We start from the raw sequence: 50,899 nt of genomic DNA, 5'->3' as shown, positions 1-50,899 counted from the left end.
TGTACGGGTCAACCACATGGGTTACAAAAAAGTGCACTCACATAGGTGACACTTTGATTGAGACATAACCGTTCTTTGCATCTCTCGCATTCACATGGCCCAAGATCACAGGACCGAAGATTACATTCCATACCCCATCACCGATCATCTCCATTCCGATGGTCTGGTGACAAAGTAGATTGCCAACATAAACCCGCATGCCTCCTCGATTGATGATTCCGCTACTGTCGGCCAGGTAACTCTCAATATGACTCGCATAGATCATTTCCGGTAGCGTCTCTGGGTACATTCGAGTTGAAGGCGTATAGCAAGCAGCAGGCGTTTTCTGGCCAAGCGCCTCATGTCCACGCTCGTAATTGTAGTGCTGCAGGAAGCGATCAAAGTGTCGCTGCTGGGCTTCCCACGCAATTGCCGACGGGTGAGGTAATGTACTTTTCAGCGTCCGGTGCATGCGCTCATGCCGCCCATTCTGATCTGGGCGACCTGGCTCGATCCTCTCAGGAATGATCCCAAGTCTCATCCACCAAATCGACAGCTGTGACAGCCCTGCACGACTGGTGCTGGCAAACGGTATCCCATTGTCAGTACGAATACGCTCTGGCAGGCCGTATTCGCGAAAAACCCTTTCGAAGGTTTGCTGGGTTTCCTTCAGATTGGTGCTGCTCATGCTCTGGCACGCCAGCAAAAACCGGCTGGCATGATCCATGATCGTCAGCGGATAACACCAAATCCCTGCTCCGGTCAGGTATTGGCCCTTGTAATCAGCGCTGAACAACTGGTTGGGATTTTCTGCCTTGCGTAAAGGCTTGGGATACACAGCCACCCGTCGGCGCAATGGCTTGGGGGTAATCAAATCAGCTGCCTTGAGAATGTTGTAAATGGTCGTCTTCGAGGGCGGATCCTGATCTGGGAAACGCTGCATGAGGCTATTCTGAATCTTTTTCGGGCCGGGGATCGTCTCGCCACTTAAGCGAAATTCAACGATTGCCTGTTTCACAGCCAAGGGCACCACGTAGGTTTGGTTGTGGCGGCAGCGGCTACGTTCATCAAGCCCACTCGGGCCCTCTGCCTCGTAACGCCTGATCCACTTATACCCAGTCTTGCGGCTGACCTCATAGTCCCGGCACAGCTGGCTAAGGCTGTGCTTCTGGGACAGGTAATCGGCAATGAACATTACTTTAAGGTCCATAGGTTTCAGCTCTTTCCAGGGCATGGTCAGATCCTCGCGAAATCGACCCTGCCAGTTAAAAACTGTTACCTATGTGCGTGAACTGATTTGTAACCCATGTGGGTGAGTCATACCGGCAAGAGCGTTTTGCTTACTTTTGCGCTTTTCAAAAGTGAGCCGCCGTCAGGGCGGAACCCTAAGTGGCCGTGACCGAAGAAACGGATATGTACTCGGTCCAATCCAGCATCCTGGTCGGCCCAGAGGCCGCCATCGGGGGCAAGCCCCCTCCCACATTTGGGCCAGGATCGACACAAAATCCTGGTCGGCCCAGAGGCCGCCATCGGGAGCAAGCCCCCTCCCACATTTGGGCCAGGATCGACACAAAACCCTGGTCGGCCCAGAGGCCGCCATCGGGAGCAAGCCCCCTCCCACATTTGGGCCACGATCGACACAAAATCCTGGTCGGCCCAGAGGTCGCCATCGGGAGCAAGCCCCCTCCCACATTTGGGCCAGGATCGACACAAAATCCTGGTCGGCCCAGAGGCCGCCATCGGGAGCAAGCCCCCTCCCACAGTTAATCGCGCCCCCCCCTCAACCACGAGGCACAAACACATCAGCCAGCAGCTGATTACGCGGCAGCCCCGCCAAAAACAAACGCTTGGCGAACACCTCGACGCTGCCAGGGTGCCCGCACAGTAAAGCCAGCGTTTGCCGCGAAACAAGCCGCAGTTGCACCAATGCCTGGTCCAACTGCGCCGCCGTCCACAGCTCCACCGTCAGGTTGGAATGCTGCGCGGCGAGCTCTGCCAAGGGCCCGGCCAGATAATGCCCGTCAGCATCATGGGCCAGGTGAATCACGCGAATGGCGCCTTGGTGATCCTGGCGCAACGCTTCACGCAATACCCCCCACAACGGCCCCAGTCCAGTGCCGGAAGCGAGCAGCCACAGCGGTCGCATCTGCCAGTCCGGATCGTAATGCAGCGCCCCGCCCCGCAACTCGCCCAGGCGCAGACAATCACCGCTGTTCAACTGTCGCGCCGCATCGCTGAATTCGCCGGGTAAACGGCAATCCAGATGAAACTCCAGGTATGGCTCCTCCTGCGGCAAACTCGCCAGGGAATACGGCCGCGCCACCTGCCCCGCCCATAACACCAGGTGCTGCCCCGCCCTGTACCGCAGGCCGCGCTCCGGTTGCAGGCGCAGACGCAGCACCGATGCCGTCAGCCAATCGGCCCCCACCACCTGCGCCGCCAAACCGTCGCGCACAGGATCAAAGGCTTCGACCTGCAGATCGCCAACCACCTGGCACTGGCACGCCAGGCGCCAACCGTGCTGGCGTTGCTCCGGGCTCAACGCTTCAGGTTGCTTGTCCTGAACCTCGCCCTGGCAACGTACCAGGCAGGCATGGCAACTGCCGGCGCGGCAACTGTAGGGCACGGCCACACCTGCCTGGTTCAAGGCATCCAGCAGGTTGCTGCCGGTGGCGACCGACCAGTGGCGTTCGCCGACGTGCAGTTCAGGCATATAAAGGCTCTATCAGAAGGGACGTGCACAGGGAATCATGCCTGCGACAGTTTGACCATAGTCGGGTGTATCGGCCACCGCCACGGGTTATACTGCCGCGCCTTTTTAGCGTCGCGCCTGCACCAATGGCGTGCCTGTGGAAGGTGGCTTCAGCCGACCGATGCAACACTGAAGCCACCTTTATTGAATGTTCCCTTATAGAGGAGCGCGACTCATGACCGTGATCAAGCAAGACGACCTGATTCAGAGCGTTGCCGACGCCCTGCAATTCATTTCCTACTACCACCCGGTTGATTTCATCCAGGCGATGCACGAAGCCTACCTGCGCGAAGAATCGCCGGCCGCCCGTGATTCCATCGCCCAGATCCTGATCAACTCGCGCATGTGCGCCACCGGCCATCGCCCGATCTGCCAGGACACCGGTATCGTCACCGTGTTCGTGCGCGTGGGTATGGATGTCCGTTGGGATGGCGCCACCATGGGCCTGGACGACATGATCAACGAAGGCGTGCGTCGCGCCTACAACCTGCCGGAAAACGTGCTGCGCGCCTCCATCCTCGCCGATCCGGCAGGCGCGCGTAAAAACACCAAGGACAACACCCCGGCCGTGATCCACTACTCCATCGTCCCGGGTAACACCGTGGAAGTGGACGTGGCCGCCAAGGGCGGTGGTTCCGAAAACAAGTCGAAAATGGCCATGCTCAACCCGTCCGACTCGATCGTCGACTGGGTGCTCAAGACCGTTCCGACCATGGGTGCCGGCTGGTGCCCACCGGGCATGCTGGGTATCGGCATCGGCGGCACCGCCGAGAAGGCCGCGGTGATGGCCAAGGAAGTGTTGATGGAATCCATCGACATCCATGAGCTGAAGAAGCGCGGCCCGCAGAACCGTATCGAAGAGATGCGCCTGGAGCTGTTCGAGAAGGTCAACCAACTGGGCATCGGCGCCCAGGGCCTGGGTGGCCTGACCACCGTACTCGACGTGAAGATCATGGACTACCCGACTCACGCCGCTTCCCTGCCGGTGTGCATGATCCCCAACTGCGCCGCCACCCGCCATGCGCATTTCGTGCTCGACGGTTCGGGCCCGGCATCGCTGGAAGCGCCACCGCTGGACGCCTACCCGGAAATCGTCTGGGAAGCCGGCCCATCGGCCCGTCGCGTCAACCTCGACACCTTGACTCCGCAAGAAGTGCAGAGCTGGAAGCCGGGCGAAACCGTGTTGCTCAACGGCAAGATGCTCACCGGTCGCGACGCCGCGCACAAGCGCATGGTCGAGATGCTGAACAAGGGCGAAACCCTGCCGGTGGACCTCAAGGGTCGCTTCATCTACTACGTCGGCCCGGTTGATCCGGTGCGTGAAGAAGTGGTGGGCCCGGCAGGCCCGACCACCGCGACGCGGATGGACAAGTTCACCCGTCAGATCCTCGAACAAACCGGCCTGTTGGGCATGATCGGCAAATCCGAGCGCGGCCCCACCGCCATCGAAGCGATCAAGGACCACAAGGCCGTGTACCTGATGGCCGTGGGCGGCGCCGCGTACCTGGTGGCGCAAGCCATCAAGCAATCGCGCGTCGTCGCTTTCGCCGAACTGGGCATGGAAGCGATCTACGAGTTCGACGTGAAGGACATGCCGGTCACCGTTGCGGTGGACAGCAACGGCGAGTCGGTACACATCACCGGTCCTGCCATCTGGCAGAAGAAGATCAGTGAGAGCCTCGCGGTGGAAGTGCAGTAAGCACCTCCCTCCAAGGATAAAGGCGACTGCGGCCCCACGTCCCAGTCGCCTTTTTTCATGATGAGTGCAGCCAAATGTGGGAGGGGGCTTGCTCCCGATAGCGGTTAGTCAGTTCCAGATAGGCTGACTGGCATACCTCTATCGGGAGCAAGCCCCCTCCCACACCAGTCCTCTGACTGCACTACCCAATGGCTCATGGTATGGTGCTCGCCCCTTACCGGCCTGTTGATCATCGTATGATCGCGATCCCTCGCTCCCTGCGCCTGACCTTCTATTCGCTGCTGATCATCGCCGGTGCAGTACTGGCTGCCGCCCTGGCTACGCGCCATGCCGAACGCCAGGCTTTGGTGGACGATGCCGCCCGCGCCAACCAGCAGCTCGCGCTGTATGCCAACTCGCTGCACACCCTGATCGAACGCTACCGCGCCCTGCCCGCCGTGCTGGCCCTGGACTCGGAGATGATCAACGCCTTGAAAGGCCCGCTGGATGCCAGCACCCAGGACCTGCTCAACCGCAAGCTGGAACGCATCAACAGCGCCGCGCAGTCGTCCACCCTGGAACTGATGGACCGCACCGGCCTGGCCGTGGCCGCCAGCAACTGGAAGCTGCCCAGCAGTTACGTGGGGCACAACTACGCCTTTCGCCCCTATTTCAGCCAGACCTTGAGCCAGGGCACCGGGCGCTTTTATGCCGTGGGGGTGACTACCGGCATCCCGGGCTACTTCCTTTCCAGCGCAGTGGTCGATGAACACGAGCAGTTCCTCGGCGCCATGGTGGTCAAGCTGGAGTTTCCCGAACTGGAACGCGAATGGGCCCAGGGCAATGACTTGCTGCTGGTCAGCGATGCACGCGGCATTGTGTTCATCGCCAACCAGCCGGGCTGGCGCTATCGCAACCTGCGGCCGCTGTCAGGGAGCGACCTGGCTGAACTCAAGGCCACTCGTCAATACGACAAGAAGCAACTGCAGCCGCTGGAGACCAGCACCCTGCAACGCTTTGACGACAACAGCCATTTAATGCGCGTCAACGGCCCCGACGGCAGTGCCAACTACATCTGGGAGTCGCTGCCGCTCAAAGCCGAAGGCTGGACCCTGCACCTGCTGCGCAAACCCCAGTTCCCGTTTGAAGACCAGCGCAATGCCGGCCTGGCCGCCGCCGGGTCCTGGCTGGCCCTGGTGTTCCTTGTGCTGTTCCTGAGCCAACGCTGGCGCCTGGCGCGCCTGCGTCAACGCAGCCGCGAAGAGCTCGAACAATTGGTGGAGGAGCGCACCCGGGCCCTGCGCACCGCTCAGGATGGCCTGGTGCAGTCGGCCAAACTGGCGGCACTGGGGCAGATGTCCGCCGCCCTTGCCCACGAAATCAACCAACCACTGACCGCGCAACGCATGCAATTGGCGACGCTGCGACTGTTGCTCGACCACGGCCGCGTGGACGATGCCTACAAGGCACTCACACCGCTGGATGACATGCTCACGCGCATGGCGGCGCTGACGGGCCACCTCAAGACCTTCGCCCGAAAAAGCCCCAGCGGCCTGCGCGAACGCCTGGACCTGGCCACCGTGGTCGACCAGTCCCTGCATCTGCTCGATGCGCGCCTGCGCGATGAACACATCGGCGTAGCGCTGGACCTGACCCGCCCTGCCTGGGTACGGGGCGACGCGATTCGCCTCGAACAAGTGTTGATCAACCTGCTGCGTAACGCCCTGGATGCCATGGCCGACAAACCGCGCAAACGCCTGGAGATCCGTTTGCACGCCGACCAGCAGCTCTGGCAGTTAAGCGTCAGCGACAGCGGCGGCGGGATTGCCGAAGAACACTTGAACAACGTATTCGACCCCTTCTTCACCACCAAGCCAGTGGGTGACGGGCTCGGCTTGGGGTTGGCGGTGTCCTACGCTATCGTGCATGAACTGGGCGGACGCCTGATCGCCGGCAACCGGGGCGACGGCGCAGTGTTTACCTTGACCTTACCCGTCGCGCTGGAGACGCCCGACCTATGTTGAACGCGGTGATTGTGGTGGATGACGAAGCCAGCATTCGCACGGCCGTCGAACAATGGTTGAGCCTGTCGGGTTTCGCGGTGCAATTGTTCAGCCGTGCCGAAGAATGCCTGGCGCAGTTGCCCAGGGACTTCCCCGGCGTGATCCTGAGCGACGTGCGCATGCCCGGGCTCAGCGGCCTGGAGTTGCTGGCCGAAGTGCAGCGTCGTGATGCCGACTTGCCAGTGATTTTACTCACCGGCCATGGCGACGTGCCAATGGCCGTCGAAGCCATGCGCGACGGCGCCTACGACTTTCTGGAAAAACCTTTCAGCCCGGATACCCTGCTCAATAGCCTGCGTCGAGCGCTCGACAAACGCGGCCTGGTCCTGGAAAACCGCCGCCTGCATCAGCAGGCCGATCACCGCGCCCAACTGGAATCCAGCCTGCTGGGGGTGTCCCGCAGTTTGCAGCACCTGCGCCGCCAGGTGCTGGACCTGGCAGCGCTGCCGGTCAATGTGTTGATCCGTGGCGAGACCGGCAGCGGCAAGGAACTGGTGGCCCGCTGCCTGCATGATTTCGGCCTGCGGGCGAAGAAACCGTTTGTCGCGCTCAATTGCGCGGCCATTCCCGAACAGCTGTTCGAGGCCGAGTTGTTCGGCCATGAAAGCGGCGCGTTCACCGGCGCCCAGGGCAAGCGTATCGGCAAGCTGGAATATGCCCACGGCGGCACGCTGTTCCTTGATGAAATCGAAAGCATGCCCCTGGCCCAACAGGTGAAATTGTTGCGGGTGCTGCAGGAGCAGAAGCTTGAGCGGTTGGGTTCCAATCAAAGTATCCAGGTGGATTTACGCATCATTGCCGCCACCAAGCCGGACCTGCTGGAAGAGGCCCGTGCCGGGCGTTTTCGCGAAGACCTGGCGTATCGCCTGAACGTCGCGCAACTGCGCTTGCCACCGTTGCGCGAGCGGCGCGAAGACATCCCGTTGCTGTACGAGCATTTTGCGCAAAGCGCCGCCGAGCGTTTGGGCCGCCAGGTCGAACCCTTGAGCGGGCCGCAGTTGGGGCGCCTGCTCAGCCATGACTGGCCGGGCAATGTGCGTGAACTGGCCAACGTCGCTGAACGCCAGGTACTGGGGCTTGGAGAGCCTGAACCTGAGGGTGTCGAGGTCGGGCAATCGTTGGCGGCGCAACAGGAAGCCTTCGAGGCGCATTGCCTGAAAGCTGCGCTGACCCGACATAAAGGCGATATCAAGGCGGTGCTGGCGGAACTGCAACTGCCCCGCCGCACCTTCAATGAAAAGATGCAACGGCATGGGTTGGCAAGGGAGATGTTTCTTTAGCGGCCTTCCGATCGCTATCGGGGGCAAGCCCCCTCCCACACTTGGATGTGTTCACAAATCAAAATGTGGGAGGGGGCTTGCCCCCGATGACGCCCGCAGCCATAAGCGGATTTCCGCTCATCACCCCAGAACCATCAGCAATTTTCCGCTCAAAAAAACCTTGAAACCCTTCTACCCCGGGCCTTCATCCACCTGGCACAGCTTCTGCTATAGCCCAAGTCAGGCAGTGCTCAAGCACGCTCCATAAAAACAACTAGATGAAGGATCCTTCAATGGATAACTCCAATACCTTGCCTCTGGGGTCGGCAGCTGCGCCGGCGAAAGAACGCACGACCTCCAGCCGGATCAAATCGATCTTCAGCGGCTCCGTCGGCAACATGGTCGAGTGGTATGACTGGTACGTCTATGCCGCATTCTCGCTGTACTTCGCCAAAACCTTCTTCCCCAAAGGCGACACCACCGCCCAATTGCTCAACACCGCCGCGATCTTCGCCGTGGGCTTTTTGATGCGTCCTATCGGCGGCTGGCTGATGGGCCTTTACGCCGACAAAGTCGGGCGTAAAAAAGCCCTGATGGCCTCGGTCTACCTGATGTGCTTCGGCTCACTGTTGATTGCCCTGAGCCCAAGCTATGAACTCATCGGTATCGGTGCACCCATCCTGCTGGTGTTTGCCCGGTTGCTGCAGGGGCTGTCGGTCGGTGGCGAATACGGCACCTCCGCCACGTACCTCAGCGAGATGGCGACCAAGGAACGTCGCGGTTTCTACTCCAGCTTCCAGTACGTGACCCTGATCTCCGGCCAGCTCATCGCGCTGGCGGTGCTGATCGTGCTGCAACAACTGCTGACCACCGAGCAACTGTACGCCTGGGGCTGGCGCATTCCGTTCGCCATCGGCGCCCTGTGCGCAGTGGTTGCGCTCTATCTGCGTCGCGGCATGGAAGAAACCGAGTCGTTCACCAAAAAGGAAAAAGCCAAGGAAAGCGCGATGCGCACCTTGATGCGCCACCCCAAGGAACTGCTCACCGTGGTGGGCCTGACCATGGGCGGCACCCTGGCCTTCTACACCTACACCACTTACATGCAGAAATACCTGGTGAACACCGTCGGCATGAGCATCTCCGACTCCACCACCATCTCGGCGGCGACGCTGTTTCTGTTCATGTGCCTGCAACCCCTGGTGGGCGGCCTGTCGGACAAGATTGGTCGGCGCCCGATCCTGATCGCCTTCGGCGTCCTCGGCACGCTGTTTACCGTGCCGATCCTCACCACCCTGCACACCATCCAGACCTGGTGGGGCGCGTTCTTCCTGATCATGGCCGCGCTGATCATCGTCAGCGGCTATACCTCGATCAATGCGGTGGTCAAAGCCGAGCTGTTCCCGACTGAAATCCGCGCCCTCGGCGTGGGCCTGCCGTATGCCCTGACCGTGTCGATCTTCGGCGGTACCGCTGAATACATTGCCCTGTGGTTCAAGAGCATCGGCATGGAGACCGGTTATTACTGGTACGTGACCGCGTGTATCGCGGTGTCGTTGCTGGTCTATGTGACCATGAAGGACACCCGCAAGCATTCGCGGATTACCACCGACTAAAAATGTGGGAGGGGGCTTGCCCCCGATAGCGGTGTATCCGTCATCTATACAGTGACTGAACCACCGATATCGGGGGCAAGCCCCCTCCCACATTGGATATGATGTGGGCTCCAGAATTGAGAGCAGACAGGCTATGTCCGACGATATCCACTTCTACGAACCCGCCAACGGCCACGGCCTGCCCCATGATCCGTTCAATGCCATCGTCGGCCCGCGCCCGATCGGCTGGATCTCGTCACACGACCGCGAAGGTCGCCTGAACCTGGCGCCCTACAGCTTCTTCAACGCGTTCAACTACATTCCGCCGATCATTGGGTTTTCCAGCGTCGGGCGCAAAGACAGCCTGAACAATATCGAACAGACCGGCGAGTTCGTGTGGAACCTGGCGACCCGCCCGCTGGCCGAGCAGATGAACCAGAGTTGCGCGGCTGTTTCGCCGGACGTGAATGAATTCGAGTTGGCCGGCCTGACGCCGATGGCTTCGAAAATCGTCGGCGTCCCGCGGGTGGGCGAGAGCCCGGTGTCGTTCGAATGCAAGGTGACGCAGATTATCCAGCTGCAACGCGCCGACCAGCAGTTGGTCCCCAGCTGGCTGGTGCTGGGCGAAGTGGTCGCGGTGCACATCGCCAAATGGCTGCTCAAGGATGGGATCTACGACACGGCCGCCGCCGAGCCGATTCTGCGCGGTGGCGGCCCGGCGGATTATTTCCAGTTAGGCCCTGAAGCGCTGTTCAAGATGTACCGGCCAGGCGCCACAAAACCCTGACTGAAATGCAATCAAACATGTGGGAGGGGGCTTGCCCCCGATGACTGTGTATCAGCTGCAAATTTGCTGGCTGACCCACCGCTATCGGCGGCAAGCCCCCTCACCCATTTAGTCAGCGGCAGGCGCCCAAACCAGTTGGCCGTCTGCATCCACATCAACCAGGCACTCAAGCTGCACAGCCGCCGCATCATCGGCATCGGACGCGGTCTTGAACGTCTGACCGTCCAGGATCTTGTGAAATCGCGGAGCGCCCATGCCATCGAGTGCCTTGACGGCAACGGCGGCGCTGTAGCCACTCTCTCCCGGTACGACGGCGGAAACGGCTTCGTGGTGGGCAAATTGTTTACGTGCCATGTTGCAGGTCCTGGCCAATGAAAAGTCGGCCATTCTAACCCCTAACCGGCCAGTTGCAGGTACTCGCCGTAGGCGTTGACGGCGGATGCGTCGGTGAAGGTCTGGAAGTCCATGCTGCGCACGACCCTGTCGTTCAACAACTCGGTGAAGATCATCAGGGCCGGGGAATTGAAGTAGGCGCTCATCGCCTGCTCGCTGCTCCATACACCCGTGACCAACCACACATCGGGGTCGACCTGGGAATGCTGCAACGAAAATTGCAGGCAACCCTGAGCCTGTCGGCCCGGTTCGATCAAACTGCTCAAGCGTGCACCCAGCTCGGTGCTGCACCCGGTACGGGCACGGATAAAGGCCATATGGCTCGCGGGAATGGGGGTGGACATGTTCGACTCTCCCGTTGAGAAGTGATGCTCGGCAACCACGGTGAGGGCGTGTTGCCACAGGATCAAAGATAGCGGCGCAGGGTTGGGCGCGGTTAGTCGATTCCTGCAGGCTTCTTGCACAATCCTGCCAGAAGCGTAGGCAGGACGTTCGCGCAGCCGTTTTATTCCACGCCCAAGCGGCGTGTTTCAGGGAGATGACAGCGGCTTTGCTTGCCTGATTCACGACAGGGCGCAGGATCAGGCAAGGATTGTGCAGAATTGACATAACACTGTTTGAAACTCCACCGCTAAGCTGAGCCCCATCAAACCTGCGTGTAGAGGACGCCTCATGTCGTCGCCTGACCTCAAGCCCACTCCCCTCGATGCCGAGATGGAAAAGCAGCGTGCCGAACTGGCCAGCATCGTGCACCGCCATACCTGGGAAGACGGTTCCTACGGTACGGCGATCACTTCGCTGTACCTGAACCGCCACAACACGCCGCGCGACTTCATGCCGGTGCTGGTGGAACCGGCATTGTGCATCCTCGCCAGTGGCAGCAAGGAAGTGCGCCTCGCCGACGAAATCTTCGCCTATGACCCGCTCAACTATCTGGTGTTCTCGGTGGCCATGCCGGTGGCCGGGCGGATTATCGACGCCACCCCGGAAGACCCCAACCTGTCGGTGCGCATCAATATCGACCCGGCCCAACTCACCGCACTGATTGCCGAAGCCGGCCCGATGGGCGTGCCGTCGCGTCCTACGTCCCGTGGCATGTACGTCGACCGCATCGACAATCAACTGCTCGATGCCGTGCTGCGCCTGAGCCGCCTGCTGGACACGCCCAAAGACATCGCGATGCTTGCGCCGCTGATCAACCGCGAAATTCTCTACCGCTTGTTGCGTGGTCCCCAAGGCTATCGCCTGTATGAAATCGCCGTCGCCAACAGCCAGAGTCACCGGGTGAGCCAGGCGATCAAGTGGTTGAACGGCAACTACGAACAGCCGCTGCGCATCGATGACCTGGCCCGGGAAGTGAACCTGAGCGTGTCGACCTTGCATCACCGCTTCAAGGCGATCACCGCCATGAGCCCGCTGCAGTACCAGAAACAACTGCGCCTGCAGGAAGCGCGGCGGCTGATGATTGCCGAAGGGCTGGAGGCCTCGGCGGCGGGGTATCGGGTGGGGTATGAAAGCCCGTCGCAGTTCAGCCGGGAGTACAGCCGGTTGTTTGGCGCGCCGCCTTTACGCGACTTGGCCCGCTTGCGCCAAAGCATCTGACTCAATGAGTTTCAAAATGTGGGAGGGGGCTTGCCCCCGATTGCGGTGGGCCAGTTGCAAATGAGCTGACTGATACACCGCTATCGGGGGCAAGCCCCCTCCCACATTGGTCCGTATCCGGTCAGTCCAATCCGCGCGGTAGCTGCAAGGTAACGCGCAGGCCGCCTTCGCGCAGGTTCTGCAAACTCACTTCGCCCCCATGGCTATGGGCGATATTGCGCGCAATGCCCAATCCCAAACCGTAGCCCTGCTGCTGCCCGGCCAGGCGAAAGTGTGGCTCGAACACCTGCTCCAGGCGCTGTTCCGGCACGCCGGGGCCTTCGTCGTCCACGTGCAGGATGAACTCGGCGCCATCGTCCTCGATGTGCAAATGCGCGTTCTGTCCGTATTTCAACGCATTGTCGATCAGGTTGCCGATGCAGCGCTTGAGCGCCAGCGGCTTGCCCGGATAGGTGGCCAGGGCCTGCCCATGCTGGGTCACTCGTCCGTTGCCGTTGGGCGCAAGGTAGGGTTCCACCAGGCATTCGAGCACGTGGTTGAGGTCCACCGGCTGGATGTTCTCGTGGATATCGGTGTCTTTCACGCACTGCAGCGCGCCCTTGACCAGCAATTCCAGCTCATCCAGGTCACGCCCGAATTTGTTTTGCAGGTTCTCATCGTCGAGCAATTCCACGCGCAGGCGCAGGCGCGTGATGGGGGTGCGCAGGTCGTGGGAGATCGCGCTGAACAGCTGGCTGCGCTCGGTCAGGTAGCGGCTGATGCGCTCACGCATGGCATTGAACGCACGCCCCACTTCCACCACTTCACTGCCGCCGCCCTCGGCAACCGGTTCCACGTCCGCCCCCAGGGACATGTCCCGCGCCGCCCGCGCCAGGCGCTTGAGCGGTCGGCTTTGCCAATGCACCAGCAGGCCGATAAACAGCAGCAGGAAGCCGCTGGTCAACACGATAAACCACACCTGCTGGGCCGGCAGGCCCTGCTCTTCAAGGCTGGTGTAGGGTTCGGGCAACAGCGAGGCGATGTACAGCCATTCACCCGGCGCCAGCTGAATCTGGGTGACCAGTACCGGTGGGTTGACCGGCTCCAGGGTCAACGCGTAGTGGGCCCAGGAGCGCGGCAGTTCGTCGAGCTTGAGGCCGGCATTGAAGATGCGCAGGTCTTCGGCGCTGACGAACTCCACCGAGATATGCACATCGGCGCCGAGGGTCTGGCGCAACACGTCGTCCACAGCCACCAGCACCGCCTGCTTGCGCGGGGTTTCGGGCAATACCTGCATGTCCAGCGGACGATCATTGAGGGTCACCACAAAACGCGTGCCGCCCATACTGCGCAACTGGTCGAGCACCAGTGGGCGATAGGCCACCGGCAATGAACGGAAGTAACTCACGCTGGCGGTCATCGAATGCGCCAGGCTACGGGCGCTGGTGACCAGGCCTTCCAACTGCGTGGCGCGCAGCTGCGAGACCCAGATCACGCTGGACAGCGCCTGGGCGAACAACACGGCGAGCAAGGTCAGCAGCAACATGCGCCCCAGCAGCGAGCGTGGCACGGGGAAACGGCGGCGGCGTTCGCTCAGGTGTTCAGTGGGCATTGCCGGCAACCACGCTGGCTGCCAGTTGATAGCCGCTGCCGCGCACGGTGCGGATCAGCCGCGGAGGTTTCTCGGTATCGCGCAGGCGTTGGCGCAGGCGGCTGACGGCCATGTCGACGATGCGGTCCAGCGGCATCAGGTCGCGGCCACGGGTGGCATTGCCGATGGTGTCGCGGTCGAGGATCTGTTGCGGGTGGTCGAGAAACAGCTTGAGCAAGGCAAAGTCGGCACCGGAGAGGATCACCTCTTCGCCGTCCACATGAAACAGACGGTGGCTGACCGTATCCAGGCGCCATTCGTCGAACACCAGCACCTCGCCGGCACCGCTGCGCTCCTGGCCGAACTGACAACGACGCAACAGCGCCTTGATCCGCGCCTGCAATTCGCGGGGGCTGAACGGCTTGCCGATATAGTCATCGGCGCCCAGCTCCAGGCCGATCACGCGGTCGGCTTCGTCGGAACTGGCGGTGAGCATGATGATCGGCACCTGCGCCTGGCGCGGGTGCTGGCGAACCCAGCGGCAGAGGCTGAAACCGTCTTCGTCCGGCAACATCACATCGAGGATCACCAGGTCGCACGGCGCCTCGCCCATCGCCTGGCGGAACCCCGCGCCATCGGCCACGCCACGCACCTGGAAGCCGGCGCGACTGAGGTAGGTCTGCAGCAATTCGCGGATTTCCTGGTCGTCGTCGACGAGGAGAATGGATTTACTGATTACGCTCACGGGGCCTCCTTGTTGTTGTGGGGTGTTCTTGAGGGCCTCATCGGGGGCAAGCCCCCTCCCACATTTGAAGGTATTCACAAATCGATAGGTGGGAGGGGCTTGCCCCCGATGAGGCCATCACAGCCTAAGCAAATGCCTGCTCAAGCGCCACACCCGCCCCGGTCAACCCGGAATACGGCGCGGTCACCAGCCACACCGGAATCCCTTTGAAATAGTCGCTCATGCAGCCTTTATCGGCAAAGCTCTTGGCAAAACCGCTGTTGATAAAGAAGTCGGCAAACCTCGGTATCACCCCGCCCACGATGTACACGCCACCACGCCCGCCGGTGGTCAGCACGTTGTTGCCCGCCACGCGGCCCAGCCAGATGCTGAACTGGTTCAGGACTTCCATCGCCACCGGATCGCCCGCCAGGCCCGCTGCCGTGATGGCCTCGGGCGTGTCCAGCACCGGTGTGTGCCCGTCCACCGCGCAGATCGCCCGGTACAGGCGCGGCAAGCCGCCGCCGCTCAAGGCGGTTTCGGCGCTGACATGGCCGATCTCGCTGTGGATGTGCTGCCACAACTGGGTTTCGCGCGGGCTGCCCAGGGGCAGGTCAACATGGCCACCCTCCCCCGGCAATGCCGCAAAGCGCCCTGCGCCAAGGTCCAGCAGGGTACCGACGCCCAGGCCGGTGCCGGGGCCGATCACCACTGCCGGGCGCAACAGCTCCGGGGTGCCTTCGCAGACTACCCGGAATTCGTCGGGCTGCAGGCGGGTCATGCCCAGGGCCATGGCCGAAAAATCGTTGACCAGCAGCAGTTCGTCCACCTGCAACGCCTGGCAAAACGCCGTCTTGCTCAGGCGCCAGTGATTATTGGTGAACTTGAATTCATCGCCGCTCACCGGCCCGGCAACCGACAGGCAAACTGCCCCGATATCGCCGATATTCAAGCCTTCTTCCGCCAGATAGAACCTGATCGCGTCTTCAGGGCTGGGGTAGTCCGCCGTGGCATGCACACGAATCGAGTGCAGTGCCTGATCCCGCCACAACGCAAAACGGGCGTTGGTACCCCCGATATCACCGACCAGCGCTAACTTCACTTAAGCGTCTCCAAGGCAGAGGTAAAGGCGCTGGCGCCCTGCTCTGCGGAGCTTGCGGCCAAGCGCATGAATGCAAACAACTCGCGACCAGCGCCCACGTTATTGCCCAACAGGCCAGTGGCAGGCGTGCGCGCTGCAAATACGTCGGCATCCACCTTAAGCTCCAGGGTGCCGGTCACGCCATCGACGCGAATGATATCGCCATCCCGGACCCGTGCCAGCGGCCCGCCGCTCTGGGCTTCGGGGTTGACGTGGATCGCGGCGGGAATCTTACCCGAGGCGCCGGACATGCGCCCGTCTGTTACCAACGCCACTTTGAAACCACGGTCCTGCAACACGCCGAGAAACGGGGTCATCTTGTGCAATTCCGGCATGCCGTTGGAACGCGGGCCCTGGAAGCGCATCACCGCAACGAAGTCTTTTTCCAGCAGGCCCGCCTTGAAGGCATCGGCCAGGTCCTGTTGATCCTGGAACACCACCGCCGGCGCTTCGACCACCTGATGCTCCGGTGCGACCGCAGACACTTTCATCACGCCACGGCCAAGGTTGCCTTCCATCACACGCAAGCCGCCTTCCGGCGAAAACGCACGGGCCACGGGGCGCAGGATGGTTTCGTCGAGGCTTTCGATGGGGCCGTCGCGCCAGATCAGTTCGCCATCGACCAGGAACGGCTCCTGGGTGTAGCGGCTCAAGCCTTTACCCGCCACGGTGTTGACGTCTTCGTGGAGCAGGCCGGCTTCGAGCAGTTCGCGGATCAGGAACGACATGCCGCCCGCCGCCTGGAAGTGGTTGATGTCAGCCTTGCCGTTCGGGTACACGTGAGACAGGGTCGGCACCACCTCGGAGAGGTCGGCCATGTCCTGCCAGGTCAGGATGATACCCGCCGACATGGCGATGGCCGGCATGTGCAGGGTGTGGTTGGTGGACCCGCCCGTGGCGTTGAGGGCGACGATGGAGTTGACGATGGATTTTTCGTCGACGATCTCGCCGATGGGCGTGAAGTTGCCGTTGGCCTTGGTCAGGCGCGTGACCTGGTGCGCGGCCTCGCGGGTCAATGCGTCACGCAGCGGCGTGTACGGGTTGACGAACGAAGCGCCAGGCAGGTGCAGGCCCATGACTTCCATCAACAGTTGGTTGGTGTTGGCGGTGCCGTAGAAGGTGCAGGTGCCGGGGCTGTGATAGGACTTCATCTCCGACTCCAGCAACTCTTCGCGGCTGGCCTTGCCTTCGGCGTAGCGCTGGCGCACATCGGCCTTCTGCTTGTTGGAGATACCCGACGGCATCGGCCCGCCGGGCACGAAGATCATTGGCAGGTGACCATAGCGCAGCGCGCCCATCATCAGGCCGGGAACAATTTTGTCGCAGATGCCCAGCATCAACGCGGCGTCGAACATGTTGTGGGACAGCGCTACCGCCGTGGACATGGCGATGACTTCACGGCTGAGCAGGCTCAGCTCCATGCCCGGCTCGCCCTGGGTGACGCCGTCGCACATGGCGGGCGTGCCGCCGGCGAACTGGCCGACCGAGCCGACTTCGCGCAGGGCTTTCTTGATTTGTTCAGGGAAATGTTCGTACGGCTGATGCGCCGAGAGCATGTCGTTATATGAAGAAACAATTGCCACGTTGGCGGCATTCATCATGCGCAGGCTGTTTTTGTCCTCGGTGCCGCAACCGGCCACGCCATGGGCGAAGTTGGCGCATTGCAGCTTGCCGCGCATCGGACCGTCGCTGGCGGCGCCGCGAATGAGCGCAAGGTAGGCCTCGCGGGTGGCGCGGCTGCGGGCGATAAGCCGTTCGGTGACCTCAAGAACGCGGGGATGCATGTATAGAACTCCAGGCTAACGGATGTGGCGACCTGAGAGTCTATGCTGATCAAACGCCCACGGCTCATGGGATGGCAGGGGGTCGTTTGAATCATCGGACCAGTTGATTCAGGTCACTCGTTGTAGATTGAACAAAATATTGCCACTAAAAAGGCTTGTTTTCTATTTTTATGCGAATAATCTTGTAATTCTTACAACAAATCGACGACAGGCACTTTTCCAATGACTCTACGTATCGCAATCAATGGTTTTGGCCGTATCGGCCGTAATGTCCTGCGCGCACTGTATACCCAAGGCTATCGCCAGGATCTGCAGATCGTCGCCATCAACGACCTGGGCGACAGTTCGATCAATGCCCACCTGCTCAAATACGACACCGTACATGGCACATTCGACGCAGAGGTCGCCCACGATCAGGAAAGCCTGACCGTCAACGGTGACCGGATTGCCGTGAGTGCCATTCGCAACCCGGCCGACCTGCCGTGGGCCGCGCACAAGATCGACGTGGTGTTCGAATGCACCGGCCTGTTCACCGACCGTGACAAGGCTGCCGCGCATATCAGCGCCGGCGCGCGCAAGGTGATCATCTCCGCACCGGCCAAGGGCGCGGACGCGACCGTGGTCTATGGCGTAAACCATGACATTCTGCGTCAATCGCACCAGATCATCTCCAACGCTTCGTGCACCACCAACTGCCTGGCACCCGTCGCCCAGGTGCTGCACCGGGAGCTGGGCATCGAAAGCGGCCTGATGACCACTATTCACGCCTATACCAACGACCAGAACCTGACCGACGTCTACCACACCGACCCGTACCGCGCGCGTTCGGCCACCCAGAACATGATCCCGAGCAAGACCGGCGCCGCCGAAGCCGTCGGCCTGGTATTGCCGGAGCTGGCGGGCAAGCTGACCGGCATGGCCGTGCGCGTGCCGGTGATCAACGTGTCGCTGGTGGACCTCACCGTACAGCTGAAAAAAGAAGCCACCGCCGACGAAGTCAACGCACTGTTGAAGCAGGCCAGCCAGCACTCGAAAATCCTCGGCTACAACACCCTGCCGCTGGTTTCCAGTGACTTCAACCATAACCCGCTGTCGTCGATCTTCGATGCCAACCACACCAAGGTCAGCGGTAAGCTGCTCAAGGTACTGGCGTGGTATGACAACGAGTGGGGCTTCTCGAACCGGATGCTGGATAACTGCCTGGCGCTGTGTAACGCCGAGTAATCCTCGGACTGTAGGAGCGAGCTTGCTCGCGAAGAACGCATAAACACCGCGTTCATTCAGGCTGCCAGCGTTATCGTTGACGACCTTCGCGAGCGAGCTCGCTCCTACAGGATTAACGCTTAGCAAAGTGCCACTTGCCATTTCAGTTGATGATAAGCATTATCATTAACTGCATGTCGATCTGGTATCACTGTGAGCCTATCTCGCTTCAACCACGTCTTTCTCGCCCAACGGGTGATCCTGCTGCGCACGCTGCAGCGCATGGTGAATAACCACAGCACCGCCGAGGACCTGTTGCAGGAAACCTACCTGCGGGTGACTCGGGCCTTGAGTGAGCGGCCGATCGACCACCTTGAACCCTTCGTCTACCAGACCGCGCGCAACCTGGCGCTGGACCATTTGCGTTCGCGCAGGATCCAGGCCCGCACCCTGCAGGAAGATGTCCCGCTGGATATCCTGCAAAGCGTCGCCGCCCCCATCAGCACGCCCGAAGACGCCACCCAGGCCGAGCAATTGCTTGAGCACCTGAGCGTCAGCCTGGGCCAGTTGAGCGCGCGCCAGCAACGGATCTTCATCCTCAGCCGCCTGCACGGTTGCAGCTACCAGGAGATTGCCGATCAGTTGCAAGTGTCCTTGAGCACGGTGCAGAAGGAACTGAAATTGATCATGGCCATCTGTGTAGGTGTAGCCGAGCGGTTGGATCAGCCTTAAGCTCCATCAGACAGAGGTTATCGATCCAGCCTGTAGGAAATAATGAATAAAACGTGGCGAAGACCCGAGGAACACCGTGACGGACCCGAATAGACTGCGCCCCCATGAGCTGGCTCATGAGGTGCTGCAAGACACGGCCATGGACCAAGCGCTCGATTGGCTGATCGCCTTGCAGTGCCCGCAACCCGGCCAACAAGCCGCCTTCCAGGCCTGGCTGGCGCAGGACCCGGCGCATGCCCACGCGTTCAGCAAGGCCCAGTCCGCCTGGGGTGGCGCGCCGGTGCACAGCGCCGCCGTGGCGTTGGCCGCGCCGCGCAGACCGAGCGCCTGGCGCCGGGTCAAACCGCATTGGAAACCCCTGGCCACCGCTGCCGTGCTGCTGCTCGGTCTGTTCAGCTTCAGCGACCTGCCGGTACGCCTGCAGGCCGACCACCTCACTGTGGTCGGTGAGCGCCAGCGTCTGCAACTGGATGACGGCTCCCATGTCCTGCTGAACACCCATTCGGCGTTTTCCAGCCGCATCCAAGACCACCAGCGCATCGCCCGCCTCTACCAGGGCGAAGCGTTTTTCGACATCGCCCCCGCCCGTGGCCTGCCGCTGGAAATCGACGCCGGCCCGGTGCGCGCCAGCGTGCGCGACACTGCGTTTGCCGTGCGCTATCTCAACGGCGAAGCCCAGGTGCAAGTGCAACGCGGTGATGTCGACCTGAGCAATACCTTCGACGACGCCCGGGTGCGCCTGAGTGCCGGCGAAAGCATCCGCATCGGCCCCAGGGGCTTCGGCCAGCCGGCCAAGCTGGACGCCGGCAAGGACCTGGCCTGGGTCCAGGGCCGGCTGGTGTTCGAAAACTGCCCGATGAGCGAAGTGCTGGCGGAGTTGCGCCGCTATTATCCGGGCTGGATCGTCAACACCAACGACAAGCTCGCCAGCGTCGCCGTCACCGGTAACTACCGCCTCGACCAACCATTGGACGTGGTGCGTTCCCTGGCCCACATCACCTCGGCCAAGCTGTCGGAATACCCGGCGCTGGTGATTTTGAACTGAATGAGAAATATTTTTACTCGATATTAACCGGCGATACGTCTCGTTATAGCCAATGCAACTGATTCCTATTTGATTTCGGTTCGCAACTATAAGATTCGTATTTCCGGAGCGCTCTCGATGTCCTCTCGTTTCAACCGCCGGTCTTGTTCGCCCGTTCTGTCCTTGCTGACCGCTGCCATACTGATGGCCGGCGTGCCGGCGGCAATGGCCGCAACCGCCGCGGAACCCGCGCCGCGCAGCCACGGCAACTACAACTTCAGCATCGAACAGCAGCCGCTGGTGGCGGCGCTGAACGCGTTCACCGGCGTGACCGGCTGGCAAGTCGGCCTGCCGGCCGAGCTGGGCCAGGGTGTGTCGTCGCCGGGCGTGCGCGGGGCGTTGTCGCCGGAGAAGGCGCTGGAGCGGCTGTTGGTGGGGACCAACCTGAGCTACCGCAAACTGGGCAACAACACCATCGTCCTGGAGAAACGTGCCGCCGGCAGCGCCCTCAACCTGCAGCCAGTGACCATCAGCGCCACCCGCACCGAGCAGGCTGTCGACAGCGTACCGAGCATGGTCAGCGTGCACGACCGCCAGGAACTGGACCGCCAGAACGTCAACAACACCCGTGAGCTGGTGCGTTACGAACCGGGCGTGTCCGTGGGCGGCGCCGGCACCCGCTCGGGCAACGCGGGCTATAACATTCGCGGGATCGACGGCGACCGCATTCTTACCCAGGTCGATGGCGTGGAAGTGCCGGACAATTTCTTCAACGGCCCCTACGCCAAGACCCGGCGCAACTACGTCGACCCGGAAATCGTCAAGCGCGTGGAGATCCTGCGCGGCCCGGCCTCGGCCCTGTACGGCAGCAGCGCCATCGGTGGTGCGGTGAGTTACTTCACCCTCGACCCGGATGACATCATCAAGCCCGGCCAGGACGTTGGCGCACGCCTGAAAACCGGCTACAGCTCCGCCGACGAAAGCTGGCTGACCTCCGCCACCGTCGCCGGCCGCGTGCAGGATGTCGACGGCTTGCTGCACTTGAGCCAGCGCAACGGCCACGAAACCGAATCCTATGATGGCAACAACGCCACTGGCCTCGCCCGCACCGGCGCCAACCCGGAAGACGCCCGCACCACCAACGTGCTGGCCAAACTGGGTTGGAATTACGGGGACGACAACCGTCTGGGCCTGACCTACGAGAAGTACAAGGATGATCGCGACGTCAACCTCAAGAATGCGGTGGGCGGCCCGTTCATCGGTGGCCGTGGTTTCAACCTGTACCGTGACCGTCGCGGCAACGACACCATCACCCGTGAACGCTTCGGCCTGGAAAACAGCTTTGCCCTCGAGTCGCCGATCGCCGACCGCATCAAGACCAGCCTCAATTACCAGATCGCCAAGACCGACCAGACGACCGCCGAAATCTATCAGTCCGGCCGCCGTGTATTGCGCACCCGCGACACGCTGTACGAAGAAAAACAGTGGGTCTTCGATGCACAGCTGGACAAGGCCTTCAGCCTCGGTGCCACCGATCACCAGGTGACCTACGGCACCACCCTCAAGCAGCAGAAAGTCACCGGTTCGCGTGAAGGCGGCGCCACCTGCCTGGCGGTCGGCAGCGGCTGCACCGCCATCGGCGCGCCCAGCCCATCGGCCAGCGACAGCGTGAAGAAATCCAGCGACTTCCCCGACCCGACCATCAACACCTATTCGCTGTTCGCCCAGGACCAGATCACCTGGGACAACTGGACCTTCCTGCCCGCCGTGCGCTACGACTACACCCGGCTCAAGCCCAAGCTGACCGAGGAATTCCTCAGCACCGTGAACCCCACCGGAGAGTACGCGGTCGACGGCAAGGACAAAACCTGGCACCGCGTCACGCCCAAGTTCGGCCTGACCTATGCCCTGACCGATCAATACACCTGGTTCGGCCAGTACGCCGAGGGTTTCCGCACACCGTCCGCCAAAGCGCTGTATGGCCGCTTCGAAAACCTCAACCTGGGCTACACCGTGGAGCCCAACCCCGACCTCAAGCCGGAAACCAGCAAGGGCATCGAAACCGGGCTGCGCGGCAAGTTCGACGAAGGCTCGTTCGAAATCGCCGTGTTCTACAACAAATACCGCGACTTCATCGACGAGGACAACGCAGTGGTCGGTGGCACCGTCGAGCAGTTCCAGGCGGTGAATATCAAACGCGCCACCATCAAGGGCGCCGAGGCCAAGGGCCGGCTGAACCTGGATGCGTTCGGCGCGCCGCAAGGTCTCTATACCCAAGGCGCGGTCTCCTACGCCCATGGCCGCAACGACGACAACGGCGAGCCGCTCAACAGCGTCAACCCGCTCAAGGGCGTATTCGGCCTGGGCTACGACCAGGACAACTACGGGGGCCTGGTGAGCTGGACCCTGGTGAAGAAACAGAACCGCGTCGACAGCAGCACCTTCCACGCCCCCGACGGCGACACCCGCGGCCCGTTCAAGACGCCGGGCTTCGGCATTCTTGATCTGACCGCCTACTACAAGGTCACCCACGACGTGACCGTCAACGGCGGCCTCTACAACCTCACCGACAAAAAGTACTGGAACTGGGATGACGTGCGCAGCTACGACAGCGTCGGCGAAGCCGCAGTGACCGGCCCGGCCAACCTCGATCGACTGACCCAGCCGGGGCGCAACTTCGCGATCAACCTGATCTGGGACATCTGACGCGCCCTGCCGCACCTCGCCGCAATGATCGTGCGGCGAGGTGAGGATTTTTTACTGTGCCGCGTCTTCCTGTTCGTCTAGTTGATAACGGCTCTCTTTAGAGCCACAAGGCGCTCCCCCCTCAAGGATTTTGTCATGACCGCTTCTCCTACTGCAGAACGTCCAGGCCTGCGCTCCCAGCGCCTGAACCAGATCACCAACGAGCCGCACACCAAGCTCGACGCACTGGTCAAGGCGCACGCCCCGTTTGAGACCCAGGCCAACTTCGCCCGCTTCGTGGTGGCGCAGTACCTGTTCCAATCGGAGTTGGTCGCGCTGTACAACGATGCCGAACTGAACCGGATCATCCCGGACCTGGCCGAGCGCTGCCGCGCAGAAGCAGCCAGGCTCGATCTGGGTGACCTCGACACCGACGTACCCGCGCCGGTCGCCGGTGCCGTGAGCAACCCGAGCCAGGCCGAAGCCCTGGGCTGGCTGTTCGTCTCGGAAGGCTCCAAACTGGGCGCTGCCTTCCTGATCAAACGGGCCGTGGGCCTGGGCCTGAGCGAGACCTTCGGCGCGCGCCACCTGGCCGAGCCGGTCGGTGGACGCGCCGAAGGCTGGAAGCGCTTCACCCGCATTCTCGACGGCCTGCCGTTCAGCGCCGAAGAAGAAGCCGCGGTAGAAAAAGGCGCAATCGATGCGTTTGTACGCTTCACCGTATTGCTGGAACAGGCGTACGCTACGGCCCCTGAATTGGCCTGACCTACTGATTGAAATGCAATCAAGTGGGAGGGGGCTTGCCCCCGATGCCGTGTGTCAGCAAAGAATTTATTGACTGATACACCGCTATCGGGGGCAAGCCTCCTCCCACAGTTGGAACGCATTTCACATTGTTTTTCTGTGATAACCCTACCTATGACCGGCAAAACCCAATCCACCTCCAGAATCGCGCAGATCCTCTACGGCCTGCTGGCCTACGTCAGCCTGGGGATCGGCCTGGTGGCGATTGTCATACCGGGTTTGCCCACCACCGAATTCATCCTGCTGGCCGCCTGGGCCGCGACTAAAAGCTCGCCGCGCCTGAGCGCCTGGCTGGAAAACCACCGCCTGTTCGGGCCGATCCTGTTTAACTGGCGCAACGGCAAGATCATCGCGCGTCGGGCCAAAGTCAGCGCCACCGTCAGCATGCTGCTGTGCGCCGTCCTGATGCTGGTGATGCTCGATCACGGCTGGCCGATCTACCTGGCAATCGCCGGCATGGGCCTGGGCAATCTGTGGATCTGGTCTCGCCCCGAGCAGCTTGCACCGCCCGTGTAACAATGCGCGTAGGCGTTTTCCTACCGCTCATCGTCTGTCGCTCATGAATTGATTTGTTAAGCCGATGTTTCAGACATGGCGCCGAATGGACTTGGCTCTGCTGCGCGCATCTCAACAAGTCCATTCGTGAGTGAACCTATGTTCGACACCCTCTCCATCCGCCTGAAAATCGTGCTGCTGTCCGGCCTCTGCCTGGTAGGGGTCATTGCACTGGTGGTCGGCATCAACATCTACAACACCAACCAGAACGATCAACTGGTCAGTGACTCAAGCTCACGCATGCTGACTGCCGGCGTGGAACAGTTGCTGCAAGCCAAGGCGGCCGAACAGGCCGTGCAGTTGCAGAAAACCTTCAACGAAAACCTGCTGGCGGTCACCGCCCTCGCCGACCAGATCAAAGACCTGCGCAACCTCGGGGCCAAGCGTTCCCTGGAAGCCGGCGCCCTGCGCGAAGAACTCAACCAGAGCGTCAAAACCGCTTTCGACCGTAACACCAAGGTGCTGGGCATCTGGCTGTCGTTCGAACCCAACGCACTGGACGGCAAGGACAGCGAGTTCATCGACGACAAGGCCCGCGTCTCCAACGAAAAAGGCCGTTTTTCCAGTTACTGGAGCCGGGCCGGCGGCGAAGGCCTGAACACGGTCATGGTCGAGGCTGACCTGACCAAGACCACCCTCAACCTCAGCGGTACGCCCTACAACATTTGGTACACCTGCCCGCGCGACACGCGCACTACGTGCCTGCTGGACCCGTACGAAGACACCGTGGCCGGCAAGCCCGTGCTGATGACCACCATCTCCCTGCCTTTGATCGTCGATAACAAGGTGATCGGCGTCGTCGGTGTCGATATCGCCCTCAACGCCCTGCAAGCCGACACCGATGCGGCGCAGAAGGGCGTGTTCAACGGCGCCGCACACGTGGAGGTTCTGTCCAGCACCGGGGTGATCGCCGCCTACAGCGGTGAGCCGGCCAAAGTGGGCAAGAACCTGATCGACACGCTTGGCGCCGAGGGCAAAGAGATCGTGCAACTGCTCGCCGATGATCGCCCGATGATCCGCGAACAGGGCGAGACCATTCGTGCCGTATACCCCGTCAAGCCGATTGCCGACGCCAAATCCTGGGGCGTGGTGATCAAGCTGCCCAAATCGGTGATGCTGGCCGATAACGTGAAACTGCAAGCTGTGCTTGACCAAGCCCAGGCGACAGGCACCCTCAAAGCCTTGCTGGTCGCCGCCGCCGCGGCCCTGCTGGGCCTGCTGCTGATCTGGCTGACCGCCACCGGCGTAACGCGTCCGATCAACAGTGTGGCCGCCATGCTCAAGGACATCGCCAGCGGCGACGGCGACCTCACCCAGCGCCTGGCCTATGCCAAAAAAGACGAACTGGGCGAGCTGGTGAACTGGTTCAACCGCTTCCTCGACAAACTGCAACCGACCATCGCGCAGATCAAGCAAAGCATCACCGAGGCGCGCGGCACGGCCGACCAGTCCTCGGCCATCGCGCGCCAGACCAGTGAAGGCATGCAGGTGCAATTTCGCGAGATCGACCAGGTGGCCACCGCGTCCAATGAAATGAGCGCCACCGCCCATGACGTCGCCAACAGCGCCTCCAATGCCGCCAGCGCGGCACGCGGCGCGGATCAGTCGGCGCGCGAAGGCATGTCGATCATCGAGCAAAGCACCCGCGATATCACCTCGCTTGCCCAGGAAGTCAGCAAGGCCGTCGGCGAAGTCGAGGCGTTGGCCGTCAATAGCGAACAGATCGGTTCAGTCCTGGAAGTGATTCGCAGCATTGCCGAACAGACCAACCTGCTGGCGTTGAACGCGGCGATCGAAGCGGCGCGTGCCGGGGAAAGCGGACGCGGTTTTGCGGTGGTGGCCGATGAGGTGCGCAACCTGGCCAAACGCACCCAGGATTCGGTAGAGGAAATTCGTCTGGTGATCGAACGGATCCAGAGCGGCACCCGGGACGTGGTGGCGACCATGCATTCCAGCCAACAACAGGCCCAAAGCAATGCCGGGCAGATCCATCAAGCGGTGCAGGCCCTGGGCAAGATCAGCGACGCCGTGACCGTGATCAGCGACATGAACCTGCAGATCGCCAGCGCCGCCGAAGAGCAGAGCGCGGTGGCCGAAGAGGTCAATCGCAACGTCTCGGCGATCCGCACCGTGACCGAAACCCTCACCGGCCAGGCCACCGAGTCGGCGGCCATCAGCAGCCAGCTCAATGCCCTGGCCAGCCAGCAGATGAAGTTGATGGATCAGTTCAGGGTTTAAGACACACTGCAGGTCCAATATGGGAGGGGGCCTGCCCCCGATGGCAGAGTGTCAGTCACTTATCTGTAGCTGACTTTACCGCTATCGGGGGCAAGCCCCCTCCCACATTTTGACCGCGCACCGCTTAAAGACCGGTCCAGGCCTGGACGAACGCCGCAACATCTTCCTTGGGCGCCGTACGCGGCGGGTTCTGCGGCGTGCCCAGGTACAGGAAGCCGATCACTTCTTCATCTGCGGTCAGCCCCAGCCCTTTGGCCACATGAGCCGAGTAAGACAACTCGCCCGTGCGCCACACCGCGCCGATCCCTTGCGCATAAGCCGCCAACAGAATGCCATGGGCCGCGCAGGCGGCTGCCAGCAATTGTTCGGACTTCGGCACTTTGAAATGCTCCTGCAGGCGGGCGATCACCACCACCACCAGCGGCGCCCGCAACGGGCCGTTCTGGGCCTTGTCGATAGCCGCTTGCGGGGCATCCGCATCCTGCAAACGCGCCGCTTCGGCCAACAGCGTGCCCATGCGCTCACGGGCCGGGCCTTCCACGGTGAGGAAACGCCACGGGCGTAACTGGCCGTGGTCGGGCGCGCGCATGGCGGCGGCGAACAGCACGTCGCGCTGCTCCTGGGTCGGTGCCGGTTCCAGCAAGCGCGGCACGGAAACACGGTTGAGCAAAGCGTCGAGAGCCTGCATTGGCCACCTCCAGAAAAAAATGTGCGGTCATTCTAGCGGAATGCATCGGGATGCCACCAAACGATAATTGCTCTTATTCAAACTGCCCTGCCCTGTTAGACTTTGCCACCGGATTTTTCGCCTTCGTTCAGGAAACTCGATGTTCCGTTCGCTACTACGCCTGTGCGCAGCATTGATGGCCCTGGGCCTGACTGCCTGCGACGACGCCCCAAGGTTTACCCAGGCTGAGCCGGGGGAAGCGCGGGCCGGCGGCGCGGCGACCGTGAACAAGCGCGACCAGAACGCGTTTTCCCTGCCCTCGGCCAATCTGGCGCCTACCCGCCGCCTGGACTTCAGCGTCGGCAACAGTTTCTTTCGCAGCCCCTGGGTGATCGCGCCCTCGACCACCACTGCGCGTGACGGCCTGGGCCCGCTGTTCAATACCAACGCCTGCCAGAACTGTCATATCAAGGACGGCCGGGGCCACCCACCGCTGGCCGATGCGCCCAATGCCGTGTCGATGCTGGTGCGCCTGTCCATCTCCCCCCCAGATGCAGAGCTGGCGCCTTACGCCAAACTCATCGAACAGCTTGGCGTGGTGCCCGAGCCAGTGTACGGCGGCCAACTGCAGGACATGGCCGTGCCGGGCGTGGCACCGGAGGGCAAGGTGCGCGTCGACTACACGCCGGTCAACGTCAGGTTCACGGACGGCACGGTGGTCGAGTTGCGCAAGCCCGCGCTGCAGATCACCCAGCTTGGCTATGGCCCGATGCACCCCGACACCCGCTTTTCTGCGCGCATCGCACCGCCGATGATTGGCCTGGGTTTGCTTGAAGCCATCAGCGACGCCGACATCCTGCGCAACACCGACCCGAAAACCGCCGACAGCGAAGCCATCATCGGCCGGGCGAACCAGGTATGGGATGACGCCGAGCAAAAGACTGTTTTAGGGCGCTTTGGCTGGAAAGCCGGGCAACCCAACCTCAATCAACAAAATGTTCACGCATTTTCGGGTGATATGGGCCTCACCACTTCCCTGAGACCCTTCGATGACTGCACCGACGCCCAGGTGGCCTGCAAACAGGCACCCAACGGCAACGGCCCCGAGGGCGAGCCGGAAGTCAGCGACAACATTCTGCGCCTGGTGCTGTTCTATACGCGTAACCTCGCCGTGCCGCTGCGCCGCGACGTCAACGCGCCACAGGTGCTGGCCGGCAAGAACCTGTTTTACCAGGCCGGTTGCCAGGGCTGTCACAAGCCAACGTTCACCACGGCGGCCAACGCCTCCGAACCCGAACTGGCCAATCAGGTGATCCGCCCCTACAGCGACTTGCTGCTGCACGACATGGGCGAAGGCCTCGCCGACAACCGTACTGAATTCAAGGCCGGTGGCCGCGACTGGCGTACCCCGCCGTTGTGGGGCATCGGCCTGACGCAAACCGTGAGTGGTCACACCCAGTTTCTGCATGACGGCCGCGCCCGCAACCTGCTTGAAGCCGTGCTCTGGCATGGCGGGCAAGCGCAAGCGGCGCAGCAGCATGTGTTGTCGTTCAACGCCGAGCAGCGTGCCGCGTTGCTGGCATTCCTGAATTCTCTATAAGCTTTGCCCCAATTACAGAAGGGAGCTCGACATGTTCCGTCCCAAGTTGTTGTTCACCAGCCTGGCCGCCCTTGCCCTCGGTGCCTGCTCGCCCCAGGACCCGCAAGCGGTGACCTCGGCCGCCATCGCCAAGCAAGTCATCTTGCCGACCTACAGCCGGTGGGTCGAGGCCGACCGTCAGTTGGCCGTCAGCGCCCTCGCCTATTGCCAGGATAAAGAAAGCCTGGACACCGCCCGTGCCGACTTCCTCCACGCGCAAAAAGCCTGGGCCGAGTTGCAACCGCTGCTGATCGGCCCGCTGGCCGAAGGCAACCGCGCCTGGCAGATCCAGTTCTGGCCGGACAAGAAAAACCTGGTGGGTCGTCAGGTCGAGCAACTGGTCAGCGCCCAGCCGCAGATCGATGCGGCCGCCCTCGCCAAATCCAGCGTGGTGGTGCAAGGCCTGTCGGCCTACGAATATATCCTCTACGACGCCAAGCCCGACGTTGCCGACGCGGCCCAGAAAGCCCGTTACTGCCCGCTGTTGATGGCCATCGGCGAACGCCAGAAAGCCCTGGCCGAAGAGATCCTGGCGAGCTGGAACAGCACTGACGGCATGCTTGCGCAGATGACCAAGTTCCCGAACCAGCGTTACGCCGACTCCCACGAAGCCATCGCTGATCTGCTGCGCGTGCAAGTGACCGCCCTGGATACCCTGAAGAAAAAACTCGGCACGCCGATGGGTCGCCAGACCAAGGGCATCCCGCAGCCGTTCCAGGCCGATGCATGGCGCAGCCAGTCGTCCCTGCAAAGCCTGGAAGCCAGCCTCGCGGCGGCCCAGACCGTGTGGGTGGGCGTTGACAACAAAGGCCTGCGCGGGCTGTTGCCGGCCGATCAGAAAGCCCTGGCCGACAAGATCGACGCCGCCTATGCCGCGTCTCTCAAACTGTTTGCCAGCAACCAGCGTACCCTCAACGAACTGTTGAACGACGACGCCGGGCGCCAGCAGCTCAACGACCTCTACGACAGCCTCAACGTGGTCCATCGCCTGCACGAAGGCGAGCTGGCCAAGGCGCTGGGCATCCAGCTGGGCTTCAACGCCAACGACGGTGACTGATGATGCTCAGGCGACAGGCTTTGGCGGTTGGCAGCGCACTGCTCAGCGCACTCACCTTGGGCGGCTGGACGCTGTTCAAGCACAAGGACAAGAGCCCGCTGCTGCTGTCGGCGCGCGATGACGCAGACGGCAGGCACTACGCCGTCGGTTATCGCCTGGACGGCAAGCAGGTGTTCGCCACCCAGGTCGGCCAGCGCTGCCACGACATCATCAACCACCCGACGCTGCCGATTGCGTTGTTTGTCGCCCGCCGCCCGGGCACCGAGAGCTACCTGATCGACCTGCGTGACGGCGCGCTCCTGCAAACCATCACCTCGAACGCCAATCGCCACTTCTATGGCCACGCGGTGATCCACAAGAGCGGCGACTGGCTGTATGCCACCGAGAACGACACCTCCGACCCCGGCCGTGGCCTGTTGGGTGTGTATAAGTTCGAAGGCGAGCGGCTGGTGCACAGCGGCGAGATCTCCACCCACGGCATCGGCCCGCACCAGGTGTCCTGGATGCCCGATGGCGAAACCCTGGTGGTGGCCAACGGCGGCATCCGCACCGAAGCCGAAAGCCGCGTGGAGATGAACCTCAACGCCATGGAGCCGAGCCTGGTGCTGATGCACCGCGACGGCAGCCTGATCAGCAAGGAAACCCTGGGCCAGCAGATGAACAGCGTGCGCCACATGGGGATCGCCAGCGATGGCACCATCCTCACCGGGCAACAGTTCATGGGACCGTCACAGGAGCATTCCGAATTGCTCGCCATCAAGCGTCCGGGTCAGCCTTTCGTGGCGTTCCCGGTGGCCGATGAACAATGGCAGGCAATGGGGCACTACACCGCCAGTGTTGCGGTACACAGCGAGCTGCGGCTGGTGGCGCTGACGGCGCCGCGGGGTAATCGCTTCTTTATCTGGGACATGGACAATGGCGAGTTGCGCCTGGACGGCCCGCTGCCCGATTGCGCCGGAGTGGGCGCGGTGGCGGACGGGTTTGTCGTGACCTCGGGCCAGGGGCGCTGCCGCCTCTACGATTGCCGCCAGAAACAGCCAGTAGCGACGCCGCTGACCTTGCCCGCAGGGTTGTGGGATAACCACCTGCATCTGATGACGTAACCTCCCGCTTAGATCTCAACGCTCCTGGGCTGACACCCAGGAGCCTATTCGCCGACAGCTGCTTGGCACATTCCCCCACACAATCTGTAGAACTGTCTCTCAATCGCCTTCCAGTATTCTCACAACAACTTGCGAAACGACTACTTATCCCCGTCCTTGTCCTGATCAAGACTGCGGCGCTCCGTGCCGCGCCGCTTGCTCTTGCGTGCTCGCGCGCCGTTCACAATCTGCACACGTCTCACAAGGACCCCACTATGACCATGCCGGCCCGCCGGATGATTATCATGCTCAGCCTCGTTCTTTCAGTCGTCCTGATGCTTGCCGGCTACAAGACGTACTGGATTTATCAGCAGTTGCAGCTTTTGCATGGGCCCAAACCACCGGTCAGCGTGGCGACGTCCAATGCCTTTGAAATACCCTGGCAGCGCCAAATGCCGGCGGCGGGCACGCTCAAGGCATTGCAAGGTATCGACCTGAGCACTGAGGTGCCCGGCGTTGTGACACAGCTGCACTTTGAGTCCGGGCAAATGGTCGAAGCTGGACAGCCCTTGCTGCAGCTTGAGCACCAGACCGAGCAGGCCGAGCTGGACGTGGCAAAGGCCGACCAACGCCTGGCCCGTCAGAACTTCGAGCGCGGCCAGAAACTGGTGGAGATCAGCGCCATCTCCAAAGGCGAATTCGATCGGCTCGGCGCTGAATTCAATCGAAACACTGCCGTCGTTGCACAGCGCACTACAGCGCTGGAAAAGAAGCACATCGTTGCCCCCTTCACCGGCACCATTGGCATCCGCCAGGTCAATGTGGGCGATTACCTGCAAAGTACCCAGGTCATCGCCAGCTTGCAGGACAGACGCCAGCTTTATGTTGACTTTTATGTGCCCGAGCAAGCCGTTCAGCTGATCAGGATCGGGCAGTCGGTTCAGGTTGAAGTCTCGGCACGCCCCGGCAACTTCAGCCTCGCCAAGGTGAGCGCCATCAACCCGATCGTCGATGACAGCACGCGAAACGTGCTGGTACGTGCGACGCTGCCCAACCCTCGCGACGATCTGCTACCGGGAATGTTCGCCAATCTACGGGTGCTGCTGGACGAACCGACGGCACAAACCGTCATCCAGGAAAGTGCGATCGCCTTCAGCCCCTATGGTCAGTACGTTTTCGTAATAACACCTGATAACAACGGTGAGCCGCAGACCGCCGATGCCAGCGATACGCCGCCACTGATCGCCGAGCAACGCCTGATCGAAACGGGTGAGCGTCGCCATGGCCTGGTGGTGGTTTCCAAGGGGCTGAACAAGGGCGAACAGGTGGTCACTGCCGGCCAGCTCAAACTGAAACACGGCACCCCTGTGCGCATCAGTATCGACCGAAGCCAGGCGGATGGGCCGCGGCCGATGCCTGATCGGGAGGGCACGCAATGACCTTCACCGACCTGTTCATTCGTCGCCCGGTACTGGCGGTGGTCGTCAGCCTGCTGATCGTGCTGCTTGGATGCCAGGCTTACAAGAAACTGCAACTGCGCCAGTTTCCACAAATGGAAAACGCGCTGATCACGGTCACCACGGTCGCCCCGGGCCTGAGTGCGCAAACCATCCAGAGTTACATCACCCAACCCTTGCAACAAAGCCTGGCCAGCGCGCAAGGCATCGACTATATGACGTCGTCCAGTCGTCAGAATATATCGATCATCTCCATCTATAGTCGGGTCGGCGCCGACAGCAACCGCTTGTTTACCGAACTGCTGGCCAAGTCCAATGAAGTCAGAAACCAGTTGCCCAGTGGCATCGAAGAACCGGTACTGAGCAAGGTTGCAGTGGATAGCACTGCGCTGATGTACCTGAGTTTTTCCAGCAACACCATGAACAATGCGCAGATCACCGACTATCTGCAGCGGGTCGTCCAGCCTCGGCTGGTGACACTGCCGGGCATGGCGCAAGCGCAGATTATCGGCAGTCAGAACTTCGCCATGCGCCTGTGGCTCGACCCGATAAAACTCGCGGGGTTTGGCCTGAGCGCCAGTGACGTAACCCAGGCCATCAGGCGCTACAACGTACAACCTGTCGCGGGGGACCTGACCGGCGAATATGTCGTCACCAGCGCGACCACCAACACCGAACTCCAATCGGCCGAGGGATTCAGTGCGATCCCGGTGAAAACCGACGGCGACAACCAGGTACGTCTGGGAGACGTGGCGCGCGTGGAATTGGGCTCGCGAAATTACGACAGTTTCAGCACGTTCAACGGTATCCCGGCGGTTTATATCAGCATTCAAGCCACGCCCGATGCCAACCCACTGGAGTTGGGCAAGCGCGTCCGCCAATTGATGCCCCAATTGCAGACGCAGGTGCCACCCGACCTGCACACGGATATTGCTTACGATTCGACGCTGTATATCAACGCTTCGATCGACCAGGTGCTGTCCAGCCTGCTCGAAGCCGTACTGATTGTGGTGTTGGTGGTGTTTTTGTTCCTGGGTTCCTTACGCTCAGTGATCATTCCAGTCATCACCATTCCACTGTCGCTGCTAGGCACGTTGTTCCTCATGCAACTGCTGGGCTATTCCATCAACGTGCTGACGCTGCTGGCCATGGTCCTGGCTATCGGCCTGGTGGTCGACGACGCCATCGTGATGATGGAAAACATTCACCGGCACATCGAAAAAGGCAAATCCCCGCTTGAAGCCGCGATCAAGGGGGCAAGAGAGGTCTGCATTCCGGTGGTGTCCATGACCATCACGCTGGCCGCGGTTTTTGCACCCATTGGCTTCATGCAGGGCTTGACCGGGGCGTTGTTCAAGGAGTTTGCCCTGACACTGGCTGGCGCTGTAGTGATTTCCGGGATCGTGGCGTTGACGCTGTCACCGATGATGTGCGCCATTTTGCTGCTGCCTGAAGAACAGCCAAAGGGCCTGTCGCGGGTTCTGGAGCGCTTCTTCAATGCCTTGAAAAAACGCTATCAGCGCCGCCTGCGCCAGATCATGCAAGCGCAGTCGGTGGTAATGGTTTTCGCCTCGCTGGTGCTCTGCCTGATCCCGGCCATGCTCACGTTCACCCTCTCGGAATTGGCGCCCGACGAGGACAAAGGCCTGATTTTCATCCTGTCCAATGCCCCCCAGGCAACAAACCTGGCCTACCTGAACCGCTACACCCAGGACTTTATCGAACCGTTCAAAACCCTGCCCGAATACCAGGCATCCTTCCAGATCAATGGGCTGGATGGCGTACATTCAGGCGTCGGCGGCTTCCTGCTCAAAACCTGGGGGGAACGTGAGCGCACACAGATGCAAGTGCTGGAGCCACTGCGCGAAAAACTCGACAACAACCCCGGCCTGCAAGTTTTCGCATTCAACTTGCCCTCCCTGCCGGGTACCGGTGAAGGCCTGCCCTTTGGCTTTGTCATCAGTTCCCAGCAGGACCACAGTTCGATGATGAGCGTAGCCGAGCGCATCAAACAACGCGCGATCGACTCGGGAAAGTTTGCCTACGTGGATATCGACCTGGCATTCGACCGCCCTGAAGTCATGGTCGAAATTGACCGGACCAAGGCCGCCCAGATGGGCGTATCCATGGAGGATCTGGACCTGACCCTGACCACCCTCCTGGCTGAAGCGGAAATCAATCGATTCAGTATCGACGGTCATCTCTACAAAGTGATTGCGCAAGTCGAGCGCGACTACCGAGACAACCCCGACTGGCTGAACCAGTACGCGGTAAAAAACGCCAAGGGCCAATTATTACCCTTGTCGACGCTGGTCACCGTGTCCAGCCCTCAGGTTCGGCCACAGCGGTTGAATCAGTTCCAGCAGCTCAATTCAGTCACGGTATCGGCGTTTCCAATCGTCGGCATGAGCAACGCATTGCAGACCTTGCAAAACATCGCACAGGAGGAAGCGCCAGCGGATTACACCTTCGATTACCGCAACGCTACACGCCAGTTTGTGCAGGAGGGCAATGCGCTATGGGGCACGTTCGGCCTGGCACTTGCCATCATCGCGCTGGTGTTGGCGGCGCAGTTTGAAAGCCTGCGTGATTCCCTGGTGATACTGGTGACGGTGCCGCTGTCGATAGGCGGCGCATTGATCGCGCTGTTTCTGGGGTGGTCCACCCTGAATATCTACACGCAGATCGGCCTGGTCACGTTAATCGGTTTGATCAGCAAACACGGGATTCTGATCGTCGAGTTCGCCAATCAACTGCGCAAGCAACAAGGCCTGTCCGCGCGGGCTGCGGTCGAGCAAGCTGCCGCGATCCGTCTGCGGCCGATTCTGATGACCACGCTGGCCACCGTCATGGGTGTCGTGCCGTTGATTTTCTCCAGCGGCGCGGGCGCGGTCAGTCGGTTCGATATCGGCATGGTGATCGCCACCGGCATGTCGATCGGTACCTTGTTCACCCTATTCGTCCTGCCCACGGTGTACACGACACTGACCAAAGCGGACAACACCACCAGGGCACTGACCCGATAGCGCAAAAAAAAGGCCTCGCATCGCGAGGCCTTTTCCGGGGGTTTCAATCGTTTCAACTCTGCGGCCTCATCGCTTGAGACATCCCGAACATGAATAACAGCAACTCATGATCGGGTTTGGCCGCCACACTGACCTTGGCCACACGTGGCAGCAGGCATTGCCCACCGCCTTGGGGCGCACTGAGTACCTGTGTGCGAGGCTGTTCCCAGGCAGCCAGGGCCAGGGCTGTAACCCCTAGCGCCCCGACCAGGAACAAACCTCGTGCTATTTCTAGCTTCATCTGGTTAAACCCTTGATAGCGCTGCCAAACGCCGTCTCGTAAAAGTAGCTGAGTTTTTTCCAGTCGGTATCATTCCACGACGAATGGCGGCGCAATTGCAGCATGTCATGGGAGGCGGCTCGATAAGCGGTCAAACGCTGGCGACATTTTTCAAAGTCCAGCAGTGCCACTTCAACGTTCACCGCATCGCCCTCGCCGGTTACCCGGACGAAGATGTGCTTGATGTACAGGCAACCATGCTGCCAGCGGCCTTTGTGCATACGCGCCAGGGTAGCGGCCAATTCCTCGAGCAAGCGCTCGTGGACCGCCTCACCATATTGCTCACGGCCACCGGCGGCGTACCAGTTTTCGATTTCATCGAAACCGTCCAGCGAAGCGGTGACCAGCAATGCTTTCCACTGATGCTCGGGGTCGCGTCGCGCCTCGCAGAACACCAACTCCGGCACCCGTACATCCAGCAAGCGCAGGCCCTTGAGGGCATCACGCTCACGCAACACGGTCGGACGTCCAAACGGATGCAACCAACTGCGGTAGATATGACCCGTCTGGCGTTTGCAATAGAGCAATCGCCCGTTGGGACTGATCACCCGCTGTACGCCACTTTCACCGCCACGCCGACGGTTGGGCTCTTCCACCCACTCACCCTGCTGACGCCAGAAAAAATCAAATCGTTCTTCGGGAGCTATATGACTGCCGACTACGCACTCAACTGCCATCCTGTTACCTCTTACGCAATACATAGACTCGCCACATGGCGTAGAGCGGCATGAAGTCCAGGGATTCCTGAACTCGGAAACCGGCCTGCTCGAATTCTGCCTCGACAGTAGCAGCCGGTAACACAAACCGGTTTTGGTAACCTTCCTGCTCACCTTTCTTACGACGCCGCACCTCGGCGCGCCTACGCTTCCAGGCCTTGAAATTGCCATCCACCCACAGCGAGATAATCACGCTGTCACGGCTAACCCGCTGAAACTCCCGAAGTATTGTCATCCTGTGCGCCGGGTCACCGATGTGGTGCATCAAGCGCATGCAGAAAATACTGTCGACCGAGTTGTCTGGCAAATCGATATCAAAGGCGGAAGTCTGCAAAGGGCGTACCCGTTTTACCACTTCCGCCGGCTGGGCCGCCGTGGCGACCTTCAGCATCGACGCCGAATTGTCGGCCCCGATGATCACACGATTGGGTTTCTCGGCCAGCAATGGCCAAAAGCGTCCGGCACCACACGGCAAGTCCAACACCAGGCCCGGCTCACCGGCCATGGCCAGCGCACCACGCGCCAGTTGCTCATCGCGCTTGTGGGACAACCGGCGAGCCAGATTGTCCCGATGCTTGAGCAGGTATTGCCGCGCGTGTTGATCGTCGTACTTTTCTGAAAATTCCAACTTGATCGGGGAAGGCATCTTGAGTCTCCGGTAACTGATGCCTACAACCCTAAGCAGCGAACTGTGATCAACAGGTCAACTCGTTGTGAAAAACTTGTCCTGTCCAATCCCATACATTTCAAGACTTTACAGAAACATTCAGTAGCATCGGGCCATCTTCGCCGAAAAGCAGGCGTCGTGCAGCAGCAAATTGACAGACTGAACGGTCAGGTTCTGACTTGACCCAGTTCCACATGAAAACGGCAGCCATTGGGCTCCATGGTGCTCAGGGTGACGCTCCAGCCCTGGCTTTCACAGATACGCTGCACCAGTGACAAGCCCAACCCCAGACCCTCGCCGCGCTTCTCGCTGCCACGCACGAACGGCTCGAACATCGCTTCGCGCTTGTCTTCAGGAATGCCCACACCCGTGTCCTCCACCACAAAGCCGCTGGGCTCCAGGGTCAGGCGGATAAACCCTTGCTCGGTGTAATGCAGTGCATTGCGCAACAGATTGCCCATCACCGCATGCAGGAACGTCGTGTTGTAGCGTGTCTCCAGCGGGGTACCTGGGCAGTAGATCAACTCAAGGCCTTTTTGCTCGATGGGCCCGCGCCAGATTCCGAGCAGGTCCTCGGCAACCTGGGTCAGGTTGACCTGGGCCGACATGGCGGCATCGTCATGCTTGGCGCGGGCCAGCATCAGAAAAGTCTGCACCAGTTCGCGCATCTCTTCACAGGCCCGGGCGATGCGCTGGACCTGATTACGCCCGCGCTGATCGATCGCCGGATTCTCCAGCAGCAATTCGCAGGAACTGGCCAACACCATCAAGGGTGTACGCAGTTCATGGCTCACATCGCTGGTAAACAACTGTTCGCGAGACAGCGCCTGGCGCAAGCGACCCAGGGTGGCGTCGAACGCCACCGCCAATTCGCCCACTTCGTCGGCCGCATAATCCGGCGCCAACGGTGGCGCAAGTCCAAGCAACTGGTCGCGATGGCGCACCTGGCGGGCCAGGCGCACCACCGGCGCCATCACCTTGCGCGCCAGCACCCAACCCAGGAACACCGCCAGTGCCAGGCTGAGCACAAAGCCCACCAGCACCACGGCAAACAGCACACGCTCGCGCTCTTCGAAATCGCTTTGGTCCTGCAGCAGCACATAACGCCGGCCATCGATCACTTCGACCATGGCATGGTAGGACAGCGACTCGCGAAACACCTCATGAAAGCCCGGGTCCAGATGCCGCAAATCCTTGGGCAGCTCGAAATCGCCGGGGCCGCCGCTGAAATAGAACAACTGGTCAGGCTCGGGCCGATGTCGCCAGTCTTCCATGCTGTCCATCAACAGCAGACGTTGCAGGTCGCCGCCCAGGCCTGCCGAAATCAACTTCTCTTCCACCAGGTGCACGGTCGCGACAATGCCCATGGCGAAGGCCCCCGCCACCAACGCACTCATCAAGGCAAAGGCGATGATGATCCGCTGGGCAAGGCTTTGCTTAAACTCCATCACGGCCCTCGGCCAGGCGATAGCCCACACCGTGTACCGTTTGCAGCAACGGCTTGGCGAAAGGTTTGTCGATCACTTGGCGCAGTTGGTGAACGTGACTGCGCAGGCTGTCGCTGTCCGGGCAATCGTCGCCCCACAAGGCTTCTTCGAGGATTTCCCGACGCAATACGTGCGGGCTTTTCTGCATCAGCACCGCCAGCAACTTCAGGCCGACCGGGTTGAGTTTCAGCAGGCGCCCTTCTCGGGTCACCTCCAGCGTATCCAGGTCATAATTCAGGTCGCCCACTTGCAGGGCACGACGCCCGCCACCTTGGGCACGGCGCAACACCGCTTCGATACGGGCGGCCAGCTCCGACAAGGCGAACGGCTTGAGCAGGTAGTCATCGGCGCCGGACTTGAAGCCCTGCAGCCGGTCGTCCAACTGGTCACGGGCAGTCAGCATGATCACCGGCGTGTCGCGGCGCGCATCTTCGCGCAGGCGTTTGCACAGGGTGTAGCCATCGATGCCAGGCAGCATGATGTCGAGCACGATCAAGTCGTAGTGCTCGGTGGCCGCCAGGTGCAGGCCCGACAGACCGTCCTGCGCACAATCCACTGTGTAGCCTTTGAGCCCCAGGTAATCGGCCAGGTTGGCCAGAATATCGCGGTTGTCTTCAACCAATAAAATTCGCATGGGCAGTGCTCCGTACGCGGTAACAGCCGTGTTGGCTCGCGCAGCTTAAGGCCAAGTGTCGCTCAGGGATAGACCTGCACAGGTCATCGATATAGGTTTTCAACCGATATTTATATTGAACGAGATTTTCACTATAACTTCACAGACTCGCTACGCCAGTGCGTGGAAAATCATCGCCCATTGAAATGAAGATCAACGTGGGAGGGGGCTTGCCCCCGATGAGGGTAGGTCAGTTGATAAATGTTTAACTGACCCACCGTCATCGGGGGCAAGCCCCCTCCCACATTGTTTAACCGAGTACACCGGCCCCCCTCACGGGGCGGCCAGAAGGCCGAAACAACAAAAAACCCCGCCTGCATCACTGCAGGCGGGGTTTTTCAGTAGCCGGGTGAGGCTGGCTTACATCATGCCGCCCATGCCACCCATGCCGCCCATGTCTGGCATACCGCCACCACCTGCGCCTTCAGCCTTTGGCTTCTCAGCGATGGCAGCTTCGGTGGTCAGGATCAGGCCGCCGATGGAAGCAGCTGCCTGCAGTGCGGAACGAGTCACCTTGGTTGGGTCCAGGATGCCCATTTCGATCATGTCGCCGTAGACGCCAGTCGCAGCGTTGTAACCGTAGTTACCTTTGCCGTTCTTGACTTCGTTGACCACAACGCTTGGCTCGTCGCCGGAGTTGGCAGCGATCTGGCGCAGCGGTGCTTCAACGGCACGGCGCAGTACAGCGATACCGACATTCTGGTCAGCGTTGTCGCCGGTCAGATTGGTCAGGGCTTCCAGAGCACGGATCAGCGCAACGCCACCGCCAGGTACCACGCCTTCTTCAACGGCTGCACGGGTTGCGTGCAGGGCGTCTTCAACGCGGGCCTTCTTCTCTTTCATTTCAACTTCGGAACCGGCGCCAACCTTGATCACTGCAACGCCGCCGGACAGTTTGGCCAGACGCTCTTGCAGTTTTTCACGGTCGTAGTCCGAGGAAGTCTCGGCAACCTGGGTACGGATCTGAGCGATACGCGATTCGATGTCACCTTCAACGCCAGCACCGTCAACGATGATGGTGTTTTCCTTGGAGATGGTCACGCGCTTGGCGCTACCCAGGTTTTCCAGGGTGGCGCTTTCCAGGCTCAGGCCGATCTCTTCGGAGATAACGGTACCGCCGGTCAATACGGCGATGTCCTGCAGCATGGCCTTGCGACGGTCGCCGAAGCCTGGAGCCTTGACGGCTGCGACTTTGACGATGCCACGCATGTTGTTCACAACCAGGGTCGCCAGGGCTTCGCCTTCAACGTCTTCGGAGACGATCAGCAGCGGACGGCCGGCTTTGGCAACGGCTTCCAGTACAGGCAGCATTTCGCGGATGTTGGAGATCTTTTTGTCGACCAGCAGGATCAGCGGGCTGTCCAGCTCGGCAACCATGGTGTCCGGCTTGTTGACGAAGTACGGGGACAGGTAGCCACGGTCGAACTGCATGCCTTCTACAACCGACAGTTCGTTTTCCAGGCCCGAGCCTTCTTCAACGGTGATCACGCCTTCCTTGCCGACTTTTTCCATGGCTTGGGCAATGATGTCGCCGATGGAGCTGTCGGAGTTGGCGGAGATGGTGCCTACCTGAGCGATAGCCTTGGTGTCAGCGCATGGCTTGGACAGGTTTTTCAGCTCGGCAACGATCGCGATGGTCGCTTTGTCGATACCGCGCTTGAGGTCCATCGGGTTCATGCCGGCAGCGACGGCCTTGTAGCCTTCGTTGACGATGGCCTGAGCCAGGACGGTAGCGGTGGTGGTGCCGTCGCCGGCGTCATCGTTGGCACGGGAGGCAACGTCTTTGACCAGCTGCGCGCCCATGTTCTCGAAACGGTCTTCCAGTTCGATTTCCTTGGCTACGGAAACGCCATCCTTGGTGATGGTCGGAGCGCCGAAGCTTTTCTCGATGATCACGTTACGGCCTTTCGGGCCCAGGGTCGCTTTTACTGCGTCAGCCAGGACGTTGACACCGGTGAGCATTTTCTTGCGGGCGGAATCGCCGAATTTAACTTCTTTAGCAGCCATGATCGATATTCCTTAAATACTTTGTAGTAACGGGAAAATGAGCGGGAAAATCAGCCTTCCAGTACAGCGAGAATTTCGTTCTCAGCCATTACCAGCAGGTCTTCGCCGTCGACTTTCACAGTGTTGCTGCCGGAGTAAGGGCCGAAAACAACCTTGTCACCCACTTTCACGGCCAGCGCACGTACTTCACCGTTTTCCAGGGTCTTGCCTGGGCCAGCAGCGACGATCACGCCGTGGTTGGCTTTCTCAGCAGCCGAACCTGGCAGGACGATCCCACCGGCGGTTTTCTTTTCTTCTTCGCTGCGACGGATGACGACGCGGTCGTGCAGAGGACGAAGCTTGCTCATTGTCGATCTCTCCTAATTGTGTTTTTCATCGGCCGGTATCAATTCCGGCGGGTTAAATTCCGGCGGTGCCGGTCGCGGCTCGCTGGGCGAACCGCGGAAGTCTGTCTAGTGTCACCACCAGAAACCTTGCGGTGACCGTTACATAAGGGCGCCCAGGCTTATTACAAGGGGCAGCGAACGAATTTTTTTTGTGTGTTGATCAGGAATGAATGCAACACGGCACCCGAAGGTGCCGTGCCGGTGAGGTCTTTATTTGCTGTCGCGGTGTTCGAACTCGCCTTCGATCACATCGCCTTCCCGCCCCAGGGGCTGGCGCGGGGCCGGACCGCCACGGGGTTGCAGGTCTTCGGCAAACGCGCGCTGGCGCATGGCCGCTTCTTCGGCACGCTGGCGCATCTTGCCGGCCAGCAGTTTGCGCGTGACCGGCAGCAGCATCACCAGACCGACCACGTCGCTGATAAAGCCCGGCAGGATCAACAGGCCACCGGCCAGGGCCATCATCAGGCCTTCAAGCATGGTCTGGGCGGGCAGCTCACCGCGGTTCAGGCTTTCACGGGCGCGCAGGGCCGTCGCCAGGCCGGCGACGCGCAGCACCAGAACGCCGAGCATCGAGCCGAGAATGATCAGTAACAGTGCCGGGAAAAATCCGATCGCACCGCTGACTTGAACGAATACGAACAGCTCCAGCACCGGGAACAATAGAAAAAGCAACAAAAAAGGGCGCATCAAATGGTTCCTCAACGCAAGAATGCCTTGCTAGTTCACCTTAGATGACGTCGCCTTTTCGTGAATTCAAGCGCGAACGTCTGATTTTTTCGGCCAGGTCTGCGCGTGAGCCAATGAAACCAGGGCTTCGCGTACTTGTGTCGGTGTGTTGCAAGACTCGGCAAACGGCAACCAGTGCAGGGACTGGCCAATGCGCAGGTGCATGCCTTCGCTGTCGATGCCGGCCAGTTGCGCAGTCTCGGTCGTCGGTAAACCGGCGAGGTCGACGTAATGGGCGATGGCCTTGGCGTGATCGCTGTTCATGTGTTCGATCATGCTGCGCTCGGCCTTGCCCGCGAACGGATTGGCCAGGGTCAGTTGATCGACCCAGTGGATCGCGCCAAACCCACCGATATAACGGTGGCGCACCGGTTTGAGCACCCAGAAATCGAAATCGTGGGCCTGGTGGTAATTGGCCGAGTCAGGGAAGTAGCGGTAGTAGCGCTCGGCAGCGGCTTCGATGCTGGCGGCGTCTTCCAGCTTTTCGGCTTGCGCCAGGTAGGTCAGGCGCCCGACGGCCTGCACATCGTCGGCTTCGCGCTCACCGACCAGCAACGAACACTTGGGGTCGTTCTGCAAATTGTGCGTGTGCTGGGCGATGCGACTGATCAGGATCAGCGGCTGGCCGTGCGCGTCGAGGCAGTACGGCACGACCGAACCGAAGGGAAAACCGGGCATGGCTTTGGACAGTGTGGCCAAGGCCCCACGGTATTCCTTGAGCAACAGCTCTCGGGCGTTCCTGGCAACGTGCGCGCTCACTGTATGACTCCTGGGTTGTTCCGCCGCCCATGGCATATGGGAATGGATCTCAACACAAGGTAATCAATATCCACGCAGGTTGCCAGCGTGTCGCTTTACCAGGCCACACCAAAGCCTGCGGTGTAGCGGGTCTTGCTCAAGCTGCTGTCGGAGTCGCCGCTGATGACATCGCGTTCAGCCTTGAGATTGAGCGACGCCCACTCGGTGACTTTGTAGCGCAGGCCCATCTCGGCATCCAGGGAATAGTCGGCCGGACCGTCCAGCGGCTTGCCCAGCTCGCCGTTGGTGAAGAACTCAACGGTCTTGCCCACCAGGTAGCGGTTGTAGTTCCACTTCATGGCCAGGGAGTAGAAGTTGTCCTTGCCGCCATCGGCGTATTCGTAATCGGTGCGGTTGACCAGCGAGCCGAGGGAGAACGCGCCGAGTTCATCGTCCCAGAACTGATAGCCAGGGCCCGTACCGACGGTGCGTTGACGTGCCAGGTCTTCGACCTTGTCTCGCTTGTAGGTCAGGCGACCCTGCCAGAACCAGTGCTCGGTGATAAAGCGGTCCAGGTCGTATTCCAACGCCCAGTTGTCGGTGGTGGTGACGTCGTCCTGGAACTCGCGGTTGTATTCGCCCTTACCCGTGTGGCGCCACTGGCCGTGACGGGCTGAAGTCTTGAAGTCGATGTCGTAGTCGTTGGTGTCTTTGTCGGCGCGCTTGTAGTCCAGCGCCAGGTCGATGTTGCCCTTCCAGACCAGATCTTCGATCACAGGCTTGGGCTTGAGGATCTGCTGGATGCTGGCCAAGTCCACAGTCTTGGGCGCTTCGCCATTGGCCAGCACGACTTTGCCATCCTCTGCAGGCTTGAGGGACTTGGCCTTTTCGCCGTCGTAGGCGTCCTGCTTGACCAGCAACTCCTGATCGCTCTCCAGGGTTTTCACCTGCTTCCAGTCCACCGGGATCGCCCCGCCGTAGCTGGTCTGGATCAGCAGCTTGCCGCCGTCGAAGACTTTTATCTTGCCGGTCAGGCGGTCACCGTTTTTCAACCAGACGGTATCGGCGAGCAGGGGCGTGGAAGCACTGAGGACAGCGAGGCACAGCAGGGTTCTGGACAACATAAGCGGATACGGGGCTCGGGGTTGGCGAAAAGAAGAGGCTATCGTGTTAGATAGCCTGAACTGACTCAACTATTTATATTGAGTTCCATGCTCGACGCCAAGCTTACAGACGTTTCTCACAAAAACACCGATGTTCTCAACGGACAGCCTCGCAGTGAATGAACCCGCCGACACCCCGCAAAACCCCGCCGAAATGCGCCGCACCGCACTTTACCTGACGTTGTCGCAGGTGCCTGAAGGCTGCGTGGTCAGTTACGGCGAGTTGGCGCACCTGGCAGGCTTGGGGCGCGCCGCGCGCTGGGTCGGACGCACCTTGAGCCAGCTCCCCGCAGATACCCGATTGCCCTGGCACCGTGTGCTGGGTGCCGGTGGTCGGATAAGCCTGCCGCTGGGCAGTGCATCCGGTGACGAGCAACGTGCGCGTTTACGTAGCGAAGGCGTCACTATCCTGAACAATCGTGTTGATATTCAGCGCCATGGCTGGCGTCCGGTAGAGCACAGCGGTTAGAGTGCGCGCTTTGTTTCCGCAAATCTGAGGCAGACTCCAGCCCATGCCCCGTAAAACCTGGCGCGCCGCGCTCGCCGCCTATGCCAGCCCCTCGACGTTAGTGCTGTTGTTGCTCGGTTTCGCTGCCGGCCTGCCTTATATGTTGGTGTTCTCGACGCTTTCCGTGTGGTTGCGCGAAGCAGGCGTTGCCCGCGAGACCATCGGTTATGCAAGCCTGATCGGGCTGGCCTACGCCTTCAAATGGGTCTGGTCGCCGCTGCTCGACCAATGGCGCCTGCCATTGCTCGGAAAACTCGGGCGCCGGCGTTCCTGGCTGGTGCTCTCCCAGTCGCTGGTGATCCTCGGATTGATCGGCATGGGCTTTTGTGACCCGCAAAAACACTTGTCCTGGTTGATCGCCATTGCCGTCGTCGTTGCATTCGCGTCGGCCACCCAGGACATCGCCGTCGATGCCTACCGCCTGGAAATCGCTGACGACAACCGCCAGGCCGCCCTGGCCGCCAGTTATATGTCCGGTTATCGCATCGCCGCCCTGCTGGCCACGGCCGGTGCGCTGTTCTTTGCAGAGGGCTTCGGTTCCACCGGTTTCAACTATAAACATTCGGCCTGGACCGGCACCTATGTGCTGTTCGGCGTGTTGATGGTCCCGGCGCTGCTCACCACCTTGTTCATGCGCGAACCCAACGTGCCGCTGCGCACCCAGTTGCAGGCCGGGCGCTACAGCTTCGCGCATCAGCTGGTGTCGGTGTTCGTGCTGATCGTGCTGCTGGTGTCCGTGCCGGCGATGTTTACCCAGCTGTACAACACTGACTTCGCCAGCGTGCTGTTCGAGGGCGTGAGCCTGTGGGAATTGTTGATGGAAGACCGCGCATTCCTGCGCGCCATCCTCTATATCCTGCTGACTGCGATGTGTCTCTCCGCCATGGGCCGGCGCGGCCTGGCGCCGGTGCTGACGCCGGTCAACGACTTTATCCTGCGCTACCGCTGGCAGGCGTTGCTGCTGCTCGGGTTGATCGCCTCCTATCGCATGTCCGACACCGTCATGGGCGTGATGGCCAACGTGTTCTATATCGACCAGGGTTTCACCAAGGACCAGATTGCCGGGGTCAGCAAGATCTTCGGCCTGATCATGACCCTGATCGGCGCCGGTATGGGTGGCCTGTTGATCGTGCGGTTCGGTATCCTGCCGATCCTGTTCATCGGCGGCGTGGCCTCGGCCGGCACCAATCTGTTGTTCGTGATGCTCGCCGACATGGGCCCCGACCTGCAGATGCTGATTGTCACCATTTCCCTGGATAACTTCAGCTCGGGCCTGGCCACATCGGCATTTGTCGCCTACCTGTCGAGCCTGACCAACCTCAAGTTCTCCGCCACCCAATACGCCCTGCTCAGCTCGATCATGCTGTTGCTGCCGCGCCTGATCGGCGGGTATTCGGGGGTGATGGTGGAGAAGTTCGGCTATCACAACTTCTTCATGATCACCTGCCTGCTGGGGGTGCCGACGCTGTTCCTGATTGCGCTGCACTGGTTCCAGGAAAACCGCCGCGCCCGGTTGAATCCACCTGCAGAAGACTGAAATGTGGGAGGGGGCTTGCCCCCGATTGCGGTGGGACAGCTGAGTATCTCGTCGCTCAAACACCGCTATCGGGGGCAAGCCCCCTCCCACATTCGGATCTTCTACAGTCAGTCAGATCCCCCGCAATGTCACGCCTGTACTCCAGCAGCAACCGCCCGTACAATCCCAAGTCATTTCAAGTCCAAGCAACCGACAACGGCCTACCATGCGTACCAGTCAATATTTGCTCGCCACACAGAAAGAAACGCCTTCCGACGCGGTTGTGATCAGCCATCAGCTGATGCTGCGCGCCGGCATGATCCGCAAACTGGCCTCGGGCCTGTACACCTGGCTGCCCATGGGCTTGAAGGTGATGCGCAAGGTCGAAGCCATCGTTCGTGAAGAAATGAACGCCGCCGGCTCTCTGGAAGTGTTGATGCCGAGCACCCAACCGGCTGAACTGTGGCAGGAATCCGGACGCTGGGAAGAGTACGGCCCCGAGCTGCTGCGCTTCAAGGACCGTCATGGCCGCGATTTCTGCGCCGGCCCGACCCACGAAGAAGTCATTACCGACCTGATGCGCAATGAGTTGAGCAGCTATAAACAATTGCCGCTGAACCTGTATCAGATCCAGACCAAATTCCGTGATGAGATCCGCCCACGCTTCGGTTTGATGCGCGGCCGTGAATTCATCATGAAGGACGCCTATTCGTTCCATGCCGACCAGGCGTCGTTGCAGGCGACCTACGACCGCATGCACCAGGCCTACTGCAATATCTTCACGCGCCTGGGCCTGAAATTCCGCCCGGTTGAAGCGGACAACGGCTCCATCGGCGGTGCCGGCTCCCACGAGTTCCACGTGCTGGCCGAATCCGGCGAAGACGACATTGCGTTCAGCAATGGTTCGGACTACGCGGCGAACGTCGAAAAAGCCGAAGCCGTACCGCGCGAAACCTCGCGCCCGGCGCCGGCTGAAGAGCTGCGCCTGGTCGATACCCCGGACACCAAGACCATCGCGGCCCTGGTGGAAAAATTCAATCTGCCGATTGAAAAGACCATCAAGACCCTGATCGTGCGTGCCGAAGAAGAAGGCAAGCTGATCGCCCTGGTGATCCGTGGCGACCACGAGCTCAACGAAATCAAGGCGGCCCAGCAGCCTGGCGTGGCAAGTCCGCTGGTCATGGCCACCGATGCCGAACTGCGCGACGCCATTGGCGCCGGCGCCGGTTCCCTCGGCCCGCTGAACCTGCCGCTGCCGATCATCATCGACCGTTCCGTCGAGCTGATGAGCGACTTCGGTATCGGCGCCAACATCGACGACAAGCACTACTTCGGCGTGAACTGGGAGCGCGACCTGCCGGTTCCGACGGTGGCTGACCTGCGTAACGTCGTGGCCGGCGACCCGAGCCCGGATGGCAAGGGCACCCTGGAGATCAAGCGCGGCATCGAAGTCGGGCACATCTTCCAGCTGGGCAACAAGTACAGCAAGGCGATGAAGTGCGAAGTACTGGGCGAGAACGGCAAGCCGATCACCCTGGACATGGGCTGCTACGGCATTGGCGTTTCCCGTGTGGTCGCCGCTGCCATCGAGCAGAACAACGACGAGAAAGGCATTATCTGGAGCGACGCGCTGGCGCCGTTCCAGGTTGCGCTGGTGCCGTTGCGCTATGAAACCGAGCAAGTACGCGAAGCCACCGACAAACTGTATGCCGAACTGACGGCCGCCGGTTTTGAAGTGCTGCTCGATGACCGGGACAAGAAAACCAGCCCGGGCATCAAGTTCGCCGACATGGAGTTGATTGGCATCCCGCACCGGATCGTGGTCAGTGACCGCGGCCTGGCCGATGGCAATCTGGAATACAAGAGCCGGACCGAAGCCGATGCCCAACCGTTGCCGGTGGCTGACGTGCTGTCTTTCCTTCAGGCGCGTATTCGTCGCTGAAAACCAGATCAAGAGAAGTCATGTTCAAGCGAAACACCAGAGCCCTGGGGGGCGCCGCCTTGTGCGGCGCCCTGCTGGTCAGCGGCTGCGCCAACCAGATGTCGCAACGCAGTGAGCACGAGGAGCGGGTCGAGCGCAAGTTGCTCGACCACAGCCTGCAGATCGATGTGGGTGAGCCCAAAGTGCTGGAGCTGCCGCAACGTCGGGTTCGGATTCACGAGCAAAAGACTTTCGAGGTCACCGAATTCGAAGTCACAAGACGTTACGACCGCTACACGCCCTACCAGCCCTGGCGCAAACTCTATGAGATGCCACTGGGTGCCGTTGCGTTGGTGGCCGGCGCGGGGGCCAATGTGGCGAATATCTTCGCCCTCGGCAACCTGCCTGCCAGCATGACGCACGATTGGCTGAGCTACGGCGTGGACGGCATCAACCCGTTCATGAACGTGCAATCCCACGGTCGTGCGCAGCAGAACCTCGCGGCTATCGATGAAGTGCAGCGTGACAAGCGCTTGGAATATTCGAGCCTGCCCTGGAGCGAACGCCCGGTACAGGTCACCGCCGGCAAACAGACCCATGAACTGACCACTGACCGCGACGGCGTCCTGCGCCTGAACCTGTTGGACAGTCCGTTTGCCGAGCAGGACCTGAACCGCGTCACCACCTTGAAGATCAGCGTGGAAGACGGCCAGGACGATGTGCACACGGATTCGACCCTGGCGATCAGCAACACCCTGCGCGGCAAATTGCTGGAAGCCCATGGCCTGATCTATGACGATTTGGAAGACGACGAAGTCAACCAGTGGGTGCACCGGGTCAAGCGCCTCTCGGAGCTGGGCCTGGAAGAAGAAGCCAGCGAGCTTGAGCAAAGCCTGATTGAACTGACGCGCAACGATCCGGAATTGCAGCAGGAGTTTTTGCAGGCACTGGCCAAGGATGCGGGGCGACTCGTCGCAGATCCTGGCCCACGCTGAGTTTTCAGACCGTTCAAAGATCCAAATGTGGGAGGGGGCTTGCCGCCGATTGCAGTGTGTCAGTCAGTACATCTGACACTGACACCCCGCTATCGGGGGCAAGCCCCCTCCCACATTTGGATCTCTCTCATTTTTTAATCCCGGGTTCTACCAGGGGTTCTACCAGGACAACTCGAGCTGTTCGTTGCCGCTGCTCAAATCCAGCAACCTCACCCCGATCCCCAACAATCGCACTGGTTTCCCACCACGGTTGAACGCCTGGGTCATCAGCTGTTCATAACTCTGCAGATCCCGACCTGCCCCGGCCTGCTCCAGGGTGGTCTGGGTGAAGTCATGGAACTTGACCTTCACGAACGGCTTGCCTGCCCGGTAGCTGCTGTCGATACGCGCCATGCGCCCAGCCAGGGTTTCCATCAACTCAGGCAGCTTGGCCAGACAGCTGGAAAGATCCGGCAAGTCCACATCGTAGGTATTTTCGACACTGATAGATTGCCGCCGACTGTCGTTCTGCACCACGCGGTCATCGATCCCACGGGCAAGGCTCCAGAGACGCTCCCCGAAACTGCCGAATTCGCGCACCAGCGCCAGCTTGTTCCACTCACGCAATTGCAGGCAATCCTCAATGCCCAGGCGCGCCAGCTTGTCGGCGGTGACCTTGCCCACTCCATGCAATTTACTCACCCGCAACTGCGAGACAAAATCTTCGATCTGGTCCGGGGTAATCACAAACAGGCCGTTGGGTTTCTTCCAATCGCTGGCGATCTTGGCCAGAAACTTGTTGGGCGCCACGCCGGCAGACACGGTGATGTGCAACTGATTGGACACACGCCGGCGAATGTCCTGGGCGATGCGCGTGGCACTGCCGCCAAAATGCGGGCTGTCGGAGACGTCGAGGTAGGCTTCATCCAGCGACAACGGCTCGATCAGGTCGGTGTAGTCGCGAAAGATCGTCTGGATTTCCTTCGACGCTTCTTTATAGGCATCCATACGCGGCTTGACGATCGTCAGGTCCGGGCACAGCTTCAACGCGTGACGCGATGACATCGCCGAGCGCACCCCGTAAGCCCGCGCTTCGTAATTGCACGTAGCGATCACCCCCCGCCGATCTGCCGAGCCACCGACAGCCAAGGGTTTTTGCGCCAGGCTCGGGTCGTCGCGCATCTCGATGGCGGCGTAGAAGCAATCACAGTCGACGTGGATGATTTTGCGCTGCGTCATATAAACGGGGTGTGAATCAACGGGTGGCCAGTATCGCATTCACCCCTGTATATAGCACCAGTAGTTTGAATCTTCCGCCTGAGCGGTAGGAAATATCCAAGATGAATTGGTTTTCTCAATCGAGTTCGACCTTCCAATAGAGCTGAAAGCCCTGGCCTGACTGGCCCCGCGCCCTTCGCAAGCCTGCCTTGGAGAGCTAACCAATTGAACCACAAGCGCTTTTGTTCGATTTTAGGGTTGACACACTCGCGTTCCTCTGTAGAATGCCGACACACAGACGCGGGATGGAGCAGTCTGGTAGCTCGTCGGGCTCATAACCCGAAGGTCGTCGGTTCAAATCCGGCTCCCGCAACCAAACATCAAAAA

42 protein-coding genes, 1 tRNA gene and 1 pseudogene are annotated in these 50,899 nt (G+C 60.9%); 24 read left to right on the top strand and 20 right to left on the bottom strand.

Annotation, left to right across the window (positions count from 1 at the left end; genetic code table 11):
- Window positions 1-37: 37 nt before the first annotated feature.
- Together BFQ04_RS23625 and BFQ04_RS23620 are read right to left on the bottom strand one after the other, a co-directional pair.
- The gene (locus BFQ04_RS23625; RefSeq protein ID WP_065949219.1) at window positions 38-1,213 is read right to left on the bottom strand and encodes an integrase core domain-containing protein; all 1,176 of its coding nucleotides are present in this window, start codon (window positions 1,211-1,213) and stop codon (window positions 38-40) included.
- Between the two features lie 546 nt (window positions 1,214-1,759).
- On the bottom strand, window positions 1,760-2,692 hold the full coding sequence (locus tag BFQ04_RS23620; protein ID WP_065951346.1) for an iron-sulfur-binding ferredoxin reductase: 933 nt from the start codon (window positions 2,690-2,692) through the stop codon (window positions 1,760-1,762).
- A 214-nt stretch (window positions 2,693-2,906) separates the two neighbouring features.
- On the opposite strand from BFQ04_RS23620, the gene BFQ04_RS23615 reads away from it, so the two are divergent.
- The 5 genes from BFQ04_RS23615 (at window position 2,907) to BFQ04_RS23595 (ending at window position 10,110) form a co-directional block, all read left to right on the top strand.
- Complete coding sequence (locus BFQ04_RS23615; protein ID WP_065951345.1) at window positions 2,907-4,430, top strand: fumarate hydratase; 1,524 nt, start codon at window positions 2,907-2,909, stop codon at window positions 4,428-4,430.
- A gap of 236 nt (window positions 4,431-4,666) precedes the next feature.
- Entirely contained in the window at window positions 4,667-6,433 is a 1,767-nt protein-coding gene (locus BFQ04_RS23610; RefSeq protein ID WP_065951344.1) for an ATP-binding protein, read from the top strand.
- The gene (locus BFQ04_RS23605) at window positions 6,427-7,752 is read left to right on the top strand and encodes a sigma-54-dependent transcriptional regulator (RefSeq protein WP_065951343.1); all 1,326 of its coding nucleotides are present in this window, start codon (window positions 6,427-6,429) and stop codon (window positions 7,750-7,752) included. The genes BFQ04_RS23610 and BFQ04_RS23605 overlap by 7 nt, the downstream gene beginning before the upstream one ends.
- 272 nt (window positions 7,753-8,024) lie before the next feature.
- Window positions 8,025-9,344: an MFS transporter gene (locus BFQ04_RS23600; RefSeq protein ID WP_065951342.1), complete on the top strand. Its 1,320-nt coding sequence runs from the start codon at window positions 8,025-8,027 to the stop codon at window positions 9,342-9,344.
- 133 nt (window positions 9,345-9,477) lie between these two features.
- Complete coding sequence (locus BFQ04_RS23595) at window positions 9,478-10,110, top strand: flavin reductase family protein (RefSeq protein WP_065951341.1); 633 nt, start codon at window positions 9,478-9,480, stop codon at window positions 10,108-10,110.
- A 108-nt stretch (window positions 10,111-10,218) separates the two neighbouring features.
- On the opposite strand, the gene BFQ04_RS23590 is transcribed toward BFQ04_RS23595, so the two are convergent.
- Complete coding sequence (locus tag BFQ04_RS23590) at window positions 10,219-10,464, bottom strand: hypothetical protein (RefSeq protein ID WP_065951340.1); 246 nt, start codon at window positions 10,462-10,464, stop codon at window positions 10,219-10,221.
- A 41-nt stretch (window positions 10,465-10,505) separates the two neighbouring features.
- Window positions 10,506-10,847, bottom strand: a complete 342-nt coding sequence (locus tag BFQ04_RS23585) for an antibiotic biosynthesis monooxygenase family protein (RefSeq protein WP_065951339.1) — start codon at window positions 10,845-10,847, stop codon at window positions 10,506-10,508.
- A 328-nt stretch (window positions 10,848-11,175) separates the two neighbouring features.
- On the opposite strand from BFQ04_RS23585, the gene BFQ04_RS23580 reads away from it, so the two are divergent.
- Complete coding sequence (locus BFQ04_RS23580; RefSeq protein WP_065951338.1) at window positions 11,176-12,105, top strand: AraC family transcriptional regulator; 930 nt, start codon at window positions 11,176-11,178, stop codon at window positions 12,103-12,105.
- 121 nt (window positions 12,106-12,226) lie between these two features.
- Here the strand turns inward: BFQ04_RS23580 and BFQ04_RS23575 are convergent, their stop codons facing one another.
- From BFQ04_RS23575 to edd, 4 genes are all read right to left on the bottom strand, one after another.
- Window positions 12,227-13,696: an ATP-binding protein gene (locus tag BFQ04_RS23575; protein ID WP_065951337.1), complete on the bottom strand. Its 1,470-nt coding sequence runs from the start codon at window positions 13,694-13,696 to the stop codon at window positions 12,227-12,229.
- Complete coding sequence (locus tag BFQ04_RS23570) at window positions 13,686-14,420, bottom strand: response regulator (protein ID WP_065951336.1); 735 nt, start codon at window positions 14,418-14,420, stop codon at window positions 13,686-13,688. Before BFQ04_RS23570 ends, BFQ04_RS23575 begins: the two co-directional genes overlap by 11 nt.
- Window positions 14,421-14,544: 124 nt before the next feature.
- A complete protein-coding gene (locus BFQ04_RS23565) occupies window positions 14,545-15,501 on the bottom strand; it encodes a glucokinase (protein ID WP_065951335.1) in 957 nt (318 codons plus the stop codon).
- On the bottom strand, window positions 15,498-17,324 hold the full coding sequence (edd, locus tag BFQ04_RS23560; RefSeq protein ID WP_065951334.1) for a phosphogluconate dehydratase: 1,827 nt from the start codon (window positions 17,322-17,324) through the stop codon (window positions 15,498-15,500). The genes BFQ04_RS23565 and edd overlap by 4 nt, the downstream gene beginning before the upstream one ends.
- A gap of 222 nt (window positions 17,325-17,546) precedes the next feature.
- Here edd and gap point away from each other — a divergent pair, with 222 nt between their 5' ends.
- The 8 genes and pseudogenes from gap (at window position 17,547) to BFQ04_RS30530 (ending at window position 26,565) form a co-directional block, all read left to right on the top strand.
- The gene (gap, locus tag BFQ04_RS23555) at window positions 17,547-18,548 is read left to right on the top strand and encodes a type I glyceraldehyde-3-phosphate dehydrogenase (protein WP_057704386.1); all 1,002 of its coding nucleotides are present in this window, start codon (window positions 17,547-17,549) and stop codon (window positions 18,546-18,548) included.
- 192 nt (window positions 18,549-18,740) lie between these two features.
- Window positions 18,741-19,259 (top strand): RNA polymerase sigma factor, encoded by a 519-nt coding sequence (locus BFQ04_RS23550; RefSeq protein ID WP_065951333.1) that lies wholly within the window; start codon window positions 18,741-18,743, stop codon window positions 19,257-19,259.
- A gap of 76 nt (window positions 19,260-19,335) precedes the next feature.
- Window positions 19,336-20,304, top strand: a complete 969-nt coding sequence (locus tag BFQ04_RS23545) for a FecR family protein (protein WP_065951332.1) — start codon at window positions 19,336-19,338, stop codon at window positions 20,302-20,304.
- A gap of 117 nt (window positions 20,305-20,421) precedes the next feature.
- Complete coding sequence (locus BFQ04_RS23540) at window positions 20,422-22,989, top strand: TonB-dependent receptor (RefSeq protein ID WP_065951331.1); 2,568 nt, start codon at window positions 20,422-20,424, stop codon at window positions 22,987-22,989.
- 135 nt (window positions 22,990-23,124) lie between these two features.
- The gene (locus BFQ04_RS23535; RefSeq protein ID WP_065951330.1) at window positions 23,125-23,733 is read left to right on the top strand and encodes a biliverdin-producing heme oxygenase; all 609 of its coding nucleotides are present in this window, start codon (window positions 23,125-23,127) and stop codon (window positions 23,731-23,733) included.
- 153 nt (window positions 23,734-23,886) lie between these two features.
- Window positions 23,887-24,288 (top strand): YbaN family protein, encoded by a 402-nt coding sequence (locus BFQ04_RS23530; protein WP_065951329.1) that lies wholly within the window; start codon window positions 23,887-23,889, stop codon window positions 24,286-24,288.
- Between the two features lie 75 nt (window positions 24,289-24,363).
- A pseudogene (locus BFQ04_RS30535) lies at window positions 24,364-25,707 on the top strand (HAMP domain-containing protein); the annotation flags it as partial.
- Between the two features lie 102 nt (window positions 25,708-25,809).
- Window positions 25,810-26,565 (top strand): methyl-accepting chemotaxis protein, encoded by a 756-nt coding sequence (locus BFQ04_RS30530; protein WP_371914504.1) that lies wholly within the window; start codon window positions 25,810-25,812, stop codon window positions 26,563-26,565.
- Between the two features lie 124 nt (window positions 26,566-26,689).
- Here BFQ04_RS30530 and BFQ04_RS23520 read toward each other — a convergent pair whose 3' ends face one another.
- The gene (locus BFQ04_RS23520; protein WP_065951327.1) at window positions 26,690-27,253 is read right to left on the bottom strand and encodes an NAD(P)H nitroreductase; all 564 of its coding nucleotides are present in this window, start codon (window positions 27,251-27,253) and stop codon (window positions 26,690-26,692) included.
- A 139-nt stretch (window positions 27,254-27,392) separates the two neighbouring features.
- Between BFQ04_RS23520 and BFQ04_RS23515 the strand changes: the two genes are divergently transcribed.
- The 5 genes from BFQ04_RS23515 to BFQ04_RS23495 all read left to right on the top strand — a co-directional run bounded on the left by BFQ04_RS23515 (window position 27,393) and on the right by BFQ04_RS23495 (window position 35,493).
- Window positions 27,393-28,832, top strand: a complete 1,440-nt coding sequence (locus tag BFQ04_RS23515) for a di-heme oxidoreductase family protein (RefSeq protein ID WP_065951326.1) — start codon at window positions 27,393-27,395, stop codon at window positions 28,830-28,832.
- Between the two features lie 31 nt (window positions 28,833-28,863).
- Window positions 28,864-29,928, top strand: a complete 1,065-nt coding sequence (locus BFQ04_RS23510; RefSeq protein ID WP_065951325.1) for an imelysin family protein — start codon at window positions 28,864-28,866, stop codon at window positions 29,926-29,928.
- A 2-nt stretch (window positions 29,929-29,930) separates the two neighbouring features.
- Window positions 29,931-31,031, top strand: a complete 1,101-nt coding sequence (locus BFQ04_RS23505; RefSeq protein WP_065951352.1) for a DUF1513 domain-containing protein — start codon at window positions 29,931-29,933, stop codon at window positions 31,029-31,031.
- A 260-nt stretch (window positions 31,032-31,291) separates the two neighbouring features.
- The gene (locus tag BFQ04_RS23500) at window positions 31,292-32,449 is read left to right on the top strand and encodes an efflux RND transporter periplasmic adaptor subunit (RefSeq protein WP_065951351.1); all 1,158 of its coding nucleotides are present in this window, start codon (window positions 31,292-31,294) and stop codon (window positions 32,447-32,449) included.
- On the top strand, window positions 32,446-35,493 hold the full coding sequence (locus tag BFQ04_RS23495; protein WP_065951324.1) for a multidrug efflux RND transporter permease subunit: 3,048 nt from the start codon (window positions 32,446-32,448) through the stop codon (window positions 35,491-35,493). Before BFQ04_RS23500 ends, BFQ04_RS23495 begins: the two co-directional genes overlap by 4 nt.
- Window positions 35,494-35,545: 52 nt before the next feature.
- Here BFQ04_RS23495 and BFQ04_RS23490 read toward each other — a convergent pair whose 3' ends face one another.
- From BFQ04_RS23490 to BFQ04_RS23445, 10 genes are all read right to left on the bottom strand, one after another.
- Window positions 35,546-35,773, bottom strand: coding sequence for a hypothetical protein (locus BFQ04_RS23490; RefSeq protein ID WP_065951323.1), 228 nt, complete (start codon window positions 35,771-35,773; stop codon window positions 35,546-35,548).
- The gene (locus BFQ04_RS23485; RefSeq protein WP_065951322.1) at window positions 35,770-36,489 is read right to left on the bottom strand and encodes a lipopolysaccharide kinase InaA family protein; all 720 of its coding nucleotides are present in this window, start codon (window positions 36,487-36,489) and stop codon (window positions 35,770-35,772) included. The genes BFQ04_RS23490 and BFQ04_RS23485 overlap by 4 nt, the downstream gene beginning before the upstream one ends.
- 4 nt (window positions 36,490-36,493) lie before the next feature.
- Entirely contained in the window at window positions 36,494-37,174 is a 681-nt protein-coding gene (locus tag BFQ04_RS23480; protein ID WP_065951321.1) for a class I SAM-dependent methyltransferase, read from the bottom strand.
- A 188-nt stretch (window positions 37,175-37,362) separates the two neighbouring features.
- On the bottom strand, window positions 37,363-38,643 hold the full coding sequence (locus BFQ04_RS23475; RefSeq protein WP_065951320.1) for a sensor histidine kinase: 1,281 nt from the start codon (window positions 38,641-38,643) through the stop codon (window positions 37,363-37,365).
- A complete protein-coding gene (gene colR / locus BFQ04_RS23470) occupies window positions 38,633-39,316 on the bottom strand; it encodes a two-component system response regulator ColR (RefSeq protein ID WP_003208587.1) in 684 nt (227 codons plus the stop codon). The genes BFQ04_RS23475 and colR overlap by 11 nt, the downstream gene beginning before the upstream one ends.
- A gap of 399 nt (window positions 39,317-39,715) precedes the next feature.
- Complete coding sequence (gene groL, locus BFQ04_RS23465) at window positions 39,716-41,362, bottom strand: chaperonin GroEL (protein ID WP_065951319.1); 1,647 nt, start codon at window positions 41,360-41,362, stop codon at window positions 39,716-39,718.
- Between the two features lie 50 nt (window positions 41,363-41,412).
- The gene (groES, locus tag BFQ04_RS23460; RefSeq protein ID WP_017846112.1) at window positions 41,413-41,709 is read right to left on the bottom strand and encodes a co-chaperone GroES; all 297 of its coding nucleotides are present in this window, start codon (window positions 41,707-41,709) and stop codon (window positions 41,413-41,415) included.
- Window positions 41,710-41,958: 249 nt separating this feature from the next.
- Window positions 41,959-42,435: an FxsA family protein gene (locus BFQ04_RS23455; protein ID WP_065951318.1), complete on the bottom strand. Its 477-nt coding sequence runs from the start codon at window positions 42,433-42,435 to the stop codon at window positions 41,959-41,961.
- A 66-nt stretch (window positions 42,436-42,501) separates the two neighbouring features.
- Window positions 42,502-43,233 (bottom strand): HugZ family pyridoxamine 5'-phosphate oxidase, encoded by a 732-nt coding sequence (locus BFQ04_RS23450; RefSeq protein ID WP_065951317.1) that lies wholly within the window; start codon window positions 43,231-43,233, stop codon window positions 42,502-42,504.
- Between the two features lie 95 nt (window positions 43,234-43,328).
- Window positions 43,329-44,336 carry a DUF481 domain-containing protein gene (locus BFQ04_RS23445; protein WP_065951316.1) on the bottom strand — a complete coding sequence of 336 codons (1,008 nt, stop codon included), beginning with the start codon at window positions 44,334-44,336 and terminating at the stop codon, window positions 43,329-43,331.
- Between the two features lie 130 nt (window positions 44,337-44,466).
- On the opposite strand from BFQ04_RS23445, the gene BFQ04_RS23440 reads away from it, so the two are divergent.
- The 4 genes from BFQ04_RS23440 (at window position 44,467) to BFQ04_RS23425 (ending at window position 49,315) form a co-directional block, all read left to right on the top strand.
- Window positions 44,467-44,844 (top strand): MGMT family protein, encoded by a 378-nt coding sequence (locus BFQ04_RS23440; RefSeq protein WP_065951315.1) that lies wholly within the window; start codon window positions 44,467-44,469, stop codon window positions 44,842-44,844.
- A 43-nt stretch (window positions 44,845-44,887) separates the two neighbouring features.
- Window positions 44,888-46,420 (top strand): AmpG family muropeptide MFS transporter, encoded by a 1,533-nt coding sequence (locus tag BFQ04_RS23435; protein WP_065951314.1) that lies wholly within the window; start codon window positions 44,888-44,890, stop codon window positions 46,418-46,420.
- A gap of 205 nt (window positions 46,421-46,625) precedes the next feature.
- Window positions 46,626-48,341 carry a proline--tRNA ligase gene (locus tag BFQ04_RS23430; protein ID WP_065951313.1) on the top strand — a complete coding sequence of 572 codons (1,716 nt, stop codon included), beginning with the start codon at window positions 46,626-46,628 and terminating at the stop codon, window positions 48,339-48,341.
- 20 nt (window positions 48,342-48,361) lie between these two features.
- A complete protein-coding gene (locus BFQ04_RS23425; protein WP_065951312.1) occupies window positions 48,362-49,315 on the top strand; it encodes a hypothetical protein in 954 nt (317 codons plus the stop codon).
- 159 nt (window positions 49,316-49,474) lie between these two features.
- Here the strand turns inward: BFQ04_RS23425 and dinB are convergent, their stop codons facing one another.
- Complete coding sequence (dinB, locus tag BFQ04_RS23420) at window positions 49,475-50,533, bottom strand: DNA polymerase IV (RefSeq protein WP_065951311.1); 1,059 nt, start codon at window positions 50,531-50,533, stop codon at window positions 49,475-49,477.
- A gap of 278 nt (window positions 50,534-50,811) precedes the next feature.
- On the opposite strand from dinB, the gene BFQ04_RS23415 reads away from it, so the two are divergent.
- Window positions 50,812-50,888 (top strand) — tRNA-Met (locus tag BFQ04_RS23415).
- Window positions 50,889-50,899: the final 11 nt, after the last annotated feature.

The organism is Pseudomonas sp. 37 R 15 (assembly GCF_900004865.1).
In the GTDB taxonomy this organism is placed as follows: Bacteria; Pseudomonadota; Gammaproteobacteria; order Pseudomonadales; family Pseudomonadaceae; genus Aquipseudomonas; species Aquipseudomonas fluorescens_AM.
Note: the sequence above shows the minus strand (reverse complement) of the source record. Positions and strands in the feature narration are given on the sequence as shown.

Bases quoted from the DNA above. Each gene is read 5' to 3' on its own strand.
- BFQ04_RS23625 (WP_065949219.1), bottom strand. From the start codon at position 1,213: ATGCCCTGGAAAGAGCTGAAACCTATGGACCTTAAAGTAATGTTCATT.
- BFQ04_RS23620 (WP_065951346.1), bottom strand. From the start codon at position 2,692: ATGCCTGAACTGCACGTCGGCGAACGCCACTGGTCGGTCGCCACCGGC.
- BFQ04_RS23615 (WP_065951345.1), top strand. From the start codon at position 2,907: ATGACCGTGATCAAGCAAGACGACCTGATTCAGAGCGTTGCCGACGCC.
- BFQ04_RS23610 (WP_065951344.1), top strand. From the start codon at position 4,667: ATGATCGCGATCCCTCGCTCCCTGCGCCTGACCTTCTATTCGCTGCTG.
- BFQ04_RS23605 (WP_065951343.1), top strand. From the start codon at position 6,427: ATGTTGAACGCGGTGATTGTGGTGGATGACGAAGCCAGCATTCGCACG.
- BFQ04_RS23600 (WP_065951342.1), top strand. From the start codon at position 8,025: ATGGATAACTCCAATACCTTGCCTCTGGGGTCGGCAGCTGCGCCGGCG.
- BFQ04_RS23595 (WP_065951341.1), top strand. From the start codon at position 9,478: ATGTCCGACGATATCCACTTCTACGAACCCGCCAACGGCCACGGCCTG.
- BFQ04_RS23590 (WP_065951340.1), bottom strand. From the start codon at position 10,464: ATGGCACGTAAACAATTTGCCCACCACGAAGCCGTTTCCGCCGTCGTA.
- BFQ04_RS23585 (WP_065951339.1), bottom strand. From the start codon at position 10,847: ATGTCCACCCCCATTCCCGCGAGCCATATGGCCTTTATCCGTGCCCGT.
- BFQ04_RS23580 (WP_065951338.1), top strand. From the start codon at position 11,176: ATGTCGTCGCCTGACCTCAAGCCCACTCCCCTCGATGCCGAGATGGAA.
- BFQ04_RS23575 (WP_065951337.1), bottom strand. From the start codon at position 13,696: ATGCCCACTGAACACCTGAGCGAACGCCGCCGCCGTTTCCCCGTGCCA.
- edd (WP_065951334.1), bottom strand. From the start codon at position 17,324: ATGCATCCCCGCGTTCTTGAGGTCACCGAACGGCTTATCGCCCGCAGC.
- gap (WP_057704386.1), top strand. From the start codon at position 17,547: ATGACTCTACGTATCGCAATCAATGGTTTTGGCCGTATCGGCCGTAAT.
- BFQ04_RS23540 (WP_065951331.1), top strand. From the start codon at position 20,422: ATGTCCTCTCGTTTCAACCGCCGGTCTTGTTCGCCCGTTCTGTCCTTG.
- BFQ04_RS23535 (WP_065951330.1), top strand. From the start codon at position 23,125: ATGACCGCTTCTCCTACTGCAGAACGTCCAGGCCTGCGCTCCCAGCGC.
- BFQ04_RS23530 (WP_065951329.1), top strand. From the start codon at position 23,887: ATGACCGGCAAAACCCAATCCACCTCCAGAATCGCGCAGATCCTCTAC.
- BFQ04_RS30530 (WP_371914504.1), top strand. From the start codon at position 25,810: ATGCAGGTGCAATTTCGCGAGATCGACCAGGTGGCCACCGCGTCCAAT.
- BFQ04_RS23520 (WP_065951327.1), bottom strand. From the start codon at position 27,253: ATGCAGGCTCTCGACGCTTTGCTCAACCGTGTTTCCGTGCCGCGCTTG.
- BFQ04_RS23515 (WP_065951326.1), top strand. From the start codon at position 27,393: ATGTTCCGTTCGCTACTACGCCTGTGCGCAGCATTGATGGCCCTGGGC.
- BFQ04_RS23510 (WP_065951325.1), top strand. From the start codon at position 28,864: ATGTTCCGTCCCAAGTTGTTGTTCACCAGCCTGGCCGCCCTTGCCCTC.
- BFQ04_RS23505 (WP_065951352.1), top strand. From the start codon at position 29,931: ATGCTCAGGCGACAGGCTTTGGCGGTTGGCAGCGCACTGCTCAGCGCA.
- BFQ04_RS23500 (WP_065951351.1), top strand. From the start codon at position 31,292: ATGCCGGCCCGCCGGATGATTATCATGCTCAGCCTCGTTCTTTCAGTC.
- BFQ04_RS23495 (WP_065951324.1), top strand. From the start codon at position 32,446: ATGACCTTCACCGACCTGTTCATTCGTCGCCCGGTACTGGCGGTGGTC.
- BFQ04_RS23490 (WP_065951323.1), bottom strand. From the start codon at position 35,773: ATGAAGCTAGAAATAGCACGAGGTTTGTTCCTGGTCGGGGCGCTAGGG.
- BFQ04_RS23485 (WP_065951322.1), bottom strand. From the start codon at position 36,489: ATGGCAGTTGAGTGCGTAGTCGGCAGTCATATAGCTCCCGAAGAACGA.
- BFQ04_RS23480 (WP_065951321.1), bottom strand. From the start codon at position 37,174: ATGCCTTCCCCGATCAAGTTGGAATTTTCAGAAAAGTACGACGATCAA.
- BFQ04_RS23475 (WP_065951320.1), bottom strand. From the start codon at position 38,643: ATGGAGTTTAAGCAAAGCCTTGCCCAGCGGATCATCATCGCCTTTGCC.
- colR (WP_003208587.1), bottom strand. From the start codon at position 39,316: ATGCGAATTTTATTGGTTGAAGACAACCGCGATATTCTGGCCAACCTG.
- groL (WP_065951319.1), bottom strand. From the start codon at position 41,362: ATGGCTGCTAAAGAAGTTAAATTCGGCGATTCCGCCCGCAAGAAAATG.
- groES (WP_017846112.1), bottom strand. From the start codon at position 41,709: ATGAGCAAGCTTCGTCCTCTGCACGACCGCGTCGTCATCCGTCGCAGC.
- BFQ04_RS23455 (WP_065951318.1), bottom strand. From the start codon at position 42,435: ATGCGCCCTTTTTTGTTGCTTTTTCTATTGTTCCCGGTGCTGGAGCTG.
- BFQ04_RS23445 (WP_065951316.1), bottom strand. From the start codon at position 44,336: ATGTTGTCCAGAACCCTGCTGTGCCTCGCTGTCCTCAGTGCTTCCACG.
- BFQ04_RS23440 (WP_065951315.1), top strand. From the start codon at position 44,467: ATGTTCTCAACGGACAGCCTCGCAGTGAATGAACCCGCCGACACCCCG.
- BFQ04_RS23435 (WP_065951314.1), top strand. From the start codon at position 44,888: ATGCCCCGTAAAACCTGGCGCGCCGCGCTCGCCGCCTATGCCAGCCCC.
- BFQ04_RS23430 (WP_065951313.1), top strand. From the start codon at position 46,626: ATGCGTACCAGTCAATATTTGCTCGCCACACAGAAAGAAACGCCTTCC.
- BFQ04_RS23425 (WP_065951312.1), top strand. From the start codon at position 48,362: ATGTTCAAGCGAAACACCAGAGCCCTGGGGGGCGCCGCCTTGTGCGGC.
- dinB (WP_065951311.1), bottom strand. From the start codon at position 50,533: ATGACGCAGCGCAAAATCATCCACGTCGACTGTGATTGCTTCTACGCC.